The sequence below is a fragment of the Flavobacterium sp. FlaQc-48 genome (assembly GCF_044007335.1).
Classification (GTDB): domain Bacteria; phylum Bacteroidota; class Bacteroidia; order Flavobacteriales; family Flavobacteriaceae; genus Flavobacterium.
The window spans coordinates 288,358-346,028 of record NZ_JBIPCR010000001.1 but is presented as its reverse complement, the minus strand read 5'-3'; the positions used below and the strand labels follow the sequence as shown (position 1 = coordinate 346,028).

The 57,671-nt window shown below is 34.9% G+C and carries 49 protein-coding genes and 2 pseudogenes (2 of these 51 only partly in view); 27 read left to right on the top strand and 24 right to left on the bottom strand.

The features are described from left to right. Window positions 1-405, bottom strand: the 5' portion of a protein-coding gene (locus ACHRWY_RS01455) for an RNA polymerase sigma-70 factor (RefSeq protein ID WP_395352493.1). It extends 117 nt beyond the left edge of the window; 405 of the gene's 522 nt are visible here — the first part of the coding sequence; its start codon is at window positions 403-405; its stop codon lies off the left edge, out of view. A 423-nt stretch (window positions 406-828) separates the two neighbouring features. Here ACHRWY_RS01455 and ACHRWY_RS01450 point away from each other — a divergent pair, with 423 nt between their 5' ends. Beyond that, window positions 829-1,962, top strand: a complete 1,134-nt coding sequence (locus tag ACHRWY_RS01450) for an NADH-dependent flavin oxidoreductase (protein WP_395351813.1) — start codon at window positions 829-831, stop codon at window positions 1,960-1,962. 186 nt (window positions 1,963-2,148) lie between these two features. Then, window positions 2,149-3,045, top strand: coding sequence for a helix-turn-helix domain-containing protein (locus ACHRWY_RS01445; protein ID WP_395351811.1), 897 nt, complete (start codon window positions 2,149-2,151; stop codon window positions 3,043-3,045). Window positions 3,046-3,874: 829 nt separating this feature from the next. Here the strand turns inward: ACHRWY_RS01445 and ACHRWY_RS01440 are convergent. Together ACHRWY_RS01440 and ACHRWY_RS01435 are read right to left on the bottom strand one after the other, a co-directional pair. Next, window positions 3,875-4,795, bottom strand: a complete 921-nt coding sequence (locus tag ACHRWY_RS01440) for a helix-turn-helix domain-containing protein (RefSeq protein WP_395351809.1) — start codon at window positions 4,793-4,795, stop codon at window positions 3,875-3,877. A gap of 68 nt (window positions 4,796-4,863) precedes the next feature. Then, window positions 4,864-5,694 carry an SDR family NAD(P)-dependent oxidoreductase gene (locus ACHRWY_RS01435; RefSeq protein ID WP_395351807.1) on the bottom strand — a complete coding sequence of 277 codons (831 nt, stop codon included), beginning with the start codon at window positions 5,692-5,694 and terminating at the stop codon, window positions 4,864-4,866. A 153-nt stretch (window positions 5,695-5,847) separates the two neighbouring features. Here ACHRWY_RS01435 and ACHRWY_RS01430 point away from each other — a divergent pair, with 153 nt between their 5' ends. After that, a complete protein-coding gene (locus ACHRWY_RS01430) occupies window positions 5,848-5,958 on the top strand; it encodes a helix-turn-helix domain-containing protein (protein WP_395352491.1) in 111 nt (36 codons plus the stop codon). 76 nt (window positions 5,959-6,034) lie between these two features. On the opposite strand, the pseudogene ACHRWY_RS01425 reads toward ACHRWY_RS01430, so the two are convergent. From ACHRWY_RS01425 to ACHRWY_RS01410, 4 genes and pseudogenes are all read right to left on the bottom strand, one after another. After that, window positions 6,035-6,232 (bottom strand): annotated as a pseudogene (locus tag ACHRWY_RS01425) (nuclear transport factor 2 family protein); the annotation flags it as partial. A 5-nt stretch (window positions 6,233-6,237) separates the two neighbouring features. After that, on the bottom strand, window positions 6,238-6,786 hold the full coding sequence (locus tag ACHRWY_RS01420) for a nuclear transport factor 2 family protein (protein ID WP_395351805.1): 549 nt from the start codon (window positions 6,784-6,786) through the stop codon (window positions 6,238-6,240). A gap of 283 nt (window positions 6,787-7,069) precedes the next feature. Then, the gene (locus ACHRWY_RS01415; protein ID WP_395351803.1) at window positions 7,070-7,291 is read right to left on the bottom strand and encodes a hypothetical protein; all 222 of its coding nucleotides are present in this window, start codon (window positions 7,289-7,291) and stop codon (window positions 7,070-7,072) included. A gap of 23 nt (window positions 7,292-7,314) precedes the next feature. Continuing rightward, on the bottom strand, window positions 7,315-8,175 hold the full coding sequence (locus ACHRWY_RS01410) for an AraC family transcriptional regulator (protein WP_395351801.1): 861 nt from the start codon (window positions 8,173-8,175) through the stop codon (window positions 7,315-7,317). Between the two features lie 488 nt (window positions 8,176-8,663). Here ACHRWY_RS01410 and ACHRWY_RS01405 point away from each other — a divergent pair. Beyond that, a pseudogene (locus tag ACHRWY_RS01405) lies at window positions 8,664-8,759 on the top strand (SDR family oxidoreductase); the annotation flags it as partial. A gap of 17 nt (window positions 8,760-8,776) precedes the next feature. On the opposite strand, the gene ACHRWY_RS01400 reads toward ACHRWY_RS01405, so the two are convergent. The 5 genes from ACHRWY_RS01400 to ACHRWY_RS01380 all read right to left on the bottom strand — a co-directional run bounded on the left by ACHRWY_RS01400 (window position 8,777) and on the right by ACHRWY_RS01380 (window position 13,436). After that, window positions 8,777-10,132, bottom strand: coding sequence for an MATE family efflux transporter (locus tag ACHRWY_RS01400; protein WP_395351799.1), 1,356 nt, complete (start codon window positions 10,130-10,132; stop codon window positions 8,777-8,779). Between the two features lie 919 nt (window positions 10,133-11,051). After that, entirely contained in the window at window positions 11,052-11,948 is an 897-nt protein-coding gene (locus tag ACHRWY_RS01395) for a helix-turn-helix domain-containing protein (RefSeq protein WP_395351797.1), read from the bottom strand. A gap of 71 nt (window positions 11,949-12,019) precedes the next feature. Next, complete coding sequence (locus tag ACHRWY_RS01390) at window positions 12,020-12,316, bottom strand: putative quinol monooxygenase (protein WP_395351795.1); 297 nt, start codon at window positions 12,314-12,316, stop codon at window positions 12,020-12,022. Window positions 12,317-12,340: 24 nt separating this feature from the next. Continuing rightward, complete coding sequence (locus tag ACHRWY_RS01385) at window positions 12,341-12,622, bottom strand: hypothetical protein (protein WP_395351793.1); 282 nt, start codon at window positions 12,620-12,622, stop codon at window positions 12,341-12,343. 16 nt (window positions 12,623-12,638) lie between these two features. Next, window positions 12,639-13,436, bottom strand: a complete 798-nt coding sequence (locus ACHRWY_RS01380; RefSeq protein ID WP_395351791.1) for an SDR family NAD(P)-dependent oxidoreductase — start codon at window positions 13,434-13,436, stop codon at window positions 12,639-12,641. A gap of 988 nt (window positions 13,437-14,424) precedes the next feature. Between ACHRWY_RS01380 and ACHRWY_RS01375 the strand changes: the two genes are divergently transcribed. The 4 genes from ACHRWY_RS01375 (at window position 14,425) to ACHRWY_RS01360 (ending at window position 19,099) form a co-directional block, all read left to right on the top strand. Then, window positions 14,425-15,210, top strand: coding sequence for a LytR/AlgR family response regulator transcription factor (locus ACHRWY_RS01375; protein WP_395351789.1), 786 nt, complete (start codon window positions 14,425-14,427; stop codon window positions 15,208-15,210). Window positions 15,211-15,240: 30 nt separating this feature from the next. Continuing rightward, window positions 15,241-17,541 carry a PAS domain S-box protein gene (locus tag ACHRWY_RS01370; protein ID WP_395351787.1) on the top strand — a complete coding sequence of 767 codons (2,301 nt, stop codon included), beginning with the start codon at window positions 15,241-15,243 and terminating at the stop codon, window positions 17,539-17,541. Beyond that, complete coding sequence (locus ACHRWY_RS01365) at window positions 17,535-17,939, top strand: response regulator (RefSeq protein ID WP_395351785.1); 405 nt, start codon at window positions 17,535-17,537, stop codon at window positions 17,937-17,939. Before ACHRWY_RS01370 ends, ACHRWY_RS01365 begins: the two co-directional genes overlap by 7 nt. A gap of 785 nt (window positions 17,940-18,724) precedes the next feature. Next, entirely contained in the window at window positions 18,725-19,099 is a 375-nt protein-coding gene (locus ACHRWY_RS01360; protein WP_395351784.1) for a helix-turn-helix transcriptional regulator, read from the top strand. A 453-nt stretch (window positions 19,100-19,552) separates the two neighbouring features. Here the strand turns inward: ACHRWY_RS01360 and ACHRWY_RS01355 are convergent, their stop codons facing one another. The 8 genes from ACHRWY_RS01355 to ACHRWY_RS01320 all read right to left on the bottom strand — a co-directional run bounded on the left by ACHRWY_RS01355 (window position 19,553) and on the right by ACHRWY_RS01320 (window position 36,045). Beyond that, window positions 19,553-20,272 (bottom strand): SDR family NAD(P)-dependent oxidoreductase, encoded by a 720-nt coding sequence (locus ACHRWY_RS01355; RefSeq protein WP_395351782.1) that lies wholly within the window; start codon window positions 20,270-20,272, stop codon window positions 19,553-19,555. Between the two features lie 436 nt (window positions 20,273-20,708). Then, window positions 20,709-21,293: a Crp/Fnr family transcriptional regulator gene (locus tag ACHRWY_RS01350; RefSeq protein ID WP_395351780.1), complete on the bottom strand. Its 585-nt coding sequence runs from the start codon at window positions 21,291-21,293 to the stop codon at window positions 20,709-20,711. 82 nt (window positions 21,294-21,375) lie between these two features. Then, a complete protein-coding gene (locus ACHRWY_RS01345; protein ID WP_395351778.1) occupies window positions 21,376-21,948 on the bottom strand; it encodes a hypothetical protein in 573 nt (190 codons plus the stop codon). A 90-nt stretch (window positions 21,949-22,038) separates the two neighbouring features. Continuing rightward, window positions 22,039-22,617: a hypothetical protein gene (locus ACHRWY_RS01340; protein ID WP_395351776.1), complete on the bottom strand. Its 579-nt coding sequence runs from the start codon at window positions 22,615-22,617 to the stop codon at window positions 22,039-22,041. A 1-nt stretch (window position 22,618) separates the two neighbouring features. After that, a complete protein-coding gene (locus ACHRWY_RS01335) occupies window positions 22,619-32,527 on the bottom strand; it encodes a SpvB/TcaC N-terminal domain-containing protein (RefSeq protein WP_395351774.1) in 9,909 nt (3,302 codons plus the stop codon). A 78-nt stretch (window positions 32,528-32,605) separates the two neighbouring features. Further along, entirely contained in the window at window positions 32,606-34,573 is a 1,968-nt protein-coding gene (locus tag ACHRWY_RS01330; RefSeq protein WP_395351772.1) for a T9SS type A sorting domain-containing protein, read from the bottom strand. Between the two features lie 28 nt (window positions 34,574-34,601). Then, window positions 34,602-35,333, bottom strand: coding sequence for an outer membrane beta-barrel protein (locus ACHRWY_RS01325; protein WP_395351770.1), 732 nt, complete (start codon window positions 35,331-35,333; stop codon window positions 34,602-34,604). A gap of 10 nt (window positions 35,334-35,343) precedes the next feature. Beyond that, window positions 35,344-36,045: an outer membrane beta-barrel protein gene (locus tag ACHRWY_RS01320; protein WP_395351768.1), complete on the bottom strand. Its 702-nt coding sequence runs from the start codon at window positions 36,043-36,045 to the stop codon at window positions 35,344-35,346. Window positions 36,046-36,228: 183 nt separating this feature from the next. On the opposite strand from ACHRWY_RS01320, the gene ACHRWY_RS01315 reads away from it, so the two are divergent. After that, on the top strand, window positions 36,229-36,876 hold the full coding sequence (locus ACHRWY_RS01315; protein WP_395351766.1) for a hypothetical protein: 648 nt from the start codon (window positions 36,229-36,231) through the stop codon (window positions 36,874-36,876). A 178-nt stretch (window positions 36,877-37,054) separates the two neighbouring features. On the opposite strand, the gene ACHRWY_RS01310 is transcribed toward ACHRWY_RS01315, so the two are convergent. Next, window positions 37,055-37,465, bottom strand: a complete 411-nt coding sequence (locus ACHRWY_RS01310) for a response regulator (RefSeq protein ID WP_395351764.1) — start codon at window positions 37,463-37,465, stop codon at window positions 37,055-37,057. 797 nt (window positions 37,466-38,262) lie between these two features. On the opposite strand from ACHRWY_RS01310, the gene ACHRWY_RS01305 reads away from it, so the two are divergent. The 15 genes from ACHRWY_RS01305 (at window position 38,263) to ACHRWY_RS01235 (ending at window position 52,571) form a co-directional block, all read left to right on the top strand. After that, complete coding sequence (locus ACHRWY_RS01305) at window positions 38,263-39,081, top strand: alpha/beta fold hydrolase (RefSeq protein ID WP_395351762.1); 819 nt, start codon at window positions 38,263-38,265, stop codon at window positions 39,079-39,081. 78 nt (window positions 39,082-39,159) lie between these two features. Next, window positions 39,160-39,480, top strand: a complete 321-nt coding sequence (locus ACHRWY_RS01300; RefSeq protein ID WP_395351760.1) for a phosphoribosylpyrophosphate synthetase — start codon at window positions 39,160-39,162, stop codon at window positions 39,478-39,480. A 142-nt stretch (window positions 39,481-39,622) separates the two neighbouring features. Further along, window positions 39,623-40,255, top strand: a complete 633-nt coding sequence (locus tag ACHRWY_RS01295) for a hydrolase (RefSeq protein WP_395351759.1) — start codon at window positions 39,623-39,625, stop codon at window positions 40,253-40,255. Window positions 40,256-40,317: 62 nt separating this feature from the next. After that, a complete protein-coding gene (locus ACHRWY_RS01290; RefSeq protein WP_395351757.1) occupies window positions 40,318-41,715 on the top strand; it encodes an alginate export family protein in 1,398 nt (465 codons plus the stop codon). A gap of 229 nt (window positions 41,716-41,944) precedes the next feature. Next, window positions 41,945-42,676, top strand: coding sequence for a M17 family peptidase N-terminal domain-containing protein (locus ACHRWY_RS01285; protein ID WP_395351755.1), 732 nt, complete (start codon window positions 41,945-41,947; stop codon window positions 42,674-42,676). A 7-nt stretch (window positions 42,677-42,683) separates the two neighbouring features. After that, window positions 42,684-44,570 (top strand): amidohydrolase, encoded by a 1,887-nt coding sequence (locus tag ACHRWY_RS01280; protein ID WP_395351753.1) that lies wholly within the window; start codon window positions 42,684-42,686, stop codon window positions 44,568-44,570. Between the two features lie 10 nt (window positions 44,571-44,580). Beyond that, window positions 44,581-45,015, top strand: a complete 435-nt coding sequence (locus tag ACHRWY_RS01275; protein ID WP_395351751.1) for a DoxX family protein — start codon at window positions 44,581-44,583, stop codon at window positions 45,013-45,015. Between the two features lie 386 nt (window positions 45,016-45,401). After that, window positions 45,402-45,875 (top strand): Dps family protein, encoded by a 474-nt coding sequence (locus ACHRWY_RS01270; protein WP_395351749.1) that lies wholly within the window; start codon window positions 45,402-45,404, stop codon window positions 45,873-45,875. 19 nt (window positions 45,876-45,894) lie between these two features. Next, a complete protein-coding gene (locus ACHRWY_RS01265) occupies window positions 45,895-46,557 on the top strand; it encodes a YoaK family protein (protein WP_395351747.1) in 663 nt (220 codons plus the stop codon). Window positions 46,558-46,612: 55 nt separating this feature from the next. After that, entirely contained in the window at window positions 46,613-48,892 is a 2,280-nt protein-coding gene (locus ACHRWY_RS01260) for a histidine kinase dimerization/phosphoacceptor domain -containing protein (RefSeq protein WP_395351745.1), read from the top strand. Window positions 48,893-48,895: 3 nt separating this feature from the next. Then, complete coding sequence (locus ACHRWY_RS01255; protein WP_395351743.1) at window positions 48,896-50,260, top strand: sigma-54-dependent transcriptional regulator; 1,365 nt, start codon at window positions 48,896-48,898, stop codon at window positions 50,258-50,260. Between the two features lie 5 nt (window positions 50,261-50,265). Then, complete coding sequence (locus tag ACHRWY_RS01250) at window positions 50,266-50,556, top strand: GNAT family N-acetyltransferase (protein ID WP_395351741.1); 291 nt, start codon at window positions 50,266-50,268, stop codon at window positions 50,554-50,556. A gap of 122 nt (window positions 50,557-50,678) precedes the next feature. Continuing rightward, window positions 50,679-51,299: an alpha/beta hydrolase gene (locus tag ACHRWY_RS01245; RefSeq protein WP_395351739.1), complete on the top strand. Its 621-nt coding sequence runs from the start codon at window positions 50,679-50,681 to the stop codon at window positions 51,297-51,299. After that, the gene (locus ACHRWY_RS01240) at window positions 51,299-51,649 is read left to right on the top strand and encodes a hypothetical protein (RefSeq protein WP_395351737.1); all 351 of its coding nucleotides are present in this window, start codon (window positions 51,299-51,301) and stop codon (window positions 51,647-51,649) included. The genes ACHRWY_RS01245 and ACHRWY_RS01240 overlap by 1 nt, the downstream gene beginning before the upstream one ends. A gap of 304 nt (window positions 51,650-51,953) precedes the next feature. Continuing rightward, on the top strand, window positions 51,954-52,571 hold the full coding sequence (locus tag ACHRWY_RS01235) for a TMEM175 family protein (protein WP_395351735.1): 618 nt from the start codon (window positions 51,954-51,956) through the stop codon (window positions 52,569-52,571). Between the two features lie 2 nt (window positions 52,572-52,573). Here ACHRWY_RS01235 and ACHRWY_RS01230 read toward each other — a convergent pair whose 3' ends face one another. Further along, window positions 52,574-54,154: a sigma-54 interaction domain-containing protein gene (locus ACHRWY_RS01230; RefSeq protein WP_395351734.1), complete on the bottom strand. Its 1,581-nt coding sequence runs from the start codon at window positions 54,152-54,154 to the stop codon at window positions 52,574-52,576. 317 nt (window positions 54,155-54,471) lie between these two features. Between ACHRWY_RS01230 and ACHRWY_RS01225 the strand changes: the two genes are divergently transcribed. Next, the gene (locus ACHRWY_RS01225; RefSeq protein WP_395351732.1) at window positions 54,472-55,410 is read left to right on the top strand and encodes a ring-cleaving dioxygenase; all 939 of its coding nucleotides are present in this window, start codon (window positions 54,472-54,474) and stop codon (window positions 55,408-55,410) included. A 95-nt stretch (window positions 55,411-55,505) separates the two neighbouring features. After that, window positions 55,506-55,712, top strand: coding sequence for a YegP family protein (locus ACHRWY_RS01220; RefSeq protein ID WP_395351730.1), 207 nt, complete (start codon window positions 55,506-55,508; stop codon window positions 55,710-55,712). A gap of 50 nt (window positions 55,713-55,762) precedes the next feature. Here the strand turns inward: ACHRWY_RS01220 and ACHRWY_RS01215 are convergent, their stop codons facing one another. Together ACHRWY_RS01215 and ACHRWY_RS01210 are read right to left on the bottom strand one after the other, a co-directional pair. Further along, window positions 55,763-56,188 (bottom strand): response regulator, encoded by a 426-nt coding sequence (locus ACHRWY_RS01215; protein WP_395351728.1) that lies wholly within the window; start codon window positions 56,186-56,188, stop codon window positions 55,763-55,765. 182 nt (window positions 56,189-56,370) lie between these two features. Further along, window positions 56,371-56,562: a cold-shock protein gene (locus ACHRWY_RS01210; RefSeq protein ID WP_395351726.1), complete on the bottom strand. Its 192-nt coding sequence runs from the start codon at window positions 56,560-56,562 to the stop codon at window positions 56,371-56,373. A 306-nt stretch (window positions 56,563-56,868) separates the two neighbouring features. Between ACHRWY_RS01210 and ACHRWY_RS01205 the strand changes: the two genes are divergently transcribed. Then, a protein-coding gene (locus tag ACHRWY_RS01205) for an ATP-binding protein (RefSeq protein ID WP_395351724.1) crosses the window boundary here: on the top strand, window positions 56,869-57,671 show its 5' portion. It continues 706 nt past the right edge of the window; only the first 803 of its 1,509 coding nucleotides appear in the window; the start codon lies at window positions 56,869-56,871; the stop codon falls past the right edge of the window.

Genomic DNA, 57,671 nt, shown 5'->3' with positions numbered 1-57,671 from the left:
TTGTAGTGCTATATCTTTATATTTCATTCCTTCTAAGCAGGAAAGTTCAAAAACTTCTTTACATTTTTCAGGTAAAGAATCTAAGGCAGTAATCAGGACAGCGTATACTTCCTCTTCGAGAATATTAAAATCAAATTCAAGTGTATTATCAGAGACTTCATCCTCAAGCTTAACCTTTTTTTGTTGTTCTTTTAATACTCCCAGAGAACCGCTTTTAACCATTTTATAAATATACGATTTCACATCATCCACTTTTTCAAATTTCAAACGGTCTTCCCATAATTGCAGCATGACATTTTCAACTACTTCCTCTGCTTCAAATTTATCCTTCAAATATTTGAAACTATAGCTTACAAGTCTTGGATATAAGGAATAAAAAAGTTCCTTATAGTATGCCTCGTCTATTTTAATATGTTGCTGCTCTGAATTAATTTCTTTCTGCTTTTATTGCAGCAAATATATATTTTTAATAAACAAAACTCCAAAATCCGGAGACAATTGATATCAAATACATAAAATCATTGTAAAAAAGCAGGAAAATAAACACTTTTACCAAGATTAATCTAAACTAAGAACTATAATTAAGAGTTGCAATTTAAGTCATAGAGTTTAGAGTTTTTGATCATTAACATTAAAATGAAGAATGAAAAATATATGTTTTTAGTTTTCTTAAAATGTTTCATTATTAGATATTAAATTGGATCATGAAAACAGTTTACAAAAGCTCCATTCCGCAATTTGTGTCACATCTACCGCCTTTTGTATAATTTGCAGGATAATTTAATGTCCCAACTTTGCATCATCATTTAACACCATAAAAATTAAATAATGAGCGAGACAACAGATACAAAACAATTATTCCAGAGTTTTACATTTAAAAACGGAATCGAAACTAAAAACAGCATTGCAATGGCGCCAATGACAACCTGGGCCAGCAACGATGATTACACAATATCAGATGATGAAATAAAACATTATGAAGCCCGAAGCGGAAACGTTGGCTTGGTGATAACAGGCTGCACCAGAGTTATGGCAAACGGAATTGGTTTTAACAATGAATATGCCTCATACGATGACTCTTTTCTGCCAAGCCTTAAAAAACTGGCCACTGCTGCAAAAAAAGGCGGCTCACCTGCAATACTTCAAATTTATCACGCTGGAAACAAAGCAGTTTTGGACCTTATTCCTGATGGTATTCCTGTTAGTGCAAGTCCCATAGCATTAGCACCGTCTATGTTTTATGCAGGAGGAGTGGTATCGCGTGAACTTACACATGAAGAAATTCTGGAAATGATAAAGGCTTTTGGTGAAACTACTCACAGGGCAATAAAGGCAGGTTTTGACGGAATAGAGCTGCATGGAGCTCACGGATTTCTATTACAAAATTTCTTTTCGCCCTATTATAATCAAAGAACTGACCACTGGGGCGGATCTGCCGAAAAACGAATGAACTTTGCTGTAGAAGTGATCAAAGAAATTCAGGATGTAATTAAAAAGTATGCAGACAGGTCATTTTTGATCGGTTTCAGAATCTCACCAGAAGAGCCTGAAAGTTATAGAGTGAAAGATGTCTTCCCATTGATTGATAAACTAATTGAATGCGGAATTGATTACTTGCACGTTTCACTTGCTGATCTGCTGGCGCAAAAGCCTTTAGATGATGAAAATGGTGGTGCTCCTATTTTAAAATTAGTACTTGATCACGTTCATCACAGAGTTCCAGTGATTGCTGCGGGAGGCATCAAACAGTTCAATGATGCAGTAGAGGCACTAAAAATGGGGTTGTCGTTGGTGGCTGTTGGACACGGTCTTATCATCAATCCGAATTGGGTGGAGCTTGCATCTCATGAAGAAAAAGCAGATGAAGTTTTAAGTATGTCTAAAGCAGATGAACTGAGGATACCTAAAAAACTGCAGGAATTCATTCAAATAGCAACAGGATTTTTTCAGGTCACAGACTAGTATTTTTATTTCAATATTACACATTCATAGGAGCAAAATGAAAAAATCAGAAAAAATAACCGTAATTGGTACCATAATATGATGTGGACTCCTGCAGCAAAATTGATCATGTATGGAAGGCTGAAAACCTTTAGTAATTTTTTGAATAAAGATTAATACTAATATAATTAAGTACAAATAGGACTTATGAAACATTATAAAACGATAAGTGAGCTCCATAAATCAAACGGATTTCCACCGCCTGAAAATCCACTTATGGGTATACTAACTTTTGAGGAGTCAGAAAAATGTACTTTCATAGAGAGAGAATTTACTATGGCGTTTTATACGATTGCCTTAACAAAGTTAAAATCAGGGACATTTCAATATGGTAAAACAAAGTACGACCACGAAAATGGTTCTTTGGCTTTTTTAAAGCCCCATCAGAAAATATTAATGAATAATGTAGAAACAAGTGAAAAAGGATTTCTATTATATATCCACGAAGATTTTTTGGTGAACCATAACCTTCATTCAGAAATAAATAAATATGGATATTTTGATTACGAAGTGAACGAAGCTTTGCATCTCTCGCCAAAAGAAGAAGACATTATATGGGAGTTATTCAACAAGATAAAGCTGGAATATTACAATAATCAGGATGAGTACAGTAAGGATATAATACTTACTCATATAGATTCTATCTTAAAATATGCGCAGCGTTTTTATAAGCGGCAATTCTTGAATAGATCTTTATTATCAGGCACTATAATCACTAAATTTACTGATATACTGAAACAATATTTTGAAAACGGAGGTCTCCAAAAAGAAGGTTTACCGTCTGTAAAATATATGGCTGTAAAATTATCCTTGTCACCAAAATATTTAAGCGATTTATTAAAACAAGAAACAGGTAAAACAGCACTGGAACATATTCATATAGCATTACTTATCGAAGCCAAAAATATTTTAATGAATACCAACAAAACCGTAGCAGAAACTGCGTATCAATTGGGTTTTGAAAACCCACCCTACTTTTCAAGACTTTTTAAAAAAGAAGTAGGTGTAACACCTACCGAATATCGGGAGCAGTTTTTGAATTAAGGTTAAAATGTGGTAGAATGGAAACCTTTTTTGCCACAAAAAGTTAAGGTGGTATCTTTACAAAATAAAGTGAAAAATATCAGAATACATTTTGTGGCAAAATCAAAAATAAAACGATATTAATTTTGTCTTAATCCCCAACAGGGACATCTAAACCAAATTTAGAAAGCCACTGGGAGACAAGCGACTATATATAATAAGCCAATTTCTTCAAATCATCCAAAAAAATGTTGAAATTTGTCCCCTGGAGGTCGCAAAAACTAAAATCCCATTTCTTACGAAATGGGATTTTTTTTTTATGTATTTTACTAAATTCAACCATTAACCGTCACTAAAACCAAATGGCGCCAATTGAAGACAATTGACGCCATTTTTTTGTTTACACTATTAAAAAAGGTAACTTCTAATCATTTTTCTTTTTTTACAATCACTCTAAAATAAGATACAATTGCAAAGAATTATATTTTATACCAAAACCAACATAAATTTTAAGTTTATCATTTGATAACTTAACAGGATTCGAACACCAGGAAGATATCCGAAATTAAGTTTTAAATTGTTTTGAGCTGCTGTTCAAAAGCTGATAATGCTGTCCTATTTAGTATTGTTTTATTATCCCATCATCCGTTTGCATTTGTTGATTATTACCCTGTTACCCAACTGATGCAAAAACTGGTTTGTTCCTCTACTAAAGATTCCTATTACAGATGTCAGAGAATAAACCGGATAAGTCTCTTCGTTGTCCTCCATTGATAAGATGATCATTTTGATTAAGATCAAATACAAACATATTGCTTATTGGAATGACATCATATAAATTGCAGCAAGATCAATTAAAAGACCTTCTGAATTCTAAAGGAGAAATTTTCATTTTGGTCTTGAACAGATTACTGAATGATTGGGAATGCTCAAATCCCAAGGCATTCGCAACTTCTCCTACAGAAAGTTCTGTAGTAGAAAGCATCTGTTTAGCCTCAATAATCAGTCTGTCATGTATATGTTGCTGAGTGCTCTGCCCTGTCAGAGAACGCAGCATATCTGTTAAGTAACTTGGAGAAAGATTTAGATGGTCTGCAAAGTATGAGACGGAAGGCAAGCCAAATTTTACAGATAGTTCATCCTTAAAAAAGGTATCTAACAATGTCTCGAATCTTTCAAGAAGATTACCTCCTACTGCCTTTCGAGTAATGAATTGTCTTTTATAAAAACGATTGGCATAGTTTAAAAGTAATTCAAGCTGCGAGATGATCACATCATGGCTGAAATCGTCAATCCTGGCATTCAATTCATTTTCAATAAAACTAAAGATGGAAAGAATAGTATTTTTTTCCTCTTCCGAAAGATGTAAGGTCTCTTTAATGGAATAGGAGAAGAAACCAAACTGTTTTATCTTTTTAGCCAATGGATAACCTAAAAAGAAGTCCGGATGTATTAACAAGGAAAACCGGGAGCACGCTGAATCTTCGGAGCCTTTTCCTCCCATGATTTGTCCGGGTGCTGCAAATAACAGTCCTCCCTGATCGAAATCATAATAATCCTGTCCATATTTTACTTTTCCGCTTAATCTTGGTTTATACGATATTTTATAAAAACCTAAGACATGAAGATGGGGTATTTTATTCAAAGGCATAAAACTGTGGACTTCATTGATCAGGCTGATCAGCGGATGTTTTGGCTTTGGCAGGTCAAAGAAAAGATGCGCTTCAGTAAGTGATCTAAATTTTGTATGCATCTGTTCGTCCTTTTTCATAATTCTTTATTAAAGATTAAAGATAAGAAAAACCGACTATTAAAAATAATCGGTTTTTTATAAAATTATTAGTTCCCTTGGGCCGATCTTGAAACTTCATCCCAAGATTCCCAAAGGGCGATCCGTTCTGCATAGATCCCCTTTATCACTGGCAGGTTATGACTGCCCATATGAAAGCGCAATGGCGGGTTTTCAGAATCAACAACTTTGAAAAGCGCTTGCGCCGTTGCATTTGGATCTCCCAGCTCAAATGATGAAAGGCTTTCAATAAATTCTGCTTTTAGATCTTTGTAAGCTTCGATATTCCCTGTGAATTTCATAGATTCCTCACTGCCGAATTCTGTGGCATAAGCGCCTGGTTCAATAATAGTGACTTTGATCCCGAACTGCTTCACCTCTTCTGAAAGACTTTCGTGAATGGCCTCGAATGCCCATTTCGAAGAACCATAATATCCAAGGAAAGGCGCAGTGAAGTGGCCGATGGTGCTTGAAGTTCCTAAAATATGACCAAAACCCTGTTCTCTCAAGATCGGCAATGCTGCCTGAATAACACGTATTGGACCAATGATGTTGGTCTCATACAAAGTACGAATCTCATCTGCAGCACCTTCCTCTATTGTGCCGACCAGTGAATATCCTGCATTGTTTAGAACGATATCAAGTTTTCCGAAATATTCCTGGGCTTTCTTAACAGCATCTTTGACCTGGTCATGATTTGTTACATCCAGCTCCAAGGTCAATACCTGGTCGCCATATTTTTCTTTAAAATCGGAAATGCTTTCCAAATTCCTCGCTGTAGCAACTACTTTATCGCCGCGTTTCAATGCTGCTTCTGTCCATATACGTCCGAAACCACGGGATGATCCCGTAATAAACCATACTCTATTTTCCTGTGCCATAATATTTTATTTTAATAGGACAAAATTAATAAGACAGACATTCATATTTGTAGGCGAACCGCAGATGTTTGTAAGCTAATGGCAGAATATTGAGTGAAACAGAAATTTTCACTTCAATTAACAACACTGGAATATATTCACATCGCGCTAATAATGGAAGCCAAAAAAATTTTAATGAATACCGATAAAACAGCAGCAGAAACTGCGTATCAGTTAGGTTTTGAAAACCCACGCTACTTTTCAAGACTTTTAAAAAAGAAGTAGGTACAACCCCTACCGAAGATAGTGTTTTGTGCAAAACCGTCAGATTGGTTTTGATATTGGGTGCTGCACCAAATTTCTCAACGTAGGTATACAGATTATCTATACTTCCTTGTGAGAGGTCATTACCTAAATGACCATACATAATCGCATCCTGATGGAAAGTCTTTTTTAATTCTGCTACGTTTCCTGTTTTTAATCCGTGAACATAGCCTTCCATTGCCGCCAAGACATCTTCATAATCCTGAACGGTATTTATATTTTGATTTGCTGCCATTATTCTTATTTTTTAACTTGATAAATTTTACTGATGATTTTCCAATCGCTGCCGCCCTTAACCAATGTAAACATATCGGCATATTTGTTAGGTCCAAATTGAGATTCTATTCTCACTATTGCTACATCACCTTCTACATCCAGAGTGGTCAATGTGTAATTCGCTTCCATTGGCTCTGCTGCAGAAAATCCATCAAATAGTGCCTGGATAGGAACACTTTTTAATACTCCGTTTTCAGACCACGACATTGTTGCGGTTGATGCAAATGCTGGTTTTGCAATATTCCCATCACCTTTTCTTCCTGCTTCTACATATAATTCTATAGCTTTAAGGATACCTTCTTTTTGTTCTTGATTGTTTTGCATAAGTTCTGTTTTATTGTTTTGATTATTTTTATCTTGACAGGAAATTAATAAACCGCCAATTGTTAATGCTGAGATAGTGGCTACGAAAAATATCTTTTTCGAAATTTTTCCAATGCCTTGCCTAAAGCCATTAGCATTAAAACCTGCGGAATTTGAAACTGCGTTTTTTCGTTCTGGAATGTTTTTCATAAATCGTTTTGTTTTAGTTGAATATTGTTAATTTTTGAGCATAATTCTACTGTGGTACTTCACAGAATAATTAAGCTCTATTTCTAAAACAAAGGTACAATGAGCACAGTGCGTGTGTTTTTCTAATTAGTTCAAAGATTTTGACTAATTAGTCCTTTTTGAGAATTGGAAATATTCAATGTGGAAGTTTCTCCATTAATTACGATTTGTTATAAAAACTTTTTTAATGGGAACTTGAGAATAAGATGGAAGAATGTGATTCAAATAATTGAATGCTGAAATTTTATTGAAGCTGATTTAGTGCTTCATCAATAGGAGTATTGCCGTCGTGCATTAAAACAACCTTACCATTGCTTAGTAAATCAAGATAGACTTGCTCAATATTATCCAAATTATTTTCTGGCTTTGGATTTCTTGAGCCCGATAAAACCTGATGTGGAGAAGCTAATTTATCAACTAAAAGAGGCCCAACTCTTCCATTTCCTCCAATAACTAATACTTTCATAAGTTCGAGTTTTAAATCATCTATTAACGGGAGATACTTGGTGCCTGACCGTGAAATTCTTTGTATATTCTTGAAAAGTGAGAGACATTTTCAAATCCTAAAGAATAACAAATATCCGACACCGACAAAGCTGTAGTTTCCAGCATATCTTTTGCCTTTTCCAATCTCTTTTCTCTGATCCAGGTTGCAGGTGCAACATTGTATATATTTTGAAAATCTCTTTTAAAACTCGACAGACTTCTTCCGGAAAGATAAGCCAGTTCAGAAACAGAGACTGGTGAAGCATAATGCTGTTCTACCACATTACGAATATCAGTTCTAACAGGTTCATGCAACTGTAAAATTTGTAAAAACATATTTCGATTACATTCTGCAACATCATAAAGTAATTCCATAATCTTCAGCCGAAGCTGTCCGGGATGAACCACAGATTGATCAAAGAAATAAGGCTTTAGAGAATGGGCAAATGCAACCAAACATTCATTCATTGGGTAAACTCCTGTCTTAATTTCTCCTTCAGGTTTTGCGACCTTAATTTCTGAGGTTGATAAAAATGACTTTAGAAGATCATCTTTGATACTAAACATAAAACTATCGTAAATATTATCATTTTCAGCATTTCCAAATTTATGATACTTTACAGCAGTTGCCTTTTTTAGCAAAATCATATCATTCTTGCCCAGCTTATATTCCTGCTTCCCATAGGTCAGAACAACGGACCCTTCCAGTACAATTAGGAGTAAATGCTGTTCGAGGTACATTGTTCCTTTAACTTCTGTACTGTGTATACACTGTTCAATTACAGAACAGCCATCTAGCATGAGGAAGTTTTGTGGCGCATCGCACCCAATCAAAGAAGTTGGAACTTTAATCATTTTTTTCATACTACAACTATTAAAGCTATAAAGCGGTTTTAATTCTGTTTTGGAAATTCTTTTGGAATTAATCCTGAAAACATTATATGCTTCAATAACAAAGATACAAGCATTAAGAAAAACATATTTTTCTTTTTAGTCCAAATATTTTGCTCTTTTAGTCCTGAAACAATTGATCCGTTGATAAGTAGTAAATATTTGGCAAAACAGTCAGTATGCAAAATGTGTCCTTTAGGTCACTCTGGCGGTTTGTGTTTTTTCTTGAATAGTAAAATTTCCTGATAAATTAAACCCATCAAGCTTCTTATATCTGCTAAATATCTATCTGCACAAGTTTCATTAAACTAAAAAAGGTTGTCCTGATTCTGTTAACCTTCAATAATTACTTTTTGGTGTTTTATTCCCTATTCAGCAAGATCATTTATTATCTTTTTAATGTCAATCCATACTCCGTCAGTTGACAGGACGCGAAAGAATTTCCGGCAGGTGCTACTACAATGCAGCGATTAGGAGACCCAGTGGAAATTGCGAAAACAGTATTATTTCTTGCTTCAGACCATGCAAGTTTTATTACCGAAACAGAGCTGTTAGCAGATGGAGGCTATATAAATTATTTTTCCAAAACTTTATTTATTACATATCGAAATCTTAAATACAGTAAGATAGATGATGTAAACAACCCCAAACTCAAACCATACCAGATTCCCTTTATTCCTGCATTGAAATAAATTCCTAAAACATAGGCCGCAGGCAGGCCAATAAGCCAATAAGCAACAAAAGTTATAAAGGTTGGAATGTTTACATCTCCCATTCCTCTTAATGTCCCTAATCCAACCACCTGGGTACCATCAAAGAGTTGGAATATTGCGGCAATTATCAATAATTGTGCAGCCAGCGCTACAACACTTGTGTCATTTGTTATTAAATAAGGTAAATATTGATTAAAGAGTGTGAAAATTACAGCAAAGAACATCATAAAAATAATAACTAAATGATAAGAAGCATAAGCAAACTTCTGAAGTCTTTTGTAATTCTGATTTCCGAAACTATTTCCAACTTTAATCGTTGCAGCTGATGCAATTCCTCCTGCCATCATGTAGGTCATTGCCGCAAGGGTTATTGCTGTCTGATGAGCAGCCTGTTCAATTGCACCAATGTGACCGGCCATTAAAGCGGCAACTGCAAATGCGCCAATTTCAAATACATACTGCATCGCCACAGGTAATCCTATTTGTACCACTTTTACCATTTTTGAAAAATCAACAAACTTAACAGAGAAATGTTTTATATAAACGCTAAAATTCTCTGATCGAAGTACATACCACATCATGACCAGCATCATTAAAACCCTATCTATCAATGTTGCTATTCCTACTCCCTGAACCCCCATTGGCTCAATCCCAAACATTCCCTTTACCAGAATCACTGCTATAATTACGTTGAGCACATTTCCCCATATTGTTATCGACATTGCTTGTTTTGTGAAACCCAGCCCTTCTGCAAACTGTTTAAAAGTTTGAAATATCATTAAAGGCAGAATAGATAAACTTAAAATAAGTAAATAAGGTTTTGCTGTTTCTACCACATGAGGATCCTGATCTGCATGCTGCATGGCAAACATAGAACCATAGTACACTACTAAAAAAAGAAAAATTGCAGCAGCGACATTAAGCCATAAACTGTTTGAAAGAAGCCCGGCGCATTCCTTAAAATTTGATTTTCCATTTTCTTGTGCAATCAAAGGTGTTAATCCATAGGCAATCCCTAATCCAATGACTAAAACTACCATAAAAACAGAATGTACCAGCGAGACAGCTGCCAATGATATAGTTCCTGCATAATGCCCAATGATAACTGTATCGAAAGTCTGCACCAGGGTATGTCCAAGCTGAGAGATTACAACAGGTCCTGCAAGTGCTACTGTACTTTGGTAGTATATCTTATTAGATTTGTATTTTTTGATCATATTAAAAATTTGACTGCCAAAAGGCAGATTTAATGTATTGAAATTGCTATGCCGTAAACTTTCATTTAAAGGACATCAATTCTTTTTTTGTAGATATTATGCTCTCAACAGCCTTATTAAAATGCTAAGAAATATACCATTTTGGTAATCTGACAGGAATTTTCTGCTGGTTATTCCTGTCTGGGTTTTAAAAAATCGTATCATCTTTCCGTCTCCAAACACCTCTTAATCAACATATTACCATGTAATACATTGAAAAGCACTTCAACACCACATTCTGTTTTATGAAATTTAACTGTTTTCATTTTCTTTTATTCGTTAACATATTCAAATCCGTTTCTTTTACTTTCTTTAAGATGTGATCGAATATTATAATTAAAGCAAATTTACAACTTCATTTACAAATAACTTCAAACCAAAAAAATGAGCAGTAATAAATTACAGCTCATTTTATAAAAGTGATTCCTTATCTACCCTTTATTTCAGGACAGTAAATAATCTTCTGTTGTTCTGATTTTTGTGTAAAAGAATTCCAATGCTGCTAAAAATGCATTGTGAACATCTGCAGCCTTAACCTCATGTCCATTGACCTGAAGATTCATTGGGATAAACTATATGGGACAAACTCAAATTTAGAGAACATTTTTACATTAATCCCGACAGGACAACCAAACCCAGTCTCTATTATATAACCATTCAGAAATTTTTTTAAACAACATTTTCATTGATTCCGGATCTATTGCGTTCATGATATCAAAACAGTTGTAATCCGGAACAATATCAAAACCACAAAAACGGTAATTACTGGTAACCTGAATTAAAGCATCTTAGAAATTAAGTTTAGATTCTCCTGGATTGTTTTCAATTATTGCTCAAAAGCAAATAATGAGATCTCATTTAAAAATGCTGTGACTGTAAATCAGTTTAAAGAATTGTCTCTAAATTCTTTAGGTGTCACGCCAACTTCTTTTTTAAACAGCCTGGAAAAATAGGGTCGATTTTCAAAACCTAATTGATAAGCCGTCTCCGCTATAGTTTTATTGGTACTTAATAATAAGTTTTTTGCTTCCGTAACTAAAAAAATGTGAATATGTTCCAAAGCCGTTTTTCCTGTTTCCTGTTTGAGTAAATCGCTAAGATATCTTGGAGAAAGCGCCAATTCAGATGCTAAATATTTTACGGTTGGCAATCCTTCTTTTTGAAGTTTTCCACTTTCAAAATAGTGTTTCAAAATTTCTGTGAATTTTGAAACTGTAGTACCAGAAATAGACCTTCTATTTAGAAATTGTCGTTTATAATAACGCTGGGAATATTTTAAAATTGAATCTATATGAGTAAGAATAATATCTCTGGTGTACTCATCTTGATTGTTATAATATTCACCCTTTATTTTATGAAACAAATCCCAAAGTGTTTCTTCTTCATTGGGTGATAAATGCAGAGCTTCGTTGGCTTCGTAGTCAAAGAAACCATACTTTTGGATGGTGGAATGCAGGGAATGATTAAATAAAAAATCTTCGTGAATATAAATCATAAAGCCTTTTTCGGTAAGCTCTATATCGTTCATTTGAATAATCTGGTTCGGCTTTAAAAAAAACATAGAACCATTATCGTGGTCGTATTTTGTTTTTCCATAATTAACGGTCCCGGATTTTACTTTTTTTAAAGCTATTTTATAAAAACCCAAGGTAAATTCTGTCTCGACAAATGTACAACCTCTGATATCATCAAAGGTTACCAAGCCCAGCAATGGGTTTTCCGGAGGAGGAAATCCGTTTGTGGTATAAAGCGCTGTTATTGTTTTGTAATGTTCCATTTTTGATACTCTAAATGTATCAAAAATCTACGATATTAAACTGTAGATTTTTGATAAGTTACTTATTATTCTCAGGCTTCCTCCAGATATGTTACTTTCGGTGCAGCTGTCAATTTACCATCGAGAAAGGCGAAAAAACTTTTTACGTAAATTTGTTCAAGATGCCACTCATACAATTCTTTTGAAGTATAAATAGCAAAAATAACCAGAGTATTGGGCTCTTCTTTTTTTCTTGTTAATTTAAAAATTTCAGTGCCTTCTTCAAGTAAAATGAAATCTTTAGTTTGAATTGCGTTAGAAAGTACTACATCAATGAATACGGAATCCACATCAAGTTCAACGTGGGTAATTATTTTATCGTTTTTCATTTTTAATTGTTTTGAACTATTTTATTATTTTTCCTGGTTCATCATTACAAATGCCCCTGTTGGAGAAGACAAATAGAATTTTCTAAACTCAGCAGTGTCACCCGCATATATTTCAAAAACATTCTGTTCCATTGCGGCCAGTAATACTTTAGCCACTTCAACTGGGGATATTCCTTTCTCTCCTCCTGCTTCGCTGGAAAATTCAGTATTTACCAGTGATGGCATCAATTCAAATACTTTGATAGCAGGTTCTTTGATAAGGTATGACGAAGTGCGAACTGCCACTGTTTTATTTGAAATATACATTTTACTGTTTTCTAAATTATTTAAGGCTTTTTAGCATCGAACCTTCAAGCATCTTTGGAGCGAAGTTTTGAAGGAAAACAATCATTCCCGACTGTTTCCCAACTGGATTACTAAATTTTGGTTCTTTAGTTCCTATTATTTTAGTAATCATGCTAACTACTGGTTCTGGTGTTTGGGCTTCATCTAAACCTTTTTGAGTTAGAGCATCAACTTTTTTTCTATAATTATTATAGTCGCTAATGGCATTGCCCTTAGAAGCGACAGCATGATTACCTAAATTCGTTTTGAACCAAATGGGCTCAACTACACTTACCTTTATATTGAATTGGTTTAACTCCAATCGCAACGCTTTAAAATACCCTTCAACGGCATGTTTTGATGCGGAATAGTAGGACAAATTTGGTGGTCCGATCAAACCAACAATAGAACTTACAGTAATTATCTGTCCAGATCTTTGTTTTCTTAATTTTGGCAACAAAGCATTGGTCACCTTAACTGTTCCCCAAAAATTAGTTTCAAACTGTTTTCTCGCAACCTCCATAGGGGTTTCTTCTGCAATTCCGGTAACCATAAAGCCTGCATTGTTTACTAGGACATCTAATTGTTGGATTTCATTTGAAACTTCTGTGGCAAATGAATGAATAGAGTTGTCATCATCTATATCTAATTTCAATAATTTAAAGGCCAATTTTCCAATGTATTTTTCCGGCTCTCTACTAGTGCCAATTACATTATATCCTTTTTTGTAAAGATCATTTGCTAACATCAATCCAAATCCTGATGATGCGCCTGTAATTAAAATTGTTTTACTCATTATGCTTTTTTTTATGTTTTTAATAATGAGGCAAAGTTAGGACAACAACAGTCGTAGCTAATTATACAAATATCTGAAGTGATGATACATTTTTACGTATATGCTTATAGACCATTACAACATTTACCCCAAAAATGTTTAAAAAAAAGTACTGTACCCGAGAAATACAGAATACCGAAATTTTGTAGCTTTCATTATTGAAACACATGACGACTTTTAATGGATGTAAATAAATTTAACCTCAGAAAAAGAGAACATATTTAAGTTAGCTTAAAATAATTCCAAAATCACGTATTAATTTCAGAGGATATTACGTCGGGCATGTTTTTATTTTAGTTATTATTCTCGGCAGTACATACAAATTTTCGTTAAAGAGACAATAGTCCTATAAATGAAGTATTCTGTCCTATAACTATATTCCCAAGTGTATCTTATTTTTGCAAAAAAACAGAACTCTCAAAAAAAACGATTAGCTTTCTTTTAAAAACTTTCTATTTCATAAAAAAAACACAATAAACTAAACTAGAACGAAGATTAAATAATGCCAAAAAATTAAGGGTGCATTTTTTTGTCATATCAGTACCTGTAGAAATTGGTAATACAGAAACATCTCGAAGATCATTTTCAATTTCTTTAGAAGAGCTATGGCTTCTTGCTATTGACGGATTATTATTAGGGATCTATAAAATCAAAAATGATCCCAAATTGCTTTAACACATTAAGAATAACAATATAGTACCATGATATTTTGGTGGTTTTATTAAACTGTCTTATAGTTTAAAAACAGCAACAGTACACAAATAACGTCAATTTTAACACTTATACTTTTATTTGTCCATTTATTACTTTTCGATAGATCCCATAGCCAAATTGTAAAAGTATCCTAAATGTTTCTGTAATTTATATTTTAAAATATAGTATTCCAAAAATCAGTAAACAATTAATAATCAACATATTAATATCTGAGTTTTAGAACTAAATTTTTGAATTGATAAATAAAAGCAAAAAAACTATGACTCCTGTTAATGCCATAATCTTATCTGAAGAAAAAGAGACTTTTCAAATCTTAAAAAAATTTGAGGAAGAAAACGCTATGATTATGGAGATAATTGGTAACGCTGATTGTATACAAGACGGAATGATTCTAATAAAATCAAAAAAACCAGACCTTATCCTTTTAGATATTATTATTAAAGACAATCTATTTTTTGAAATGCTTGAACAATTAGAATTTAGTATTCCAAAACTTGTATTTATATCAGCAAATAAGGATTATGCTGTTAAAGCTTTTAAACACGATGCTGTTGATTTTTTACTGAAACCCATCGATTTTAATACCATAATAATGGCTATCTATAAAGTAATTAAAAGAAGGGAAATGGAGCGCTCTTATCAGCATCAAAAAATTAACACTATAAATATTTTAAACACTGTTAATCAAAAAAATGATTATGTTGCCGTTGCCTCTTTAGAAAAAATAGAACTCATGCCAATGTCAGAAATTACTTTTTGTAAGGCAGATGGAAAATATACCGTTTTTATTCTATCTAACGGAACCAGGATAATGTCAAGCAGAAATCTGGGTGAATACAGTACCATTCTTGATAACAATTATTTTTTCAGAATACATCATTCCTACATTATCAATCTTCGTCATATTATTAAAATTTCAAAAAAAGACGGCTACTTCTGCGAACTTTCTAATGGAGTAATTTTACCCGTTGCCAAAAGACGGCAAGATGATTTTAACAAGTTTATAAAACTTAAAGATTAAAATAAAAAGTTAACTTCAATTACCAGTAAGATGAATACCTATAATATTTCAGAAAGCAACGCGGCAGAAGAAAAAAATGATAATACCCCATATTGTTTGGATGAACCGTTACATGACCCTGCCAGAATTTTAGAGTTTTCAATGGATCTGATTTGCTCTTGTGATGAAGGGGGAAGATTTGTATGGGTAAATAAAGCTTCAGAACGTATTTTAGGCTATAAACCAGAAGAGTTAACTGGTAAAAAATACAGTGATTTTATATTTCATGAGAATAATGATATTCCAATAAATGAAAATTTTAATTTTAGAAGCGGGACACACACCTCTATATTTGAAAATAATTTCATACACAAAAATGCAAGTATTATTTATTTGCAATGGTCTGCTGTATGGGATGATGTTAAAAAATTATGCTATTGCATAGGCAGAGATGTTACTGAGAAAAAAAATATAGAAAAAACATTTGAAATTGAAAGACTGCAATTCTTTAATATATATTCGAAAGCACCTTCATATATGGGAATATTAAAAGGTCCGGACCATATTTATGAATTGGCAAATGAACTTTATTTGCAATTAATAGATAAAAAGGATATTATTGGAAAGACTGTAAAAGAAGTTTTACCGGAACTTGAAACGCAGGGAATTTTTGAAATTTTAGATAATGTATATCAAACAGGTGAAAGTTTTTCAGCTAATGAAATGCTTATAAAATTTGATCGCTATAGCACCGGAAACCTAAAAGACGTTTATTTAAATTTCATTTTTCAGGCACGCAGGGATGCTAATGATACTATTGACGGAATACTTATTTTTGGCAATGATGTAACAGAGCAGGTTCTATCGCGAAAAAAAATTGAAGAAAGCGAAAAAATGTATAAAGATCTAATCCATAAATTGCCGGTTGCCACCTACTCTTGCGATGCTGAAGGACGAATAGTTCTCTATAATAAAGCTGCAGCTGCGTTATGGGGAAGAGAGCCTGAAATAGGAAAAGATTTATGGTATAATTCATGGAATAGTAATAATAAAAAAAAGCACCTTGCGACCCTCAATTTATGTTCGCTGACTACAGCACTAAAAGAAGGCGATCCAACCCTTAATAAGGAAATAATTATAGAACGTCCCAATGGAGACAAACGCAATGTATTGCCCTACCCCGTTCCCTTTCACAATACTGAAGACGAGATAACAGGAGCCGTTATTGTACTTTCTGATATTACAGAAATCAAGCTGGCGCAGAAAGAGCTAAGAAAAAGTGAAAAAAAGTACAGGTATCTCTTTGACAACAATCCAATGCCAATGTGGATTATTGACTTAGTTTCTTTTAAATTTCTGGATGTAAATAAAATGGCAATTCTGCAATACGGATATAGCCGTGAAGAATTCCTTTCTATGACTGCTTTGGACATACGGCCAGATGATGATAAAATTCATTTCATAAAATCGAGCGATAAATCAAAAATTGATAAATCCAATTATAATAGGGGAATATGGAATCATATAAAGAAAGATGGAACTATTGTTCCAGTTGAAATTATTGCCCATAACATTGTGTATGAAGGAACTGCAGCAAGATTAATTCTTTCTAATGACATCTCTGGTCGTAAAAAAGCAGAAACAAATCTGGAAAAAAGAAACAGAGAACTCATCAAAACCAATTCGGAACTGGATCGATTTGTATACAGTGTATCACACGATCTGCGTTCCCCCCTAACTTCTATTCTTGGTCTAATCTCTTTTATTGAAACAGAAAGCAGGGAAATTGATACTCTTAAACATGCCGAACTGATACGGATCAGTATTAATCGTCTGGATGACTTTATAAAAAATATTTTAAGCTATTCGCGAAATAACCGTACAGGGCTTAAAGTCGAACAGATCTCACTAAATGAAATGATGCTTGACATAGTAGATTCACTTCAAAGAATGAAAGAGGCAAAAGGAATTCGTTTTGAAATTGAAATAAAGGAACAAAAAGTTTTTTATACAGACAGGCTTAGATTTACAACCATTATAAAAAATCTAATTTCCAATGCCATAAAATACCATAAAAAAGAAGAAGATGACAAATTTGTAAAAATATTTGGATATTCAGATCATGAAAATTTCCATTTTTCAATAGTAGATAATGGGATAGGAATTGATCCGGTGTATCATCAAAAAATATTTGAAATGTTTTTTCGCCTTTCGGGCAAAGATGGCTCAGGTATTGGCTTATATATCGTAAAAGATGCCATAGAAATATTGCAGGGCTCTATAGAAGTACAGTCAGAGAAAGGGTCCGGAACCAAATTTAATATCACTCTAAAAAATTTGAAACCATGTTAAAAGAACTACATCCAAAATTTGAAACAGTTATGATTATTGATGATAATCTGGTAGATTTATATATTATATCACGTATGGTCACTCAGAATAATTTTGGAAAAAATGTGCTGCATTATACAGAGGCGCAAGAAGCCGTGAAATATCTGCAGGAGAATCAGTACAATATTTCCAAATTACCTCAAATAATTTTTGTGGACATCTACATGCCTTTAATGTCCGGATTTGAATTTCTGGAAGTATATCATACATTATCAACTACCTTAAAAAATTATTGCAAAACGTATATTATATCCTCAACAATCGATAATGAAGATATTGCACGATCAAGCAGTAACAAAAATGTGGTTTCTTTTCACGTTAAACCGATTACCAAAGAATTTCTTGACCGAATTATTTAGGAATAGTTACTATAAATATTAATTCTAATAATTAACAGATTTTACACTTCACCACTTAGCTGGCAATGTCGTAACGATTTTAATAATTACTACGATTGCTATTTTTAACTGTGATAAACATCTCTCACCCTGTGAACTCTTACAAACTTCATTCAGAAATTTAGTATCAGGATTTTGAGACTCCTGTTACGCTAGCTTGCTTTCATACGATGAGACTATGGGTCGCATTATGTACTCTTTTTTAAAATTCCTTATAATTAACCTTCCTTAACTAGTATTAAGTTTGGCTCTGTCTATAATTTTCATCCTTATCGGTTTCTTGCAGTAAACGGTTATACCATATAGCTGTCAGTTATTACTTCTCCCTTTTAGTTTAAAAGGCATCCCTGTTAATTTGCATATAAGATATTAAAAAAAATATGCTTTGCACAATCCAACAAATGCCTTTCGCTTAACTAACTGCTATTCCCAATTATGAAAAAACCAGCTCTCTATTTATTTTTTTTTACTCCAATAATAGCTCTATCAACAAATCGCCCTCTTGTTTATTTAGACCATAAACCAGTTGAAGCTTCTATTGACTCAATGCTTTTTTTATTATTTACAGCAGGTCTCATATTTGGCTGCTATACTATTTTCAAAAAAAATAGACTTTAAATTAAAAAAATACCCTGTACTAATAATTAAATCAGAAGAAATATGAAAAAAAAGTTACTATTACTCTCTATTTTGTTTTCTTTTCAAAGTTTTTCTCAAATACATATTGGCACCAATATACACATTACATGGCCACGTCAATAAAAAATAAAATTAAAAATATTAGGGAATTAAGAAATTATACCCAGCAATATATGGCTGATCAACTTGGCATTACGCAAGCTGGTTATAGTAAAATTGAAAAAGGAAAAACTATTATATCATACGCTAAATTGGTAGAAATTAGCGAGATTTTCGAAGTTAGCATAGAAGATATAATAAATTTTGACAGTAAAAAATGTATCAAAAGTTTAAATAGAGTTAAAGATAATAATACCGTAAAGTTTTATAATAACTGTAAAGTTCTAAAAGGACTTTATGAGGACAAAATAAAACTTTTAGAAAAGCTTTTAAATAAAACTGAAGATGAATTAGAATATTATAAAAATAGATTTGGCCCATAACACAAAAGTGAAACTATGAAATAATGATTTGGATAAAACATTTTAGTTCTATTAATAAAAAAGACAGATAAAATATTAAACTTATAAATCGGCATTTTTGCTATATGGAAGATTAGGAAAAAGTTTTAAACCCTCACAAACAAAATTCAGACCAGAACTAATTCCAAATAATGATGATCAATTTAAGTGGAATAATTCTGTTTAATGTATTCCGAAACTATTGGTCAAATTATACCGAAAACATATGGTCTCGTTGGCCAATTTTTCCAAAAGCCCCCTATAAAACCTAGTACTTAAATCTCTTAAAGTCAAACAAAACAAAAAGCTGAACACATTAATGCGTTCAGCTTTCTTATTTTAAATTATCTTCCTGCTGGAAATAATATTGTATTGACTTTCATTTTCGGTACGACTTTAAAAACCATACATACCGCCCGAAACGGAAATTTGCTCTCAAGTGATCCAGGCAGCGTCATCAGAAGCCAGAAATACTGCAGCTTTCGCAATATCTTCGGGTTGTCCTCTACGGCCAAGCGGTGTTTTTTCGATAAACATCTTTTCATACTCACTGCCGACAGTAACACCCGCACTTGCTGCACCCTCCGTTTGCGTAGCGCCCGGCAAAATAGAATTTATACGAACTTTTTTAACACCCAACTCCTTAGATAAAGCAATTGTGAAAGCGTCAAGTGCAGCTTTAGTTGAAGAATACAAAGAGGCATTTTGAAGCGGATACTTACTTGCACCTGAACTGATATTGATGATGTTCCCACCCTTATCGCCAAAAAGTTTCAGAGCTGCCTGAATAGTAAGGACTGGCCCCAGCACATTAACGTTAAAACTTTGGTGGAAGTCTTCTGCCGAAATTAGTTCAATCGGTGCATATCCCTGAAATACCGCGTTATTTACTAAAATATCGAGCGTGCCGAAAGACTTCTCGGTTTCTTTAAATAATCTGGTCACATCAGCTTCTTTCGATACATCTGCCTGTACCGCAATGGCTATACCACCATTATCGATTATCGTTTTAACTACTTTGTCTGCTCCTTCTTTACTGGAAGCATAATTTACAACTACCTTTGCGCCTTCTGCAGCAAAGTGTTTAGCGATAGCTGCACCTATTCCTTTGGAAGCACCAGTAACTACCGCTACCTTGTTTTCTAATTTTCTCATGATTTCTATTATTAATTATATGAAAGCCCTTCAGTTTTTTATCCTTCTAAAGCACATTCAAAGTTGCAGCATCCTAACGAACTAGCCGTTGACATGCATCACTAATTACACATGATAAATGTCAATTCAAATTGATGATTCAAATCAAACACACACATTAACTACTTATAAAATAGATATTTACAAAAAACATAAAAAACGAAAATGCAGACCTCCAGATGATCACAAGGGCATAATTTCATCGTTCAGTAGTCTTTCGTTCAGAGAAAGATGCAAAGTTGACGTAACCGAATTGGAATATCTGGCGGAAGTAATCTATAATTACCCCGCAATCCAGACATTGATTAATAGAATTGTTTATATTCCGGGAAAGGAGGTTTCCGGGTTATTCAATTAACAGCCATAATGATACCGAAGTATGAAATAGCTAAAGGATTTATTTTGAAGCGTTTTTCTTTATCCTGCTCAAGGTTTCAGATGATAATCCCAGATAAGAAGCAATCATATTTTGCGGAAACCGCTGTAGAAAATAAGGATAAGTCTTAACCAATTCCTCATAGCGCTCTTCAGCTGAATAGTTAATAGCCTGCATTCTTTTCTGGGCTGCAATGGTGTTGTTTTGACTGATCACATTCGACATCGCTGAAAAGGCAGGGATATGCTTAAGAAAGTCCTCAATTTCCGCGTTGGTTGATTGAAGGATTTCCAGTTCCTCCAGCGCTTCAATATTGAATCGGCTTGGCGTTAACAGGTAAAAGCTTTCAAAATCTGTCAGCCACCAATTTTCCATAGACAATTTCAGTATATGTTCACGTCCTCTTTCATCTAATGTAAAGGTTCTGGCGGATCCTTTCACAATAAACCCTATATATTTGCATATGTCTCCTTCCTGTAAAAAATATTGCCGTCTTCGAAGTTTTCTGGATTTGAAATGAGTTCTTAATAAATGCTTATCATCTTCTGATAACAGTTTGCCTGATATTTCTTGAATGTAATCGAAAAATGCTTCAAAATTGGACATTATAAAAGTAATTTAATGGGTTGCAATTTACTTAATTTAAAACATATCTCAATTATGCAGATAACATATATATAACATCCCTTTATACTACATTCCCTTCCTTATCTGTTCGATATGGTTGGTGCAGTTCATGCCATCTTTTTACAAAAGAATCAATGTTTGCCATATCTTTTTTTACCAAATCTCTTAACTTATTCACCTCTTTTTCGAAACTACTTTGACTATTGATTTTTCCCAGTTTATATTCTGGTAGAAATAACATATAAAACAAAGGAGGACCTTTATAATCATCATATCTTAATTCCATAATAGTTAAGTCGTTTGGCGGCAGCTTAAAATTTATTCCATCACAATCTTTCAAGTCATCAAGTGAATTTAATTTTTCGTTGAGTTCAAAAATATTCAAACTGATTTTTATCCTTTTTTCACCCTTAAGCATACTAGCATTAATAAAATGCAGCTGATTTTGATCTGTCAGTTTGCATAATTCATAGGAGTATCCCCCAATATTAGAATCATATTGTCCAAACCAAGAAGTTTTAAATGGCGATTTTGCGTAACTGTTCTTTTCTAGCTCAGGAATCCCATAATCTTTAAAAATTGTATTCCGTTCGTCTAGAAGTTTTTTTTCTGATATTCTAAAATTATCTTTCATATTTAATAATAAAGGAAAACGAATTGATTGACTAGTGATAATTTCTACCCTTATTTTATTTAATTACTGATAATTAAAACTTTTACATCACTACATGTTGATTACATTACCTTCTCTGTCTGTTATATATGGTTTATGTAATTCATGCCATCTTTTTTCAAAAGAGTCAATATTGGACATATCTTTTTTTATCAAATCACTTAATTTCCTGACTTCCTTTTCAAAACTACTTTGCGATTTGATATTTCCTAATTTATGCCACGGTAAAAATAATATATGAAATAAAGGAGGGCCTTTGTAATCATCCCTTCTTAATTGCATACTAGTTGAGTCGTTTGGCGGAAGATGAAAGTTTATTCCATCACAATCTTTCAAGTCATCAAGTGAATGTAACTTTTCGTTGAGTTCAAAAATATTTAAATATATTTTTATCCATTTATCTCCCTTAACCATATCAGCGGTAATGATATGGAGATGATTTTGATCTGTCAGCTTACATAATTCATAGGAGTATCCGCGAATATTAGAATCGTATTGGCCAAACCAGGAAGTTTTGAATGGCGATTTTACATAACCGTTTTTTTCCAGCTCAGGAATCCCATAATCTTTAAAAATAGTATTTCTTGCATCTAGAAGTTTTTTTTCTGATATTTTAAAATTATCGTTCATATTAATCCTTTTTATTTCTTTGAGCAGCGACACCGCCACCTGCGCCCACGGTAGCCGTTTTTGCAGCATTCCCAAGACCCTGGCTTGTAGTTCTGTCTATTATAACATTAGCGCCTTTATTAATTACAGTTCTCTGATTTCTTGTTAATCCAGATGTATTAAATTTACTTTCGACTGTTATTCGTCTTCCAGTAAATATATTTTCCATATCATGGTCAAATATAGCCTTAGCTTGTCTTCCTGTCGGAGTCTTACCACCCGTCATAACTTTTGATTTTCCGTAACGAAGGTAACCTTTTCCCGTATATTTTATTTCGGTAATCGCTTCTCCTAATTTTCCTTTGGCGCTTCGGGATAGATTATTTGTTGAATTTCTTACGGCGTTGCCTACTAGTTTGCCTCCGGCTCCCAGAACAGCACCTACAGTACCATCAACTACTACATCCCTCACGGTTGTTTTTTGTCCCTGAATAGCTCTGCTTGCAGCACCTCCAACGGCATTTGCTCCTCCAGAAACACCAGCCGTAACCAGTAAACTGGCACCTCCGGTAAATCCTGCGGCACCTCCTACAACAGCACCCTGAACGGCAGCACCACCAACAGCTTTCCAGTTGTCTACTTTTCCGTTTTTATATAATTGGGTTCCCGCTTCTATCGCCCCGCCTATAATTCCTCCTATTAAAGCTCCTGCAGCAGCTGTTGCGCAATTAGGGCATTCTCCATCTGGATCTATATATTTTACAGGATTATTGTATGAAAACGAATACGACGCTAAGTTAAATGAATTAAATGCACCTCCGTTAGTCGATTCTGGCTCTTCAAAAAAGTCTTCCTTAAACATTAGCGGATCAACACTGAGCCACAAACTAGCTTTCATATCGAGATATCTCGCTCCATAATAACTTAAGTTTGTTTCTCTGTCTAACTCCTTACCATTGAACAAATAAGGAGAAGAAAACGAACTTGAATGCTCCTCAAACAAAATCTCTCCAAAAGCAATATACTCTACATGCTGCGATATAGAACCATTTTTGGCTGTAATATAAGAAGTACTTCCCAAATGATCAGCATGAAAATAAAAAATATCGTTCTCCGGCATTCCGGTTCCTGTAAAACCTTCTCCGGCTTTTACTGTTGTTGGTTCTATTGGCGGCCCAAATTGTACAGGTGGCCCAGGTACATCTCCCGGTGCATTAAAAATCGGATTTCTTGGCCATCCTTCCGGAGGTTCCTGATTTTCCTCAACAGGTTTAAGCACCTCACTAGGATATGGATTTCCTGTAAATTCCGGTGTACCATAAATTCCTTGCTGCGTAGGAGGTCCCGGTGGTAATCCCAGGCTTCGTACATAGGCATCTACCGCTTTTTGCTGCTCAGCGGTAAGATTAGTGTAATTTACTCCTCCCGCTGTTAATCCTAACGGTTGTGCAAAAGTTCCATTACCGAGTTTGCTGACAATTCGCCCGCTTCCCTCAAAATAATGCTTGGTAAATTTCCCTTTTCTTATAACAAAATAAGGACTTATATAACCCGTGTAATCATCTGTATGTATAATTGTGGCGGCAGTTTCGCCATTGATTGTCACGTGCTGCGAATCGCCTGAACTTTTAATTACACGTTCTCCGTTACTATCATACGAATATTGGTAAATTCTTCCATTATCATTAATTCCCATCAAACGATTTTCTTCGTCCCATGTCATTTTTCTAAAACTTTGGGTTTCTGTATAACTTGTTGGGTTTCCGTTTCCATCATATACATATTCACGAGGATCTTGTTTTGCTGTTTCTACAATTTTATTCGGCGTATGCGGATGTAATTCGTTATCGTAACTGTAATCCAAAACATATCCCTTTTGTTCATTGTTTATAGTATGCAGCAAATCTTTCTTCGTAATACTGTGTATTTTGTTATACGTCATATTAAGCTCATAATTTGCTTTTGTAAATTCACCCTGATACGTTCCTTTGGCGGATTTCAATCTATAAAAATCATCGTATTGGTATTCCTGAGAAGATGTTCCTCCCAAGGTATTGTTGATTATTGGGGCGGTATTTTTAATGCTTAGTACATTTCCAACCAAATCATAACCGTAGGAGTTGTTTAAAATCTGCCTTGCACCGCTTTTTACCTGCAGCTCTTGCAATCTTCTCATTACGGCATCGTAAGTATAATTGGTTTCTGTATCGTTTCCGTACTTTAAATATTTACGCTGTTCAAATTCATCATAACTTAATTGTTTGATATAATCATAGGTATGACTTTCTTTTTTACCCTGCATTTTTTGCAGGTTTCCTGCACGGTTATAGGTATATTCTACTACTTCTCCATCTGGATAAGTCATTTTTTGAATACGATTCCATGTATCATATTCAAATTGTGAAATATATGTCTGCACATCTGTAGGTGTAATACGAAGTGTACGTATTTCTTTCTCTATCTCTCCCAGTTTTCCAAAGAAAAATTCCTGTCCACCCGTTGCGTCCTGTACAAACCATAATCTGCCTCGGCGGGCGGGAGTTCCATCGGCTTTACCATAATTAAACTGGATATTATTCTGCGGATTTTTAGGATATTTTATATTTTCCAGACGGTTATAATTATATACATATTCTATAGCACCGCCATTTGGAACTGTGTTTTTTAAATCCTGCGTAATACGGCTCGTTAAATTACCTGCCAGATCATACTGCATAGTCGTTGTACCGGAATCAGGATGTGTAAAAGCTGTGCGTTTTCCAATCCAGTCGTAACTAATTTTGGTAACATGATCCAATGCATCAGTCACTTTTATCGTTTCTCCCAGCGCATTCGTTTCAATTTTTGTAATTAAATCATTCTGTATAACGGCTAAGTTTTGCCCGGTAGCATCTGTATAAGTCTGGCTTGTTTTATTTAAAGCATCAGTTTGCGTGGTGCTTAATACCGGCAGGCCTTCATAATTTGCTATAGCATAAACAGTAGTATTTGTGCTTCCGTCCGGCAAGGTTATCTTTACAGGTCGTCCTACCTCATCATAATCCGTTTTGGTTGGTGCTACATTCGACAGTGCTGTACTAAAATTATTGTCTATAGTTGTTGTCGTTGTTGGATAATAAGTTGCTATTGGTCTTTCTAATCCATCATAAACTATTTTTCCTGAAACTACATGTGCTTCCTGATCCGGACTTCCCGGCTGTGTAAATAAACTTGCCGTTTTTTTGACCTGCAAAGGCCTTCCCAATCCGTCTGTATACGTATAGGTTTCAATGTCTTTGTCCAGTTCAGGATCATAATTTCTGGTTTTGGCATATGGAACTTTTGCTTCCGGAAAATATTCATAGGCAATAGTATACGGTTTCCCCGAAGCAATTTCATAAGGTGCTTTTATAGTCAGCGTACGTCCTTTAGCATCTAAGGTATAAATTGTGCTTTGATCATTGCGGTCTGTTGTTTTAAGTGGTATTCCAAAATGATAATCGAATTCAACTTTATTTTGATACCCAAACGCATCTTTTATTTCGGTCATGTATTGATGATTGTCTGAATCGTATACATACTCTAAAGTCATTCGCTGTCCTTTGTGATTTACAGGCCCGGTAATTTTTTCAAGGTTTCCGTAAGCATCATACGCAATGTCAGTAACAGCAATTTTATCTGCAGCACTATAATTTCTTATTTGTGTTACATCTGATGTTGCCGGATCTATTGTCGTAGCTCTTTTACGACGAAGTCCTTCACTGGTAAAAACTTCTAATTGTTTTGCAATTCCGCCATAATAAGGACTTGTACTTTCATAATACGATATTTTGGCTGTCACTTTATCATTGGCAGAACCGTTTCCTAAATCTTCATACTGTGTGATATTTCCATTAGCATCGTAAGTATTAAAAATATTAGTTTCGAGATAGTCACTTCCTCCTTCGTAAACTTTTTCATTAGTATGAATTAATCCAACAAAAATGCGCTTAGCATCACACGATGGCAAATTTAATTCTGAAACCGAAACGCTTGCCTGCGTTGCCACGTCAACTAAACTATATTCGTTTTCAGACTCTTTACGGATTTTGCCGTTTTTGTCTAAGGTATAACTATGCTTTAAAAGATTTTTCCTGAAATAATCGTGGTTGTGAAATTCCTGAACAGTTGTTGAAAAAAGGGAATTATCAGCTGCATCAATTTCCTCTTCAATAACCTTTTCAAAACCATAAAATTCTCTTTCACGACGATCATGATAAGCGTTTTCATATCTAAATCTAGCTATTGAATTATCAATTCCGTCCCCAACATGTCCGTCAAAAACATTCACGGATTGTAAAACCCATTTTGCAGATGGATTGTCATAGGTTGGTTTTATTAATTCGTAATCTACAACATAACTATTTCCTGCACCGTTTGTTACGCTTTTTAATTTGTTTGTTCTTTTTATATTTGACAATTGTGCTGTTAAATGTCCGTCTTCTTTTGAAACAACATAATCTAAATTTCCATCACCGTCAATATCCATAAAAGTTCCTTCAGAACGGTTTGTACTCCATCCCTGGCTTGCTCCAAGAGTTGGTGTAATACGAAGCAGCCAAATAACAATATCAATTGAGAAATTCGCATTCATACCGTAGCTTACCCCTTTATTCTGGTTCATTTCCTGATATCTCGGATATACAACAGGTGCAGCAAAAGAATTACCTAAGTTTAGGGAAACCTGCATAGAACCGCCTTCATATTTTATTTTATCAGAAAGCCCGTCACCGTTAATATCCATAAGTGATTCGTCACTATCAGATTGAGATCTGGCATAATTAGCCCCTCCGGAAATAGATCCCTGTTTAATGCTGAAACCTAATCCGGCACTCCAATCTGTTGAACTACCCCCATTTAAACTATTATGATTCCATTTTTCGGCTGGTAAAAATCCATACCCTGTATTTAAGTATACATCTCCGGAATCTGATATTTTGTCCGGCAGTCCGTCGCCATTAATATCACTGTGAATCATAGTAGAATGATCTTCGCCTTTACCCTGTGAAGCACTTACAGAAATACTGTTACCTCCCTTTTCAGCTTCTTTTGCAGCCGTTTCTTTTGCGGAATCTCTTTTTACACTAGATTTAGCGACTGTAACACTTGATGAGTTTGCAGCAGCCCCATGACTATAACTTCCTCCAAAATTAGGACCTTCGGTACTCGTTTTAGAGTGACTGAAATTATCTCCTATATTAATTATTTCATCGGAAACTTTCCCAACAGGTGCTGTCAGCTGCACATTTCCTCCTCGAATATAATCCGGAAATTTATCGCCATTAAAATCACTCATCGTCTGCGTTATATAAGAGTCACCGTCGATTGATTTACTGTAACCAATATTTGCCTGTCCTGCAGAAACTCCGGCAGAAATACTTTTACTTTTGCTTTCGCTGATCATGTCCAGTGCAGAAGTACCTCCTCCGGGCAAATTAGGAAGCGTGAAATCTGCATACTCCGAAATATCATCTTCTCCCAATCTTGACGTGCCAATTGTTGGGCCTTTTATGTAAATGCCTTCCTCTAAACCTTCCCATTTTGCCTTGGCATACGACGGATTTAACGATACAAAATAACTATCTGCAACTTCATATCCAATTCCTTCATAGTTCTCAGGATCTGTGTTTCCTAAATCCGGTTCTGTATTATATGCATCAGACTTTTTTAGAAGCGTTTGATCAATTGTATTTGACGCTAAATTTCCATTGATCGCAAATCCGCACCATTGACGATAATACAATCCAAAACTTCTTTCATCAGCATTTAAAAGACTGTAAATACTAAAATCATCTGAAGACTTATTCCAAATAACATCATCAGCAGGATTTGCTATATCTTTTAAATCTGTAACCTGAACCTGAATACTTAAGGCATTTGCTTTTGGATAATCCTTAATTATTGTGATAGACTGCGCATTAGAAACTGTCATTTCTAACTCAATTGGCACCCCTAAGACTGCATCCGGATAAGTAACAGAATTATCAAAGGCGTTATTTACAGGAATTAAAACTCCTCCTGCAATTTGATAACGGATGCGTGCCAGTAATGTATTATTTTGCTTGGCCGAAATAATCACATCACCATTGTAATCATTAATATTTCCCGGATATTGAAAAGGTGCTGCTAATGTAAAATCCTGAGGCAGGATGCTTAATTTTACTTTTCCTGATGACGTAGACGTTATGCCGCCCATAGTATAATTTCCTTCTCGCTTGTTATACAACAAATGGGAAACTTCCAGAGGAACCTCTTTAGCAAGTTCTCCCGGATAAGCGGGTACAGTTACACTTGGGGTAAAAGGAATTGTCTGCCAGTTTATATTGGTATCTGTCTCCAAAGCCAGAGATACCATCGTTTCGGCCTCAAATGCCGGCATAACAATCGACGAAAGATCGAATGAACTGACTTCATTTGCCAAAAAGGTTTTTTGAAAAACAATAACAGGAACATTCGACTGATCGAGGTATGTTTTTTTGATCACCAGTTTAATATGATCTGAGGTCAAAGGTTTATTTAAAATTCCTTTCAATACAACATTTCCAGCTACAGGAACTACTCCTCCTCCTGGTGAACTGCTGAAAAAATCGGCACTGGCCTGATAAGAAGATAAGGAATAAGAATTAACATCTTTTAATGAAGAAGGAACAGTAATATCGCTTTCGGTTATATTCCCGTTAACATCCCTGTCAAAGTGTTTTACCTGCGAATAAGTAATAGTTGGATCCCAGATAACGGTATCAAAATTTCCATCTTTAACAGAGCTCACCCTAAAATACAATCGCTCTCCTTTTTCGACAGATATGGCTGCATTTTGTTTGGTTTTTGTGTTATAATCTGTCCCTGTAATTCCTTCATTCCAAATTAACTGATTTCCTTTCTGGAAATACAAATGAACACCATCGGCTTTATCTTCACCGGCATTATTAACATATTCAGCACGCCTTTTAATTCTTTCCGGCGTTGATTCAGGAACTAATTGATATTGGTGTGAAACCGAAATAATTCCCTTTGCAGGAGCTTCCCACATACGAACGACATCATGAAGCGGATTTTGCTTTTCTAATTCTTCTGACGAAATAGATGTATATCCCGGAATGGTAACATTTCCGCCTCCAAAAACCGGGGACGGAGTTCCGGCACTGCTATTTTTAAAAGTTGGAATTCCATTCTCCAATCGGTTGTAATATACTTGTCCGTTACGAACAAAATCAACCAGACCATCTCCGTTAAAATCCATGAAATAGGCTTTGGTCTTGTTGCTTGAACGCTGCTGGTCGTAACCAATATTCCCAAATTTTAAATTTAAATCAACACCCCAATTAAAAGAACTGGATTTTGAAAACCCAACATCACTAATATTAAGTTCCTGCAGATCTCCAAAAGCGAGTTGACCTGTTCCGGCTAAATTTTTTCGGTAATAAACGCCATTTTTATTTTTGAATACTTTATCCGGCAGTCCGTCACCGTCCAAATCTTCTAATGTAACCGTAGTATCGGAGCTTCCCCAGTTATTTCCTCCGTGACCTCCAACAGTAAATCCTTTAAGACTTCCTGTATTTGTGGCCAAACCTATCCCAAGTCGATAACTTACACCTGTTGTAGAGCCTTCTGTACTGCTTACCAGTGAATGTTTTCCTGAAAATAAGGCATTACTATAAGATGGAATTGAGTTATTTTTTAAATTATCATTTGGCACACTCCAGCTCTGTTCCGGTCCAAATGGATTGTATTTTCCTGAAGCATCACGAACATCATCAAAGTATTCTAACTTATTGGTATAAAACAATTTTGACTCTGAATCATATTCTGAAATTGATTCTAACAAAGTCTTTTTAAAAGCACCTTCTTTATACTGCAGTTCATAACTGCGAATCATATCATTTTTGTAACGCACTTCTATTTTTCGAAGTAACTGATTGTTTAACTGCCTGAAACCTAATCTTGCCGAAATCTGCACATCCTGACGATTTGCTTCACCTAAATCTCCATTTTTAACAAACGTAATGCTGTAATTTCCTTTTTGAGAACCATAACCTGTATAATATACCTTTTTAAGATATATCCCGCCATCACGTTTATCGTATTCATATTCTACAGTATTTCCATTTAAATCGACCTGAAGACACAGCGCCCAATACCCAACGTTTCCGTTTGCATCCTGCAGAACAGCAGCAGTCGAAAGTCCGGAAGTGGTACCGCCATAATAACTTGCGTTTCCGCTTTTATCTTTCACTACCCAATAATAATTTTTAGGCGAAGACCCTTTACGAATAATTTGCTGAAAAGCGCCTTCACGTCTTGGATAAAATTGTTTATCCGTAGTTCTGCCAATCCATTCTGCCCTGTGCGAATTGGGTATGACAGATTCTCCGCCAATAGTATAACTTTCCGTTTCATTTGAAGCATCATATCTCGGTGCTCCCCAGCGCGTTTCAATATTTACAGCAGGAACCGAAACATCCCAGCCCATTCCTGCCCAGCTGTGTCCGCCATCACTGTCATATTGCAGTTTTAAAGAAGGCTGCATTCCTCCTCTTCCTCTTGGAATTATAATGGGAAAAGCAGTGCTTGCCGTTCCTCTTCCGTTTGGGGCTGGCGGTTCTATAGACTGAACTCCAACCAGCGGACTGGCTGCTTTTAAATCTTTAATACTTGTTGGTGTATAACCGGAAGTTTCCGGAGATTCCGGCATTTTTACAATTCCAGCAATAAAATCAGTAAAATGTGTTGTTTTTGCTTTAATTAATCCGTGTTTTATATCTAATGAATCTTTGGCGATTTCCTGCCAAAGGCGTTTGTTTTCATCAAAATAAAACACGTTGATATCTTTTTCTGTATAACCGTCCGGAATTGCTTTTTTGTTGTACGGAAGTGATAAGGTTACCGCTTTTTCAAAAATAGTTCCGTGAGGCAGCAATCGAAATCCGGCGTTGCCATTGGTAACATTTACCATTGAAGCATTCAAAGGCGCAATGTCTATTTTTCTTAAACCACTTACAGAAACTGTTTCGTCATTTTTTAACGCACCAACAGGGAAAACTGCAGAAAAGTCTTTATATTCCAGATTATTCGCTGTCTCAAAATTTATGTTTTTGAAGATGCGTTCTTTTGCATTTTCAATTGGTCTGTAACTTTCAACTTTTGAAAACTGATCTAGTCCTATTTTTTCGCTTACAATTAATCCTGTTGCTGTTTCTTTAATAACAGAAATAAATTTATTGGTGCTTACTGCATCCAAAACCAATTCAAATTCCGGCTGATTTACATCGACAGAAATTCCTTCAATCGTAAGCTTTTTTATCTGTGATGGAAAATTTGTACCTTTTATGTATAATTTATTCTCTGCTTTTAGAAGTGTAAAATTATTTATTACAGCCGTATTTTTATATACGATTCGTACATTTTTAATTTTATATCCGTTTAAAATACCCTCCGGTGCTGTAAATAATAAAACGTTATCTCCGGTTCGCAGCGACTTTTCAGACAATAACTCTGACTGTTTGGTCCAGGCTTTATTTTGCGATAAAAACTGCCCTCCGATACTTGGCTGATTGTTTAAACTTCGTGAAACCGAAGCTGTCTGATCATAACCAAATAGCTCATATTCCAGATAAGCGTTTTCATTACCTTGGGGCAATTCATCAATTTTAAGATGAAAAACATTATCATAAGCATCATCAACATCATCAGGATTATTTACTCCGATAATTCCCTGTTGGATATCTGCAGAAAATAATTTGGTGCTTTTGTTTTCTTCTTTTAAAACAACATTCAAATCTGAATTTGAAACAGCCGGTTCTTTACCTGAAGAATCAGCAGTAAAAAAAGAAGGAATTTTATAGTCACCAAAATTGGCGGCAAACAAAAATGTACCTATTAAAAACAGCAGTAATATAATTTTATTTTTCATAGAGCTGATTAATCGATTAGTTGTAACCGGTTTATATTATATTTGGTTCAGCAGAAAGAAATTTCTTCAGCTGCCCCATTATTTCACAATAACTTTAAAGACTTTAGTGCCAAAATCTGAATTTACTTTTACCAGATACATCCCGGAAGATCCTTTTATAATATCTTCATGCAGATACGTTTCAATCTGGCTGTATTTTTTTTCTTTTAAAAGTGATCCTGACAACGAATAAATACTGATTAAAGCATCTGTCTTTTTAGGAAACTGCATTGCAAGGGCAAACTTTCCGTCAGGCGTTGGGTTTGGATATAAAATCAAAACACTATAATCTGTAATCTCCTTGCCGTCTGTTGTTACAGCAATTTTCTTAGACGTTTTGCATTCCTGATCATTAATCAATCGAAGCTCATAAGTACCTGCCTGATCTATTAATATTTTTGGGTTATCGTCTATAAAATTACCTTCGTAAAACCATTCATATTGATAATTTCCTGTTGGAAGATCTTTACCTGCATCCAGGAGCAAAGCGTTTCCATTTGTCAATAAATAATCTGATTTCAGATTAGCAAACGTCCCTTCCTTATCTGCTACAAATACGGTTTCTGAATAGAGATTTCCTTTTATATCTTTTACGATATAATCATAAGTACCTGATGAAAGCTGAACGCCGGTCTGACTTTTTGAAGCCTGGTTCCATTGTTTAACAATAGCTTCGCTTCCTTCTTTTTTAACAGTAACAGTAAAAGGTGCTTCGCCGCCTTCAATTGTATAATTTAATTGTCCGGAACCTGCTACTCCACAAACCGACTCTGTAATCCAGACTCTGCTGAACATTTGAGGCGCTACTTTTAGCGTAAACTTTGCCGATCCTGAATTGTGTTTATTCCAGTCGAAATCTTTTAAAACTAACTTTTCGGTGCTTGAAGTACTTTCTAAACGAATGTATTCTGAATCATTTTCGTCATAAGTTCCTTTTCCGGAATAGTCTACCAATAACCAGTAATAAGTATCTTTTGGCAGGGTTCCTTTTACAAATGCAGGATTAAAAGACCAGTCTAAACTTAAATCTGACGGGTTTTTAAAATCCAGGTTCCATTCTCTTGAAACACCAATAGGCTCTCCTTGTTCTTGTTTTTTTACTAAAAGATTCTTGCCATTATCACTCCAAAAAGCAAAATAATTATTGGGAATATTGTTCGATTTGCTCTTAACTTCAAATGTCAAAAGCCCTTCGTCGACCATACTATTACTTTTTACCTGCAGTAATCCGCTGGCATCATCGCGGCCTACAGCGGTAATTGACGAGCTAAATCCTTTGTGTTTTTCGGCATCCCAAATTGTTTCTCCTTTACTATTTACGTAATTCTTATTCTCAAACTGAGAAAGAGAAATACCGTATTTTATGGCTAAATAACTTGCTGCTTTCTGAGTTTCCAAACCATTAAGAACACGGTTATAAACCAAAATTTCGCTTATGCTTCCTTTAAATTCTTCTGGTGGTAATTTCTCCGATTTAGATTTTTGACCAATAGTCAGCGATGAGAGCTTTGCTATACTATCGGTAATATTTTGCTGAAAAAAATGAATATTGGCTTTATGAGGCTTGATTTTTTCCTGATACGACTGGTAAGAATATTTCTTTAAGTCAACCAATCTTTTATTTGTAGCTGCCGAAATTACTTTTTGAGGATCATTTATTGTCCATAAAAACTGTTCTTTTAAACTGTCTTTAACTTTATAAACCATAAAAAACGTCTGACGCCTTTTACTGTTAACACCCAGCGGTACAATTAATGAATCCTGAGTTGTATCGAAAATAATACTTGGATTATAATTAAAAAGAACACCGCTGTGTTTTTTAGCAGATACTCTTGCTTCTTTATTATTTATAAGACTTTCCCAATAATAATTTTCGCCTGTATTTTTAGATTTTAACCAAAAATAAGGTTCTGAAACCGCTCCAGGCAGTATTTTTTCCTGCGAGAAAGTCAGGCTCACAGTACATACTGTTATTAAATTTACCAGTAAAAAAATCTTTTTATTCATAATTTAAACTGATTTAAGAGCTTATTTATTAAAAATTACCTAAGTCATCGAAGTCAAAAGAATAGCCTATAATTAATGAAATACTATTGATTTTATTTTTGTTTTCGCTGTAGCGATGTCCATTTTCTTCTGTCATTAAAGCATCTGTAAGCCCAACAGTATATCGGGCTCCAACAGAAAAGTTAGAACTGAATTCATATCCTGCAGATAACATTCCGTAGAAATAATTTTTCCCGCTCAAAGATTCTTTGAGTACTTTTTGCACATTTGCATCTGTTTCAAACGGAACGCCCGAATCTGCAAAAATTTCCTGTGCATTTGAAGAATATTTTATATTATCAGCCGCAATATTAAAACCAACATAAGGACCTGCACCAATATAAAATCCCTGAAAAGGATAAAACTTAAGCTGCGCTCCTGTATTTATATAACTATAGCCAAAAGTCATTTTATATTTCAGCCCTTTTACATCTTCATAATTTAAATCTGTAGACTGACCGGAATACGAAACCTCAGTCTGAATGGCAACTTTAGCATAAGGATATTTCCAGTTGATGAAAAAACCACCGGTCCCGCCAAATTTCCCTTCTTCTTTTAAAGTATAACCTTCATAAATACCTTTGGGTACTATAACATCCGGAAGATTGGACATAGACGAATAAATACCTCCGGCAAAAAGACCGTATGTAATTTCTCTGTCACCTTGTGCAAAAACTGATTTTGTGCTTACTAATAAAAACAGTAGAATAATTTTTTTCATTTTTTATAAATTACCATTGATGAAAACTGTAGCCTAGAGAAAAACAAAATACACTGCTTTTATTTTGGTTTTCAATAAACTGAAAAGAAGATGCATTACTTTTTACCATATCTTTTACCCCCAGATAATAGCGAAAATCAAAGTGAATACTCTTATGAAGTTCATACCCCAATGCAAAACAAAGTGCAAAATCATCGGCACCGTCAAGACCGTCTTTGTAAAACTGTCTTGTAGCCACATCGTACATTCCGCCTGCTTCATTCGAAGTATAAGTAATATCGTTAGGAGACAAATTGATGCCGTAAAAAGCACCAACTCCCAGGTTCAGACCTTCATAAGGATAAACTTTATATAAAGCCCCTATTTGCAAAAAAGAATAATTAAGCCCCAGTTCAAACTCTTTTCCAACAACATCACGATAAGTAACTTTTTCGCCTGACTGCCTAAATAAAATTTCAGGCTGAATAGCAACACGCGTGTCATAAAGTTTGAAATTAAGAAAAAAACCACCCTCTAAACCATACTTCCCCTTGCTTTCCATTACACTGTTATCAAAGGTATTGTCCCTTCCTTTGATGCTTTCCGGTAAATTGCTAAAGTTAGAATGTAGTGCTCCAAACTTTAAACCATATGTTATGTTGGTCTCATTTTGACTGTAAATTATAGTGTTAAAAAAACAGCAAAATATTATTAAGGGTATTATTACTTTCATTACTGGAAATTTTTGCGAATATATGTATTAATTTTAGTTTACAGCAATTAAAACCCGACAAAAGGACTTATAAAGCCGACAATATACCTGATTTCATGTAGTAGCCCATTTCAAGATTACTTTTATCTTTACCGCTTTATTCTGGATTAAAGCTATTATATTTACTACAAAATCTTAAAAACTATGAAACCTACTCGTTTATTTTTAATTATATTCCTGGTATTTACTTGTAATATCCATGCAAAATATATTAAAGCTGTTTTGTATATGAAAGATGGAGCAATAAAAAAAGGGCTCGCAGAAAAAGTAGTCAGTACTGACTCTAATGTTAAATTTAAAGCAGACAAAGAAGCCAAAAAAGAAAAAATCTCAAGCAGTGAAATCAAAAAAATTGAATACATAGATTTTGATAATGTAAAATACACAGCCGAAAGACTTTATGCGACGACGGAAAATATATTGAACGGAAAATTTTCGAGGTCTGCCCAAAAAAAGTGGTTCTACATTATTTATGACAAAAATGCAAAAATAGGATATATAACTGAACCTGGCAGCAACAGACCAAATGCCGGAGGAACCAGCAGGGTAATTACTTATGGAAGCAATTCGTATTTTTTTGGAAAAAAGAATAGTGAAGAATTATTTTTTGGTTACACTAAATCCGCAGGAAGTGATCTTGCAATAGGCACTGATTCGTTAATTCGTAAAATGTCAAAAGAAGCTTTTTTAGACTGCGAGGAAATTTTAACTGCTGTAGAAAAAACAAATTTTAAGGTAAATACAGTAATCGATCAGCTGGAAATTATTTTTGACCAAAATAAATGTAAGTAATTCAGGTGGAAATTAACATAAAAGAGATAGCGCTTGTTTAATAAAACATAATTTAGTACATCTATATGTATCCCTTTTTTTTCAGGCAGTTTGCGAATGGAGTTCATACCATAAATTGAACTGCTGTCCCGTCGGGAACATCTGTAAAATATTTGGCGTTAGCAAAAGCGGTTACATTTCAAGTCAACATACTTTTTTCAGGCTTTTCAGGTATAATTATCTTTTGTAGGGACTTAAAAAGCTTTCGAAAGTTCGCACGCTTCTTCAAAAACTGTACTTTCTTGAATTTGTTCATTGCTTCCTGTAGCATATGTCCGGAATTTCGGGAATAAAGTACAACTGGAATTCTTTTTAGCCCCTTAATATCTCGAAGTAACTTAAGAAATCCAGTTCCATCAAGATGTAGCATGTTATAATCCAGGAAAATTATATCGGGTGATAATTTTGAATCCTGAAGTTTTTTTAGAGCTTCAAGTGGACTACTTTCTACGGATGATCTAATTTTATGATTAATTGCATTCAGTACCAATACAAAAGTCTCTGCATCATCATTTATGTCGTTGACTAGTAATATATTTTTGTATTTCATTCCCCAAATATTTTTTAGCGAAAAAAGTTCTAATTTAAGGCAGTTATTGTCTTTAAATTCAGTGCAATTTTATAATAAAATAAAACTATATCAAAGAGCAATAAGGCTAATTTGTAATAACTCTGAAAAACTTTGTAATAACTTACAGTCTATATTTTAAATTGATAAATACCAGTATTCACTGTTTTATTTTTTTTCTTTAGTAAACCACAAACTTAGTGGCATTGGTTAAGTTTTGATCATGCAGCAGCAAACCCTTTATTGCAAAAAACCAAGGAGCTTTACGCAATTCACTAAAGTATATTTTATCAGTTTTTTGACAGAATCGTGGCACAGTAGTATTAAAACCCAATACTGAATCGTAGCGTGATAATGTTTTTCGCAGAAAAATTGACGCTTTTTCTATATCCCTTAAAAATCATCTCATAAATTTTCGATATATCGTAAATAAAAAAAACTCACAAAATCACTAAACCATTGATTATAAGTAATTTTACACCTGTGGCACATTGATTGTTTTATAAATGATATCTGATTATTATCATAAAAAAATATCCTCATGACTATAAATCTCATCATAATTAGCGAAGCCAAAAGAGCAGATCATTTAAATAGTAAACAGGCCTAAAAAGGGAATTATTTTTTTTCTTAATCTAGGTTAACCAACAGACTTCCGGACCTGATGTAAGTTTGTAAAAGAAAAGAACAACAAGTATTCAATCAAAATTAAAATTTAATTACAAAACTAATTTTAACATTAATAAATAAAAATTTTAATAATCTAAAACCATAAAAAAATGAGCACATTTAAAACACAAGACGGAACAGAAATTTTTTACAAAGATTGGGGAACAGGACAACCAATAGTTTTTCACCACGGATGGCCATTATCCAGTGATGACTGGGATGCACAAATGATGTTTTTCCTACAACAAGGATACAGGGTTATTGCTCATGATCGTCGCGGACACGGACGCTCCGGTCAAACTTCAGAAGGAAACAATATGGAGACCTATGCATCTGATATCGCTGAATTAGCTGCTGCTCTTGATTTAAAGAACGCTATTCACGTTGGGCATTCTACCGGTGGCGGCGAAGTAGTACGCTACGCTGCAAAATACGGGAAAGAGCGTGTTGCAAAAGCAATCATTATTAGTGCTGTAACGCCAATTATGATACAAAATGAAACAAATCCTGAAGGCGTTCCTTTAGCTGTTTTTGACGAAATAAGACAAGGCACCGGATTTAACAGAGCACAGTATTTTTATGATTTTCCTATTCCGTTTTACGGATGGAACCGCGAAGGAAAAACAGTTCAGGAAGGTATTAAACACAATTGGTGGCGTCAGGGAATGATGGGTTCAGTTTTAGCTCATTATGAGGGAATAAAAGCTTTTTCTGAATCAGATTTTACAGAAGATCTTAAAAGTTTAGACATTCCTGTTTTGGTTCTTCACGGGGAAGATGATCAGATCGTTCCATTTGGTCAGGCTCCAAGAGCAGCAAAACTTTTGAAAAACGGAAAACTAATTTCTTATCCTGGATTTCCTCACGGTATGCCAACTACAGAGGCGGAAACAATCAATAAAGATATTCTGGATTTTATTAAATCATAAGCAGGCATTCTTTCAAAATTAATCAAAACTGCCTGATAGGGTTTGCTTTAAAAGGCAGTTTTTAAATTTCTCCCCACCATGAGTTTATTTCAACAACCCGCTTTTGATACGGTTACCGAGGCTTTACAATGGCTAAATCAGCAAGGTTTTACAGAAAACTTTAATCTTGACGAAAATTGTATCCGTTATAATAATAACACACAAACCATGTCTCCGGAAGAATTCAAAATTGAATATCTATTTCGTTTTGAAGGAGATACAGATCCAGGAGATGAAGATATTGTGTACGGAATTATATCTGAGATCTATAACATAAAAGGTGTTTTAACCAGTGCTTTTGGAATTTATGCCGACGCCGTTTCTGCAGAAATGATCAAAAAGCTTTCAACACATTCCTAATACATTCAATAAAGCAATACTAAATTTACGAAATATCGTAATTAAAAATTACTATTACAGCCATAACCAGCAACAAAACAGCCCATTAACAATTTGGTACTTTGTTGGCATAAAACAAACTTAAATAATAAATATAAATCTTATGAAACCATCAGTAAACTTATTATCACCAGACAATCACGCACTAGTATTAATTGACTTTGAAGGGCAAATGGCATTTGCAACAAACAGCATTGCAATAAGTGAATTGCGCAATAATGTTGCTATTATTTGCGGAGCTTCAAAAATCTTCAACGTTCCAACAATTGTAACTACTGTTTTTGAAGAAAGCTTTGCAGGTCCAGTTTTTCCTGAAATTGAAGAATATTATCCAATTGCTACTTCGGGATATATCGACCGTACAACCATGAATACCTGGGAAGATGAAAATGCTTATAAAGCAATTACCGCAACAAAAAAACAAAAGATAGTTCTTGCCGGATTATGGACAGGGGTTTGTATCGTTGGGCCTGCTCTTTCTGCTATTGAAGAAGGTTATGAAGTTTACGTGATCACAGATGCCTGCGGAGACGTCAGTAACGAAGCTCACGAACGTGCCATTCAGAGAATGATTCAGGTGGGTGTACAACCAGTGACTTCTATTCAATATATATTAGAACTTCAAAGAGACTGGGCACGTCAGGAAACTTATGTTCCGGTAACCAACTTAATGAAAAAACATGGCGGATCTTATGGCTTAGGGATTCATTATGCACACAACATGTTGAAACACTAATTCATTTCGACCTGAAGATTGAAACCTGACACAAAATCAATATAAACCTCTTACCTTTTATTATGTTGGAATCATCAAAATTCATATTGCACAAAAAGAACTTCAAAATCATTGTAATATGCTTTCTTTTTACAGGAACCATAGCATCTGCACAAAATTTTAAGCTTTTGCGATATGACGAAAACTACGAATTCTTAAAAGACTCGACCAGAAATTTTTATGAGAATTTAAAATTCATTCCCTTAAACAAAGAGAAAGATTTTTATTTATCTCTTGGCGGTGAAGCGAGATACGAATATGTAGATTTCAATAATGAAGATTGGGGAAGACTAAATATTGGTCACAACAACTTTTTACTACAACGCTATGATCTTCATGCCGATATTCATTTAGGAAAAACCTTTAGAGTATTTGCACAATTGCGAAGTGCCTTGCAAGACGGACGAATCAATGGTCCGAGAGGTATTGACGAGGATCAGCTGAATGTTCAGAACCTTTTTTTAGATGTCAATTTATATCAGAAAGAAGATAAAAAACTAATCCTTCGTGCCGGAAGACAAGAACTTGATTATGGTTCCGGAAGATTAATTTCGGTTAGAGAAGGTCCAAATGCAAGACTTTATTTTACAGGCGGAAAAATAATATATACCTCTTCCCGATTCTCAATTGACGGATTTGCAATGATGGCAGACACTATTTATACAGGAGCTTTTGATAATAAAATGTCGAAACAGCTGAATCTTTGGGGAGCTTATTCTAAAATAATATTCCCAAAAGCAGGAAATCTGGATCTTTATTATCTCGGAATCAGAAGAGACGAATCGCTGTTTGAAGAAGGAATTGCTCCTGAAAAAAGACATACCATCGGAACAAGACTCTGGAAATACGGTGGCGGTTTTATTTACAATCTGGAAGCTGCATATCAATTTGGAACTTTTGGATCAGGAAACATTAATGCATGGACTGGATCAATAGATATAGGCTATTCTTTTGAAAACGTGAAATTTAAACCCACGATAAATCTTAGAAATGATTATATTTCAGGGGATAAAAACAAAGGCGACGGAAGTTTACAAACCTTCAACCCTTTATATCCAAAAGGAGGATATTTTGGTTTTAGTCCGCAAGTGGGCCCGGTAAACCTTATCGACATTCATCCTTATGCCACCATGGATTTATTGCCACAGCTAAAGATGCAGGTCGATGTGGTTTTTAACTGGCGATATTCATTACAGGATGGCGTTTACAGACCAAGCGGATCATTAAATCTTCCCGGAAGTTCTTCAACAGAAAGATATATCGGGACCGCTTATCTTGCCAATTTTTCTTATAGCGTAAACAAATATATTTCAGTCGTAAGCGGTATTCAATATTTTAAAACCGGTGCCTTTATCGACGATATTATTCCAAATTCTAAAGACGGTGTTTTCTTTAATGCCAGACTTGGATTTAAATTTTAACAACAAAATAAACTGAACATAATTATTTTAAACCCATAGAAGAACAGGATCTTATAAACTTAAAAAGTCGTTTCACTTGCATTGGTAAACATAGCTATAACACACATAGCTATGTGTGAGAAACTAGTTTCTTTTGATATTCTTTGATTCATTTCAAAATATAAAATCTATGTCTCTATGTGTTTAAATATTTTTCACATTATACAAACATTAATTAAAATTGACAACTATGAAAAATTTATCCGTTTTCTCAAAATACAGACTTAGCTATTCTGCTCTAATTCTTGTTATTACAATATTATTTGCAAATAGTTCTTTTGCACAAACGGCTTCTCTTGGCTCAACTACTACTTGGGGAAAAGTAGACGGAGTTGCCATAAACGGATTGGTTCAGGGACCATCTGCAGCAGAAGCAGAATTACAAGTTGCCTGCGTTTTTGAATATACAGAGGGCGATATCTTTAACCCTCCTGCCCTTCCTGCTAACCTAAACGGAATGGTACATTTAGACGATGCATTAAAAGGCATTATTACTGAATTACGCAAAAGCGGAAAATTTACAGGGCATTCTCTTGAAACCTTACTAATTACACCTCCAAAAGGTACTTTAGCTTCTAAACAATTATTGTTAATAGGTCTTGGTGACCGCAATAAATTCACACCGGATTTAATGATTAGTGTAGGAAGCACTGCTATGCGCGAAGCTTTGCGTTTGGGCGTTACTAACTATTCTTTTGCAAGTGATATCAAAGATGCAGGAATTGATTCGCCAACGGCTTTAGTGGCTACAAATGTAGTTTTAGGTTCTTTTGAAGCGTACAGAACACAGACTTATTTAAAAGATAAAAAACTAGCCGATTATAAGCCTTTAACCAAAATTATTCTGCTGGCGGGACCCTCTTTTTACACTGTTGCCGGCGAAGGAATTAAAGACGCAATTGCAAAACTTAACGCTAAATAACGGAATTATGAAAGCAGATCTAATTTTATTCAACGGTAAAATTCACAGTTTCAATGCCGAAACACCAAATATTACGGCTGTAGCGATCAAAGACGGTAAGTTTATTGCAGTTGGAAACGACAGCAGTGTAATGGAATTTGCATCTGAAGAAACCAAAATAATCGACCTTCACAATAAAAGAGTAGTTCCGGGAATCAACGATTCGCACATTCATCTTATCCGGGGCGGTTTAAACTATAATCTAGAATTACGCTGGGATGGTGTTCCTTCACTTGCAGATGCACTTAGAATGCTAAAAGAACAAGTAGACAGAACTCCTAATCCGCAATGGGTTCGTGTAGTTGGCGGCTGGTCTGAATTTCAGTTTGCTGAACGCAGAATGCCAACTTTAGAAGAAATTAATGCAATTGCACCGGAAACTCCTGTTTTTATTCTGCATTTATACGACAGGGCAATTCTGAACAGGGCCGCATTAAAAGCAGTGGGTTATACTAAAAATACACCTGCTCCTCCCGGAGGACAGATTGAAAGAGATTCTAAAGGAGAACCAACCGGACTTATTATTGCGACACCAAATGCTATGATTTTGTATTCGACTTTAGCAAAAGGCCCCACGTTATCTTATGAACATCAGATCAATTCGACCCGTCACTTCATGAAAGAATTGAACCGTTTCGGGATTACAAGCGTAATTGATGCCGGAGGCGGATTTCAGAATTTTCCCGATGATTATAAAGTCGTTAATGAATTGAATGAGAAGAAGCAATTAACGGTTAGAATTGCCTATAATCTTTTTACTCAAAAACCAAAACACGAATTTGAAGATTTTGAAGATTGGATTGATACGGTAAAATTATATCAGGGAGACGATATGTACCGTCATAATGGTGCGGGTGAAATGCTGGTTTTTTCTGCTGCCGATTTTGAGGATTTCCTTCAGCCAAGACCTGATCTTCCTGAAAACATGGAAACAGAACTGGAGAAAGTTGTTCGTCTTTTAGTCGCAAATCGTTGGCCGTTTCGACTTCATGCGACATATAATGAAAGTATTACGAGATTCTTAAATGTATTTGAAAAGATCAATCAGGAAATTCCGTTTAACGGATTGCCGTGGATATTTGATCACGCCGAAACGATTGATGAACGCAATATTGAACGTGTCAAAAACTTAGGCGGCGGAATTGCCGTACAAAGCAGAATGGCGTATCAGGGTGAATATTTCACAGACCGATATGGCGCAAAAGCAGCCGAAAATACACCGCCAATTAAAAAAATGCTCGAAATGGAAGTTCCTGTTGGCGGAGGTTCTGACGCTACAAGGGTAAGCAGTTACAATCCGTGGGTTTCCATGTATTGGATGACCGCTGGAAAAACAGTTGGCGGTCTGCAATTATATAATGAAAGCAGATTAAGCAGGGAAACCGCTTTAGAATTATATACCAGAGGAAGCGCCTGGTTCTCTCAGGAACAAGCAAAAAAAGGAGATATAAGAACCGGTATGTTTGCCGATTTGGTAGTTTTGGACAGTGACTATTTTACAATTGATGACGAAGACATTAAAAAAATCGAAGCCGATTTGACGATTGTAGACGGAAAAATTGTGTATGCCAATGGCGATTTCTCTTCGTTTTCACCGCCACATATTCCAATTTTGCCAGACTGGTCACCAACGAATATTTACAACGGTTATCCAGCTAAAAGCAATTTCCAGAGTGCCATTGAGAAAAACGTAAAAGCAGATGCAAAACCAGGCCTGACTTCGCAAATACACAGTTGCAGCGGCAGTTGTGATGTTCATGCACACAGCCACGATATTGCCAGAATGAGCAATGTTCCGGTAAATAACTATAATGCATTTTGGGGAGCTTTAGGCTGTTCCTGCTTTGCCTTTTAAATTTAAAGATATGACTGAAATTATAAAACAAATCCTTTATTCTGATTTAGGAACAGCCTTTAACAATGCGGCATTTTTAGTTTTTAGAATATTGCTTGCCATAGAACTTTTTAGAGTTCACGGAATGAAAAAATTCAGAGTCGAAAACGGCCAAAGAGAACATGTTCCAAATCCATTGCATTTACCTGAAAAACTAAACGGATTAGTAGCCACTTTTTCAGATACTGTAGTGCCGTTTCTTATTATGCTGGGTATCGGAACCCGACTTGTTGTATTGCCAACCATTGGCGTAACAGCCGTAGGATATTTTGTCGTGCACAGAAAAGATTCGCTCGAAGTACGCGACGTTCCTTATATGTACACTTTATCCTTACTATTAATTCTCGCACTTGGAGCCGGAACATATTCACTAGATTATTATCTCTTAACCTTTATGGACAATTAATGTAAACACATAGAAACATAAATTTTTGACCGTGTAAAAAGGCGTTTCACTTTGTTTAATAAACATAGCAATCAAGATTTGAAAGCCTGCAATTTGTGCCGTTAGGCACTAAATATCGGTAATTAACAGGAATCGGAATAAACCCAGCGTGCCGTAGGTACGCAACATAATAATAACTAGCGATATTTAGTGTCTAATGGCACATTTTAACTCTTGGTTCGCATTACTTATAATTATCAAAAAAGCTTAACTTAATGACATTGAGATCTATGTGTAAAAAACTAGTTTCTTTCATTATCTTCTTTCCAAATCAAAGAAAACCTATGTTTCTATGTGTTCAAAATATTTAGAATTATCATTAACCTATTATTAAAACCTAATTAAAAATGAAAGCAAACATCGGAATTAAACAAGAAAGCATCACAAAAGTTGTAGATGTATTAGCAAAAGTTCTGGCTGACGAATTTGTACTTTATACAAAAACAAAAAAAGCACACTGGAATGTAGAAGGTCCGGATTTTTATAACAAACACCTTTTCTTCGAACAGCAATATGAAGCGCTGGACGAAATTGTTGATGCCGTTGCAGAAAGAATCAGAACTTTGGGTCATTATGCACCGGGAACTTTAAAAGAATATCTGGCGCTGACACATCTTTCGGAAGAATCAAGAGAGAAAAACGACAGTACAGGTTACATCAAAGAATTGCTTTTAGACCACGAAAGTATCCTGATACACTTACGTGAAAACATCAATAATTTTGCTGCAGAATTGCACGATGCCGGAACCAGTGATTACATCACCGGGCTTTTAGAAAATCACGAGAAAATGGCCTGGATGCTTCGCGCACATTTAAAATAAGAATCAAAAATTAAAAATTATGGAAATACAAAAAAATATCTGGTACGTTACCCTGCTGCTCACAATGATAGCAGGGTATTGTGATACCGTAACTTTTGTAGCTGCCGATTCGATATTTTCAGCACACGTTACGGGCAACTTTATTGTTTTTGCTTATCAAATTATCAAAGGTTCTGATCTGCATGCGTGGGTGAAATTATTGACTTTTCCCATTTTTATTTTAGCCGTAATTACCGGAGGAAGAATTGCCTTAAAAGCAACAAATCGTTATTCGATTTTATTTTGGGAAGGCGTTATTCTGGTTTTAAGCGGGATTGCTTCATATGTTTTTGGCTATTTACAAATCCTTTCAGAATGGACGATGTACACAGTAGCTATGACAACCGTATTTGCAATGGGACTTCAGAATGCTTTTGGAAAATTGTATGCTAAAGAAACTCACGGTCCAACAACCATGATGACAGGAAATGTAACACAGGCGTCTCTTGATTTGGGAAACCTCTTAAAAAACGGATTAAAAGATGCTGATGTACTGCTCAGTTTTAAAAAACAATTAGTTACTATAATCGGGTTTCTTGTCGGTTGTTTTTTAGGAGCTGTTGCCGGAAAGTTTTTCGGATTAGGAACTTTAATTCTGCCTGGAATTGCCATGATAATATGTTACATCTACCATCGTGAATAGTAAACAAAGCCAGCTGTAGGCTTGCGGACTTCTGATAATATATTATCTTTAAAAAATGAACTTTATCCCTTTTATTTCCGTCAAAAACTACTTGTGCATCTTCTGTACGGTGTCATTATTTTTACTTGCCACTTTTCATGGAACGGCGCAGTCAAAAGAAGATCCTACTGTGTTAAAAAAGAAAATTGCATCAGCGGGAAGTGACAGTCAGAAAGTCGAATTACTTTTAACTTTAAGCTCTTATTATCTTACTAAACCGGGTGAACTTAAAGCCGATCTTGACAGTGCCAGTAATTTAAATTTTGAAGCAAAAAAGTTAAGTAATGCTTTAGGTTATAAACCCGGAAAAGGAAAAGCCATTCTTTTAGAAGGTCAGATTTACAGAGAAAAAGGAGATTCAAAAAATGGATTAAAGAAAACCAATGAAACACTCGCCTATTCTGAAAAAAACAATTTAGTAGTTTTAAAAGCAGATGCTTACAGGGAACTTTGCGCCTATAAAGGTTATGAAAAAGAAGATACAGAAGCCAAGATAAAATATCTTGAAATTGCAGTATCGCTTTACAAAAAAAGCAAGGCTTATAAGAAGCAAGCAGACGCTTTAAAAGATCTTGCCGATTATTATGGAAGTATAGAAGAAAATCAAAAAGCGCTGGTGCTTTTAGAAAATGCAGTTACTGTTTATAAAGCTATTGGTTTCAAAGAGCTTCAGGGTGTCTATACCTTAATGTCTGATAATTACGGAATATTACAAAACACACAATTATCATTGCAATATGCATTGATGGCCGAAAAAACAGCCGAAGAAACTCACGACACAAGTTATCAGCTCTGCACTATTTACAATCATCTTGGTCTTGCTTATTACGATCTTCTCAAATATGATTTAGCCTTTTCTAATTTTGAAAAAGCACTAAATATTGCTTTAGAAAATAAAAATGTAGGCGATGTCAATGTAATAAGTTATAATCTGGCATCATTATATTGCCAGCAAAAAAATTATCGCGAGGCATTGCGAACGCTAAAACGAACTGCAAAAGATTATGCGCCACAAGATGAGGTTACCCAAATAAGACAGACATTTATATTTGTGGTTTGCTATTCGATGCTTAAACAACTGGACAATGCAAAACCCTATTACGAGCAAATACTTAAAGATTATCAGCAATCTGATACCGGTCTCGCCTATAAATTAACCGGAATAATTATTTATTTACAACAGTCAGGTCAGGTAGAGAAAACGTATGCCTACATCGAAAAATTTAAAGAATTTGCTAAAAAATCAAATAAGCTTATTCTGTATTCGCAGATCGAACTTTTGTCTTTTCAATCCGATCATGCCAGTAAAAAATACGAGTCGGCAATAAAGCATTTACAGCGTCATCAACTTTTCAGGGATTCTATTTTTAATGTAGAAAAACTAAAACAGTCCGCAGCATTACAGCTTCAATTTGAAACAGAAAAGAAAGACAAAAATATTAAATTGCTTACACAGCAGGGAAAATTACAGGAAATAAAAATTCACAACGATCAGATTATCCGTTATGTTTTTATAGGAAGCGTGGTTGTTTTGGTACTTTTTCTGGTGTTTTTGTATAATAGTTTCAGGTCTAAAAAGAAAAAAAACGAAGCATTAGAAATTCAGCGACAACAGATTAATGAACAGAACGAACTGAACAAAAAAATGCTGATTGAAAAAGAATGGCTTTTAAAGGAAATCCATCATCGTGTAAAAAATAATCTCCAGATTGTCATTAGTTTATTAAACACCCAATCGGCTTATTTGGATAATGAAGATGCTTTAATGGCCATACAAAACAGCCAGCACAGAATGCATGCCATGTCGTTAATACATCAAAAATTATATCAATCTGATAATCTGGCAAACATCGATATGTCCTGGTATATTTATGAACTAATCAGTTATATGAGAGAATGTTTTGATACCGATAATAAAATCAATTTTGTTCTGGATACAGAAAAAGTATATCTTGATGTAGCACAAGCAGTTCCGTTGGGATTAATTATAAACGAAGCCATCAATAATGCCATTAAATATGCTTTTCCTCTTGACAAAAAAGGAAATATAAGTATTGAGCTGAAAAATATCGTAGAAAATAATTATAAGCTGGTCATTGCCGACAACGGAGTTGGTCTTCCTGCCCATTTTGAAGATACAGAGCGAAATTCCCTCGGTATGAATTTAATGATGGGATTAACCGATCAGATTGATGGAACTTTTGATATGAAAAATGAGAACGGATTGAGTATCAAAATTACATTTACAAGAAATACAGAATTTGAAGGATCAACTGAAAATGCTGAAATTATATAACTTATGGTGATAAAGGAGAAAATTCTAATTGTTGAAGATGAATTTATAGTAGCAAATGATTTAAAAATCATGCTGGTTAAAGCGGGTTACGAAATAACCGGTATTGCTTCTTCTGTGGTTCAGGCACGAAAATTAATCGATACAAAAAGACCGGACTGGGTTTTACTGGATATTATGCTCAAAGGCGATCTTACCGGAATTGATCTGGCGTGGGAACTTCGCGAAATACAATTGCCATTTCTCTATATTTCTGCCAATACCAACCAATCGACTCTTGAAGCTGTAAAAGCAACTCATCCTTACGGCTTTATGGTAAAGCCATTTCGCGAAAGAGATCTGATTGTCATGCTTGATATTGCCAAATACAGATTTGGTCAGGAGAAAGGAACTTTAGGAGCAACTCAAAATGATACTCAAAACCAGGAAATTGAGGGAATTATTGGAAAAAGCCCTCTTTTAAAAGAAGTTATAGAAAAAATAAAAATTGTAGCCCCGGCCGAAACGTCCGTTTTAATTCTTGGCGAAAGCGGTACTGGAAAAGAAAGAGTAGCGCATTCTATACACGATCTTTCGGCGCATAAGTCAAACGCAATTATAATTGTCAATTGTGCCGCTTTGCCTCATTCTTTAATCGAATCAGAATTATTTGGACATGAAAAAGGCGCTTTTACGGGAGCTAACTCTTTACGAATCGGAAAGTTTGAACAGGCAAATGACGGCACTATTTTTCTGGATGAAATTGGCGAATTGCCGCTTGATTCCCAGGTAAAATTATTGCGTGTTTTACAGGAAAAGGAAATCCAGAGACTTGGTGGAAATAAAACCATAAAAATCAATGTACGGATTGTTGCTGCAACCAACAGATCTCTGGAAAAAGAAGTTGCAGAAGGACGTTTTAGACTTGATTTGTATTATCGACTCAATGTGTTTCCGATCCAGCTTCCAACATTAAAAGAACGCAAAGAAGATATGGAAGTTTTAGCCCATTATTTTCTGAAAAAATATGCGGCAAGTTCCCGCAAAAATGTCAGCAGTATAAGTGTTCCGGCTTTAGAACAATTGATGCAATACGACTGGCCGGGAAATATTCGCGAATTAGAACATTTGATAGAAAGAAATGTACTCTTGGCCAAAACAAATGAAATCGAAAAATTTGATCTTCCAACCTCTAATTCAAATCCATTAGAAGTAAATAATGGAAGAATAAAATCAATGGAAGAGATGGAAAAAGAGCATATTCTGAATGCGCTCCAAATTTGTGCCGGAAAAGTTTCTGGTCCGGGCGGTGCTGCAGAACTGCTAAAAATGCAGTCTCAGACTTTGTATTCAAAAATGAAAAAATTAGGTATAAAACAAGGATATAATTAAAAGATATGGAAACAATAAAATTAGAATTAGACGAGAAAAAACACGGTGCTTTTAATCTTTATGTTAATGACAAAAAACTTGGCGAAATGACAGTAAGCTTAAAAGATGATTTGTTAACCGTTTACCACACAGGAGTTGAACCGGAAGCCGAAGGAAAAGGATACGCAAAGAAACTTCTTGACGAAATGGTTTCATATGTACGTGCCAACAATATGATGGTTTTACCGCTTTGCCCTTATGTACACGCACAATTCAAAAAACATCCGGAGGAATATCTGGATATCTGGAAAAAATAATTCATTTTTAACCAAAGTATGTCCGCAAAGTTTGTCATTACGATAGCTATTGGGGGATAAAAAGATAAAAACAGATCAAAATCTGCGAGATCTTAAAAACAATTAATTAAAAAAATAAAGTCATGAATTTAGAAATTATAACAGACGGGGTACCTTTAAATCAAGCTAAAAAGGCCTTGATTATGATTCACGGACGTGGTGCCGGCGCACATGATATTCTTTCAATCGCGAGACATCTTAAGGTTGATGATTTTGCATTGGTTGCACCACAGGCAGAAAACAGAACCTGGTATCCCTATTCATTTTTAGTTCCTATTAATGAAAATGAACCTTCTTTTTCAAAATCATTAGACGACATTCATCAGGTTGTTGTCGCAGTTCAGCAAAACGGAATTGAAAAAGAGAACATTTATTTTCTTGGATTTTCGCAGGGAGCTTGCCTGGCTTTAGAATTTACAGCCAGAAATGCCGCAAAATACGGCGGTGTAGTTGCTTTTACAGGCGGACTCATTGGCGATAAAGTTTATGAAGACCATTATTCAGGAAACTTCGAAAATACACCCGTTTTTATCGGAACGAGTGATCCTGATTTTCATGTTCCGGTCGAAAGAGTCAATGAATCTGAAGCGCTTCTTAAAAAATTAGGCGCAAATGTTACCAAAAAAATCTACGATAATATGGGACATACCATAAGTCAGGACGAAATAGATTTGGCCAACGAACTTATTTTTGCAAAGAAATAATGATTCAGATAACCCGGATTTACAGCGATGCAAATGGCGAAAGTCATTTTGAAGATTTTGAAGTTCCGTTGAAAAACAATGGCGATATTGGTTTTTTATCTGATAATGAACCCGTAAAATCAATTGTTTTTAGAGAAGTCAGTCCGTCTTATGATTATGATTTTCATAATGCCCCGGATCGCCAATATATTGTTTTGCTGGAAGGTGGCGTAGAAATCGAAACTTCATTAGGAGAGAAAAGAACATTTGAAACAGGATCAATTTTATTGGTTGAAGACACTACAGGAAAAGGGCACAAAACAAAAAATTTAGAACCAAAACTGCGAAAATCAATATTTATAAAATTATAAAATTTAACCGCAAAGTTCGCAAAGATTTTTATTGTTGGATTTTATAAAAAAGGCAAAGTTCGCAAAGTTTTGTATTGATATAGCTTTGCTGACTTTGCGTTTATCAACGTAATATTGGCTAAAAATCTTTGGGAACTCTGTGGTTAATTTACATTGCGTTCTTCGCGTAAACCTTTGCGAACTTTGCGGTTAATTTACATTGCGTTCTTCGCGTAAACCTTTGCGAACTTTGCGGTTAATTCACATTGCGTTCTTCACGTAAACCTTTGCAAACTTTGCGGTTAAAATAATCTAAAAAAATAAAATGGAAAAAGAAACTGTAAGAATAGAAAATTTCAGTGATGCCGTATTTGCGATTGCGATTACGCTTTTGGTTCTTGATCTTCATGCCCCAGACGCAGAAACTATAAAAAATGGTACTGAATTACTGGCTTTTCTAAAAGGTGAATGGACAACGTATCTCGCTTTTACGCTTTCTTTCTTCAGTATTTTTATCATGTGGGTCAATCACCACAAGATTTTCAAACAAATTTACAGCCGTAATACTGCTATCATGTTTTCTAACGGATTGATTCTTTTTCTCGTAACCGCAGTTTCTTATCCCACAGCTTTATTAGCCCGTTTTTTTGAAGGTGAAGCTTCAAATATTGCGGTAGCGATTTACACCGGAATATTTGTGCTTATTAATCTTTCTTACAATCTGTTGTGGTTTATTGCGAGCAGCAACAAGAAACTTTTACGTCCCGAAATCACAAATTCGGCAATACGAAAAATCAGAAATAATTATCTGTACGGATTGCCCACTTACTTAATTGCTTTTGCAATTTCATTTCAATATCCAACAGTTGCTTTGGTTATAAGTATGTTATTATTGATTTTCTGGGCCGTTTCTTCCGGAAAAATAAAAATGATCCAGGAATAAAATCAATCTATAAAATGTTCTTTTTTAATGCCTAATTTCTGCATTTTAGAAATGAGCGTTGTTCCGGGTAAATTTAGTAAAACTGCCGCGCCTTGCGGGCCGGAAATTCTTCCGTTGCATTTTTTTACTACTTTTAGAATATGCTCCTTCTCTATTTCCTGTAATGTTTTGGTATAAAATTCGGTTTCAGAAGTTGTAGATTCGGTTTTGAAAATTTCAGGAAAACTCATTTCTTTTATCGTTTCTTCTTTGGTGAACAAAATACTTCTTTCGACCATATTTTCTAATTCGCGAACATTTCCCGGCCATGCATTTGCTTTCATGCTGTTCAGTACTTTTTTAGAAAAACCTTTTATCTTTTTACCCATTTTACCCGAATGTCTTTCCAGAAAAAAATTTCCTAAAACTTCAATATCTTCGGGGCGATCCCGCAAAGATGGCAGCGGAATCGGAAATACATTCAATCGATAATACAAATCGCTTCTAAACCGGCCTTCGGCTACTTCCTTTTCCAGTAACCTGTTGGTTGCCGCAATTACGCGAAAATTTACTTTTATAGTATTTTTACCGCCAATTCTTTCTATTTCTTTTTCCTGTAAAACGCGAAGCAGTTTTCCCTGCAATTCTAATGGCATCTCTCCTATTTCGTCTAAAAAAATGATACTGTTTTCTGCCTGTTCAAATTTCCCGATTCTTAATTCCAACGCTCCCGTAAAAGCCCCTTTTTCGTGTCCGAATAATTCACTTTCGATTAAACTCCCCGGAATTGAAGCGCAATTTACTTTTACCATTTTTTTATTGGAAAACGATGACAAATTATGAATCGCACTCGCTACAAGTTCTTTTCCCGTTCCGGTTTCGCCCGAAATCAAAACTGTAGATTGCGAAGGTGCCACCTGCGAAATTAATTCGTAAACGTTTTGCATGGCAGCGCTGTTTCCAACAATTCCCTCAAAGCCTTCGTTTTTTACAGGTTCTTCTTTTTCATCTGTCGTAGTTTTTTTCAAAATTGAAAGTTCCTTAACCTTGCTTTCGTATTCCTGGCCCAGAATAATATTCCTGACTGTAATAGAAAGCTGCATGGCAATTCCTCTAATAATTCGGTTATATTCTTTGCTGAAAGTTGTGGTATTTTTAAAGAAAAGAAAAAGTACATTTCTGTTTCCTTTGATATAAGGAAGACAAATTCCTATTCCGTTTTTAAAACCTTTATTATTTGTAATAGTTATGTAGTCCGGAAATTTGTTTCTATTTAAAGTATTGAGATCGAAAATAACCGTATCGGCCGAATCCATACAAAAATCAAAAAAACCATCATTAATTTTTAGTCCTTTCAACTTGGAATCTTTCTGTAAAAATTGATAGAAAACATGATATTCCGTTTCCTTTTCATCGGCAGAAGCCAAAATAAAATCATCAAAAGAGAACTCCTCTTTTAGAATATCGTTTACGACCAGATTAAATTCTTCTTTCGTCAAAGCCTGAGAAAGCGCACTGCAGATCGACATAATCAACATTTGTTCTTTTTCTCTTTCCTGCAGTCGCTTCATTAAAATTGCAGTTTGATCAGTCGGCTTTTCCATAAACAATAATTAGTGTGGTATTTTATGTGGTAACAACGTAAATTTAAGGAATAGCCATAGTAAAATAACCATTCCTTTTCTAAATAAAACAGCTGCAATTCATAAAATTACGATATGTCGTAGTATCACAAACAAACGAAACACCATTAAAACCTTAACATACAACACCTTAACAAAAACGGAATATTATTTGGCTATTGTTTGACTGATAAAAATTTATCTGCTTTTTATTTCTTAATCTAGGTTAATCGATGCAGCGCTATAACGGACGTAAATTTGTAAAAGAAAATCAATAACAATTTAATACACATAAAACCATGGAAAATAAAATTTTAGGCTTACACCATATTACTGCAATTGCAGGTGACGCTAAACGCAATTTTAACTTTTACTCAAACATATTAGGGTTGAGATTCATCAAAAAAACAGTGAATTTTGATGATCCCGGAACATACCATTTTTACTTTGGTGATGAAGTTGGAAGTGCCGGAACAATCTTAACTTTTTTTCCTTGGGGAGAAGGAATTCAACAAGGAAGAAAAGGGTCCGGAATGGCTACAGAAATTGGATATTCTGTTCCAAAAGGAAGTTTGGATTTCTGGCAGAAACGTTTTGAGAAGTACAATGTTATTTACAACAAACCGTCTGAAAAATTTGGTGAAAAATATTTGACTTTCTTAGATCCGGATGGATTAAAGTTAGAGTTAATCGAATCTAAAACTGAAGATAGCAGAAAACCCTGGGAAACTGACGAAGTAAAAGCTGATGTGGCAACAAGAGGTTTCCACAATATTACCCTGACTTTAAACAGCATAAAAGCAACTGCTGCAATCTTAACCGAAATATTTGGTTATAAATTGATTGATCAGGATGTAAACCGTTACCGTTATGCAACTGATGCTGTAGAAAATGCAGCAATTGTTGACTTGGTAGAATTGGCCGAAGAAAAACGCGGTCATGTAGCAAACGGATCTGTACATCACGTAGCCTTTCGTGTACAAAATGATGAAATTTTAATGCACTTCCGTGAAAAAATCGAAGCATACGGATTGTCTATTACACCACAGATTGACAGAAATTATTTCCACTCTCTTTATTTTAGAGAACCAGGAGGAGTTTTATTTGAAATTGCCACAGAAAACCCTGGTTTTACAGTTGATGAAAGTTTAGAAGAATTAGGGAAAAACTTAAAACTTCCTGCACAATATGAATCAGACAGAACTGCTATTGAAGCGCATTTGGTGAAAATCAATTAATTCTTTTTGAACCAATAATTCAGTATTCAAAATAGAGAACTGAAAATACATTTCTAACAAAACTTAAAAGGCAGATTTTTTTTTCTGCCTTTTTTTTGCACCTTTTTCATCAATCCGTAAGATCATCTGTACAGCTTACTGGCAAGTTACAGAAGAAAACAACTATAGACCGGGAACTCTATTTTTATCTCAGGGCAGACAACGGACAAACTATTGCCACCAGCCAAAAATACACCAGCGCCCTTTCGCGTGAACAGGCTATCGAAAGGATTCAGAAAGTGGCACCTGCAGCCCCCGTTTAAGACCTTAGTTGATTAAAAGATAAAAGCAACAGCCGTCTTCCTGACTCAAGCTATTTTATGTAATTGGGCGAAACACAGTTCTGCCAGTATTCCACAATGTTTTTTATCATGGCTGTCATTTTATTAAAATCAGATGGCTTCACAAAAAATCCCTGAACCGATTTGGAATAAGCATCTATGACATGCTGCTGTTCGGCAACGGTCGAAAAAAACAAATACGGAATTGATTTCATTCTCAAATCTTCATTTTCATGAACTTTTGCCCGAAGCTCTATTCCATTAAGCCTTGGCATATTAATATCAGAGAATATAATAAAAGGCTCGATGGGGGTCTCAGTCAGATATACAAGTGCCTGCTCCCCGTCACCGAAAAAAATAATTTCATTGGGATACTGAAGCTTTTTAAAAACCTCTCCCAATACTTCCTGATCATCCTCATCATCTTCTATAATTATGATCGGCCCTCTTTTATTCATAAGTGTTAGTTAATAAGTTTTGATGGGCAAGGTATATAAATAAAATCATATTTTGAAGTTCTTCGTCTCAAAGATACAGGAGTGCAGCTCCGGATTCGCAGGAAACAAGCAAGCCCCTTATTAATAAAAAAAAGGCACCTGCTAAGCAGGTGCCTTTATAAGTTAACTGTGATAGTATATGGTTATGCTAAGACTACGTTTACTGCGTTTGGACCTTTACGGCCTTCTTCTATGTCATATCGTACTTCATCGTCTTGACGGATGTTTTCTGATAGACCTGAAGCATGAACAAAAACTTCGGCCCCTCCATTATTAGGAGTTATAAATCCGAATCCTTTTTCTTCATTGAAAAATTTTACTGTACCTTCTTGCATTTTAATATATTTAATTGCTCAAAGATAGCTTTATTTAATTAGAACTGACTGAATTTGAGTTTTTTATTTTATTTTTATAATAGATGTGGCTGTACGACTGGGTTTACCTCAATAATCTACCCTGCTCATTCTATCATGCAGCAAAGGTTTTGTCTGAAATCAAGGCATAATTATTAAAATGAATAAATCATTCTTTCTAAATTTTAATAAAAATTCTATGTTCGAATAATGAAAGATTCTGTTAAAATAGTATAACTAAAAAAGTTAGAATCTATAATACATTCGTTAAAATAAAAACCACCACTAATGTATGATAATCTATTGCTTTTGAAGGACATTGTGGATAATACCCCTTTGCCTACCGCCGTCTACACAGGAGAAAAATTAAAAATAGAATTAGCCAACCCCGCCATGATAAAGGCCTGGGGCAAAGGAGATCAGGTAATTGGCAAAAACTATATGGATGTCCTGCCTGAAATTCAAAACCAGCCGTTTTTTCAGCAGGCATTAGGCGTGCTTAAAACCGGAATTGCTTTCCACGCAAAAGACAAACAGGTCGATTTAATGATTGATGGGGTTTTAAGAACCTACTATTTTAATTATAGCTTTATCCCTCTTTTTGATAAGGAGTCAAAAATCTATGCGGTAATGAACACAGGATCAGAAGTCACTGACCTGCATCTGGCAAAACAACAGACCCAAAGTGCCGATGAAAGGCTTAGAATGGCTATTGAATCCTCAGGAATGGGCACTTATGAAATAGATCTTGCTACAAAGAAAATCAAGACTTCGGGAAATTTTAATGCCATCTGGTCCATCGATAGCGAAATATCCAATGAAGAGCTCATAACCAAACTACATCCCGAGGATCAGGCTCTGTGCGAGAAAGCACATAAGGAATCCCAAATTACCGGAGAAATGTGCTATCAGGCCCGAATCATAAATGATGACCAGAGCGTTAAATGGGTTAAGATCAATGGTAAAATCATCAAGGACGAAAATGGAACTCCCGGCACTCTTATCGGGATTATACAGGATATCCACGAGCAGAAACAATTTGAAGAAGAATTAAAAAAACAGGTCGCCGAGAGTACACAGGAACTTCGCAG

Excerpts from the sequence above, each read along its gene's own strand:
- ACHRWY_RS01285 (WP_395351755.1), top strand. The coding sequence starts at position 41,945 with ATGAAAAATTTATCCGTTTTCTCAAAATACAGACTTAGCTATTCTGCT.
- ACHRWY_RS01325 (WP_395351770.1), bottom strand. The coding sequence starts at position 35,333 with ATGAAAAAAATTATTCTACTGTTTTTATTAGTAAGCACAAAATCAGTT.
- ACHRWY_RS01385 (WP_395351793.1), bottom strand. The coding sequence starts at position 12,622 with ATGTATATTTCAAATAAAACAGTGGCAGTTCGCACTTCGTCATACCTT.
- ACHRWY_RS01225 (WP_395351732.1), top strand. The coding sequence starts at position 54,472 with ATGGAAAATAAAATTTTAGGCTTACACCATATTACTGCAATTGCAGGT.
- ACHRWY_RS01350 (WP_395351780.1), bottom strand. The coding sequence starts at position 21,293 with ATGTCCAATTTTGAAGCATTTTTCGATTACATTCAAGAAATATCAGGC.
- ACHRWY_RS01450 (WP_395351813.1), top strand. The coding sequence starts at position 829 with ATGAGCGAGACAACAGATACAAAACAATTATTCCAGAGTTTTACATTT.
- ACHRWY_RS01420 (WP_395351805.1), bottom strand. The coding sequence starts at position 6,786 with ATGAAAAACATTCCAGAACGAAAAAACGCAGTTTCAAATTCCGCAGGT.
- ACHRWY_RS01230 (WP_395351734.1), bottom strand. The coding sequence starts at position 54,154 with ATGGAAAAGCCGACTGATCAAACTGCAATTTTAATGAAGCGACTGCAG.
- ACHRWY_RS01415 (WP_395351803.1), bottom strand. The coding sequence starts at position 7,291 with ATGAAAGTATTAGTTATTGGAGGAAATGGAAGAGTTGGGCCTCTTTTA.
- ACHRWY_RS01280 (WP_395351753.1), top strand. The coding sequence starts at position 42,684 with ATGAAAGCAGATCTAATTTTATTCAACGGTAAAATTCACAGTTTCAAT.
- ACHRWY_RS01430 (WP_395352491.1), top strand. The coding sequence starts at position 5,848 with ATGGAAGCCAAAAAAATTTTAATGAATACCGATAAAACAGCAGCAGAA.
- ACHRWY_RS01245 (WP_395351739.1), top strand. The coding sequence starts at position 50,679 with ATGAATTTAGAAATTATAACAGACGGGGTACCTTTAAATCAAGCTAAA.
- ACHRWY_RS01305 (WP_395351762.1), top strand. The coding sequence starts at position 38,263 with ATGAGCACATTTAAAACACAAGACGGAACAGAAATTTTTTACAAAGAT.
- ACHRWY_RS01260 (WP_395351745.1), top strand. The coding sequence starts at position 46,613 with ATGAACTTTATCCCTTTTATTTCCGTCAAAAACTACTTGTGCATCTTC.
- ACHRWY_RS01215 (WP_395351728.1), bottom strand. The coding sequence starts at position 56,188 with ATGAATAAAAGAGGGCCGATCATAATTATAGAAGATGATGAGGATGAT.
- ACHRWY_RS01390 (WP_395351795.1), bottom strand. The coding sequence starts at position 12,316 with ATGAAAAACGATAAAATAATTACCCACGTTGAACTTGATGTGGATTCC.
- ACHRWY_RS01310 (WP_395351764.1), bottom strand. The coding sequence starts at position 37,465 with ATGAAATACAAAAATATATTACTAGTCAACGACATAAATGATGATGCA.
- ACHRWY_RS01355 (WP_395351782.1), bottom strand. The coding sequence starts at position 20,272 with ATGAGAAAATTAGAAAACAAGGTAGCGGTAGTTACTGGTGCTTCCAAA.
- ACHRWY_RS01365 (WP_395351785.1), top strand. The coding sequence starts at position 17,535 with ATGTTAAAAGAACTACATCCAAAATTTGAAACAGTTATGATTATTGAT.
- ACHRWY_RS01335 (WP_395351774.1), bottom strand. The coding sequence starts at position 32,527 with ATGAAAAATAAAATTATATTACTGCTGTTTTTAATAGGTACATTTTTG.
- ACHRWY_RS01330 (WP_395351772.1), bottom strand. The coding sequence starts at position 34,573 with ATGAATAAAAAGATTTTTTTACTGGTAAATTTAATAACAGTATGTACT.
- ACHRWY_RS01320 (WP_395351768.1), bottom strand. The coding sequence starts at position 36,045 with ATGAAAGTAATAATACCCTTAATAATATTTTGCTGTTTTTTTAACACT.
- ACHRWY_RS01250 (WP_395351741.1), top strand. The coding sequence starts at position 50,266 with ATGGAAACAATAAAATTAGAATTAGACGAGAAAAAACACGGTGCTTTT.
- ACHRWY_RS01445 (WP_395351811.1), top strand. The coding sequence starts at position 2,149 with ATGAAACATTATAAAACGATAAGTGAGCTCCATAAATCAAACGGATTT.
- ACHRWY_RS01440 (WP_395351809.1), bottom strand. The coding sequence starts at position 4,795 with ATGAAAAAGGACGAACAGATGCATACAAAATTTAGATCACTTACTGAA.
- ACHRWY_RS01360 (WP_395351784.1), top strand. The coding sequence starts at position 18,725 with ATGGCCACGTCAATAAAAAATAAAATTAAAAATATTAGGGAATTAAGA.
- ACHRWY_RS01295 (WP_395351759.1), top strand. The coding sequence starts at position 39,623 with ATGAAACCATCAGTAAACTTATTATCACCAGACAATCACGCACTAGTA.
- ACHRWY_RS01210 (WP_395351726.1), bottom strand. The coding sequence starts at position 56,562 with ATGCAAGAAGGTACAGTAAAATTTTTCAATGAAGAAAAAGGATTCGGA.
- ACHRWY_RS01300 (WP_395351760.1), top strand. The coding sequence starts at position 39,160 with ATGAGTTTATTTCAACAACCCGCTTTTGATACGGTTACCGAGGCTTTA.
- ACHRWY_RS01435 (WP_395351807.1), bottom strand. The coding sequence starts at position 5,694 with ATGGCACAGGAAAATAGAGTATGGTTTATTACGGGATCATCCCGTGGT.
- ACHRWY_RS01315 (WP_395351766.1), top strand. The coding sequence starts at position 36,229 with ATGAAACCTACTCGTTTATTTTTAATTATATTCCTGGTATTTACTTGT.
- ACHRWY_RS01235 (WP_395351735.1), top strand. The coding sequence starts at position 51,954 with ATGGAAAAAGAAACTGTAAGAATAGAAAATTTCAGTGATGCCGTATTT.
- ACHRWY_RS01380 (WP_395351791.1), bottom strand. The coding sequence starts at position 13,436 with ATGAGTAAAACAATTTTAATTACAGGCGCATCATCAGGATTTGGATTG.
- ACHRWY_RS01345 (WP_395351778.1), bottom strand. The coding sequence starts at position 21,948 with ATGAAAGATAATTTTAGAATATCAGAAAAAAAACTTCTAGACGAACGG.
- ACHRWY_RS01370 (WP_395351787.1), top strand. The coding sequence starts at position 15,241 with ATGAATACCTATAATATTTCAGAAAGCAACGCGGCAGAAGAAAAAAAT.
- ACHRWY_RS01255 (WP_395351743.1), top strand. The coding sequence starts at position 48,896 with ATGGTGATAAAGGAGAAAATTCTAATTGTTGAAGATGAATTTATAGTA.
- ACHRWY_RS01400 (WP_395351799.1), bottom strand. The coding sequence starts at position 10,132 with ATGATCAAAAAATACAAATCTAATAAGATATACTACCAAAGTACAGTA.
- ACHRWY_RS01340 (WP_395351776.1), bottom strand. The coding sequence starts at position 22,617 with ATGAACGATAATTTTAAAATATCAGAAAAAAAACTTCTAGATGCAAGA.
- ACHRWY_RS01275 (WP_395351751.1), top strand. The coding sequence starts at position 44,581 with ATGACTGAAATTATAAAACAAATCCTTTATTCTGATTTAGGAACAGCC.
- ACHRWY_RS01265 (WP_395351747.1), top strand. The coding sequence starts at position 45,895 with ATGGAAATACAAAAAAATATCTGGTACGTTACCCTGCTGCTCACAATG.
- ACHRWY_RS01270 (WP_395351749.1), top strand. The coding sequence starts at position 45,402 with ATGAAAGCAAACATCGGAATTAAACAAGAAAGCATCACAAAAGTTGTA.
- ACHRWY_RS01395 (WP_395351797.1), bottom strand. The coding sequence starts at position 11,948 with ATGGAACATTACAAAACAATAACAGCGCTTTATACCACAAACGGATTT.
- ACHRWY_RS01410 (WP_395351801.1), bottom strand. The coding sequence starts at position 8,175 with ATGAAAAAAATGATTAAAGTTCCAACTTCTTTGATTGGGTGCGATGCG.
- ACHRWY_RS01290 (WP_395351757.1), top strand. The coding sequence starts at position 40,318 with ATGTTGGAATCATCAAAATTCATATTGCACAAAAAGAACTTCAAAATC.
- ACHRWY_RS01240 (WP_395351737.1), top strand. The coding sequence starts at position 51,299 with ATGATTCAGATAACCCGGATTTACAGCGATGCAAATGGCGAAAGTCAT.